The organism is Collinsella sp. TF12-2AT (assembly GCF_003436735.1).
In the GTDB taxonomy this organism is placed as follows: Bacteria; Actinomycetota; Coriobacteriia; order Coriobacteriales; family Coriobacteriaceae; genus Collinsella.
Map to the genome: position 1 here is coordinate 1 of NZ_QSQK01000008.1, position 57671 is coordinate 57671.

Consider the following 57671-nt stretch of genomic DNA (forward strand, 5'->3'; position numbering starts at 1 on the left):
ACGGCCTCGATCTGCTCGACGGGGTTGTTGCCGAGGGCGTTGCCGCCGAGGGCGACGACAATACGATCGGGCTTGCCAAGAGGCTTAGACATTGCTGGAATCCTTTCTGTAAAAGGCCTACAACCCATTAATAACCCGCGTCCGTGCGATACGCGAGTTTATTAAGGTTTATATTCTTTTTATCGCTCATTTTATTCATTTTGAAAATAGTTTAACGGTGAACGGTCGTTTTTACCCGCTCAGCGTAAAGAAGCCCAGCTCACACATCTTTACGTCATCTACGTGCGACTTTATTTAATTAGAGCAGAGATTAGGCTGGATTATGCAAACTATATCTTTGCTAAACACATAACGGACACTGCAATTATTTACTCGCACTATACGAGATTCTATGCACTTGCAAGACAAGTATGCACCCCTGCAATAACACGGGGCTTTTCATCCAACAAAAGGGATAGCAAATCGCGCTTCACTTTGCGGCAAGCGACTGTGAGTTTGCAGTATAGAACTTTACCGTCGGGTATTGCATGAACGCCGTCGACGCCCTCTCGCTCCTGCGCGCCCAGGCAATCGAGAACATCAGCGGCGTCCCCAGTCTTTTTGCATGGCACCGCGCCGGCTCGATAGCTCTGGGACCTAAGCGAATCTTTGCTATCTGCCAATTTTTGTATGATTTGGGTCATTCCTATCTGCCAATTTTTGTATGATTAGGGGCAAATCTATTTGCCAATTTTTGTCATTGAGGGGTTTTATGCTACGCCGTAAGGTCACTGACAGGCTTTTGAGCTGGAAGAACAACTCCAATAAAGCGTTGCTTGTTACTGGTGCGCGTCAGATTGGCAAGAGCTATGCGATTCGAGCGTTTGGTAAAGACAACTACGCGTCGTATTTTGAGGCCAATTTGCTGCTCGATGCCGAGGCAAGAGATGTGCTCATTGGCGCTAAGAACGCCGTTGACTTTATCAACCGCGTTGCCCTTCTTGCGGATGCACCGCTTGTTGAGGGAGATACGCTTATCTTTGTCGATGAAATACAGGAGTATCCGCAGATCGTCACGCTCATGAAGGCGTTGGTCGAGGACGGGCGCTTTAGCTATGTCTTCTCGGGGTCTATGCTTGGGACTGAGTTTAAGGGGATCTCTTCTTTCCCGGTGGGGTATGTCGAGCACATTGTTATGCGGCCAATGGATTTTGAAGAGTTTTGTTGGGCAAACAGCATCAGCGAGAATGTGCTTGCAGACATCCGCAGCTGCCTTGTCGAGAGGCGTCCCGTCGAAAACTATATTCATGAGGCGATGCTCAAAAACTTTAGAGCTTATATCGTTTGCGGCGGCATGCCGGAGGTCGTACAGAACTATATCGATTCGGGTTATTCACTCGTGAGGACGCGTGAGCTTCAAATTCAGCTGGTCGATCAGTACAAAAGTGATATCTCTAAATATGCATCGACTCGAGCGTTTAACGTTCGCGCGATTTTCGAACAAATTCCCGTTCAGCTTGAGGCGGAGTCCCATCGCTTTGTTGTTTCATCCCTGGGCGAGGGGGCTCGCCTTCAAAAATACGAGCAGGATTTCCTATGGCTGGTGAACGCGGGCGTCGGTTTGATGGTCGCCCAGGTGACGGAGGCCCGAAGTCCTCTTAAGAGGACAGAGAAGGCGACCGCCTTTAAACTATACGAGTCTGATACAGGCATGCTCGCATCACGGTATCCCGGCAGCACGGCACGCGCTGTCTACCTTGATATGAAAACCCCCAACCTCGGCGGTCTCTATGAGAACGTGGTCGCGCAGGAGCTTGTCGCCCTTGGAACTGATGCATGGTACTACCAGACACGCGAGGTCGGCGAAGTTGACTTTGTGATCGAAGGCACTCGCGGGCACGTTGTCCCAATCGAGGTCAAATCGGGCAAGAAGGTTCGAGCCCATGCGGCCCTCGACCGTCTGATGAGCGTGAGCGAGTACAAAATCCCCGAGGCCGTTGTGCTAAGCCACGAGAACCTCAGCAAAGAGGGCAAGGTTCTGTACGTTCCAATCTATATGACATTCTGCCTCGATGAGTTTATGGAAAAGGACGACCCCAACAACGATTTCTCGTTTGCACCCATATCCCTCTAGGCCATCTGGGTCCGCAACCAGGTCCCCCTCTATACCCAAAGCCGCGAAACAGCGACCGGGACAAGGCACCCCATCAGCCACGTCCTTCATCCAGCCCCACAATCCGAGGACGTAGTCGTAGCAGGATCTGAGGGCTAACCTTCGCGGACACTCCGCAGGACGAAAGAACCCCCGCCGCACGTAGTGCGCAGCGGGGGTTCTTTCATGTCCGAGGACGTCCGCGAAGGTTAGCCCTCAGATCCTGCGGTGGGAGACCTAGGCCTCGTTGTACACCGTCTTGAGCTTCAACAGGTGAGCGTAGCGGTCCATAGCGGCCTGCTCGTTCTCCTTGAAGAGCTCCTCGGCGCGCTCGGGGAAGGAACGCGTCAGCGAAGCGTAACGGGCCTCGTTCATCAGGAACTCCTGATAACCGCCCGCGGGCTCCTTGGAATCGAGTGAGAACTTCTTGCCGGCAGCAGCCTCGGGGTTGAAGCGGAAGAGGTTCCAGTAACCGCACTCGACAGCCTTCTTCATCTCGGCCTGGCAGTTCTGCATGCCGCCCTTCTTGATGGAGTGCATCTCGCAGGGGCTGTAGCCGATGATGAGGGACGGGCCGTCGTAGGCCTCGGCCTCGTGGATGGCCTTGAGGGTCTGAGCCGGGTTGGCGCCCATGGCAACCTGTGCCACGTAGACGTAGCCGTAGCTCATGGCAATCTCGGCCAGAGACTTCTTCTTGGTCACCTTACCGGCGGCGGCGAACTGAGCGACCTGGCCCAAGTTCGAGGCCTTGGAGGCCTGACCACCGGTGTTGGAGTAAACCTCGGTGTCGAAGACGAAGACGTTGACGTTGTGGCCGGAAGCCAGGACGTGGTCCAGGCCACCGAAGCCGATGTCGTAGGCCCAGCCGTCGCCGCCGAAGATCCAGAAGGACTTCTTGGTGAGGTAAGCCTTGTCGGCGAGGATCGCCTTGGAAGCGTCGCAGCCGCACTTCTCGAGCTCGGCAACGTAGGCAGCGGCAGCGGTCTTGGAGGCCTCGGCGTCGTTGACGGAGTCGATCCAAGCCTGGCCGGCGGCCTTGAGCTCATCGGACGGACCATCGGCAGCGATGATGTCCTGGGTAGCGGCGATCAGCTTGTGCTGAACGGCCTCATAGCCAACGGCCATGCCCAGGCCGTGCTCGGCATTGTCCTCGAACAGGGAGTTGTTCCACGCCGGGCCGTGACCGTCCTTGTCCTTGCAGTAAGGAGCGGTGGCAGCGGGGTTGCCCCAAATGGAGGAGCAGCCGGTGGCGTTGGAAATGAACATGCGGTCGCCGGCGACCTGGGTCACCAGACGTGCATAGGCGGTCTCGGCGCAGCCGGCGCAGGAGCCGGAGAACTCCAGGTAGGGCTGCTTAAACTGGCTGCCCTTGACGTTGGCCGCGATGAGCTCCTTCTTCTCGGAGACGTTCTCGACCATGTAGTCCCAAACGGGCTGCTGGTCCATCTCCTGCTCGGTGGGAACCATCTCGAGGGCGCCCTTGGGGCAAACCTTGACGCAGTTGGTGCAACCCATGCAGTCGAGCGGGGACACAGCCATGGTGAACTTCATGCCCTTGGCCTTGGGGCCCATGGCGTCGAGCGTGCGGGTAGCCTCGGGCGCGGCGGCAGCCTCGTCCTCGGTCATCGCAAACGGACGGATGGTGGCATGCGGGCACACGTAGGCGCACTGGTTGCACTGGATGCACTTGGTCTCGTCCCAGTGGGGAACGACCACGGCGACGCCGCGCTTCTCGTATGCGGAGGCGCCCAGCTCAAACTGGCCGTCGGCGCAATCGACAAAGGCGGAAACAGGCAGGCTGTCGCCGTCCATGCGATCGATGGGCTCGAGCAGGTTCTTGACCTGCTGGGCGATAGCGGACTTGGTCTCCTCGGAGAGCTCGACGGGAGCGGCATCCTCGGCGGTAGCCCAGTCGGCCGGAACCTCGAACTTACGGAAGGCGGTAGCGCCGGCATCGATGGCCTTGTGGTTGGCGTCGACGATAGCCTGGCCCTTCTTCATGTAGGACTTGGTAGCCGCGTCCTTCATGTACTGCAGGGCGTCCTCGGCGGGCAGGACCTTGGCCAGCGCGAAGAAGGCGGACTGGAGCACCGTGTTGGTGCGCTTGCCCATGCCGACCTTAGCGGCCAGGTCGATAGCGTCGATCAGGTAGACGTTGACGTTGTTGTTCGCGATGTAGCGCTTGGCCACGGCGGGCATGTGCTCGGCGAACTCCTCGTCGCTCCACTGGCAGTTGACCAGGAAGGTGCCGCCCGGCTTGACGTCGCGGACCATCTTGAAGCCCTTAACGATGTAGCTGGGGTTGTGGCAAGCGACAAAGTCGGCCTTGGTCACGTAGTACGGCGAGCGGATCGGGGAATCACCAAAGCGCAGGTGCGAGACAGTGACGCCGCCGGTCTTCTTGGAGTCGTACTGGAAGTAGGCCTGGACGTACTTGTCGGTGTGGTCGCCGATGATCTTGATCGAGTTCTTGTTGGCGCCGACGGTACCGTCGCCACCCAGACCCCAGAACTTGCACTCGATGGTGCCGGGGGCTGCGGTGTTGGGCGCATCCTCGGCCTCGGGCAGGCTCAGGTTGGTCACGTCATCGACAATGCCGATGGTGAACTCGCGCTTGGGCTCGTCCTTCTTGAGCTCCTCGAAGACAGCAAAGGCGGACGCGGGAGGCGTGTCCTTGCTGCCCAGGCCATAACGGCCGCCGACGACCTTGATGCCCGTCTTGCCGGCCTCGTAGAGAGCGGAGACGACGTCCTGGTAGAGCGGCTCGCCGATGGAACCCGGCTCCTTGGTGCGGTCCATGACGGCGATCTTCTGGACGGTCTCGGGAAGAACGTCGACGAAGTGCTTGATGGAGAACGGACGGAACAGACGAACCTTGACCAGGCCGACCTTCTCGCCGTGAGCGTTGAGGTAGTCGATGACTTCCTCGAGCACGTCGCAGAAGGAGCCCATGCACACGACGACGCGGTCGGCATCGGGAGCGCCGTAGTAGTTGAACAGGCCGTAATCGGTGCCGAGCTTCTCGTTGATCTTCTTCATGTAGCCCTCGACGACGGCGGGAAGCTCGTCGTAGACCTTGTTGCAGGCCTCACGGTTCTGGAAGAAGATATCGCCGTTCTCGTGGCTGCCGCGGGTGTGCGGGTGCTCAGGGTTGAGCGCGTGGTCGCGGAAAGCCTGGACGGCGTCCATGTCGCACATCTCGGCAAGATCCTTGTAGTCCCACATGGCGACCTTCTGGATCTCGTGGCTGGTGCGGAAGCCGTCGAAGAAGTTGAGGAACGGGGTCTTACCCTCGATGGCGGCAAGGTGAGCCACCGGCGAGAGGTCCATGACCTCCTGGACGTTGCCCTCGGCGAGCATGGCGAAGCCGGTCTGACGACAGGCCATGACGTCGGAGTGATCGCCAAAAATGTTCAGGGCGTGGGAAGCGACGCAACGCGCGGAGACGTGGAAGACGCCCGGGAGTTGCTCGCCCGCGATCTTGTACATGTTCGGGATCATCAGGAGCAGACCCTGAGAAGCCGTGTAGGTGGTGGTCAGAGCACCGGCGCCCAGCGAACCGTGAACGGTACCGGCCGCACCTGCCTCGGACTCCATCTCGACGACCTTGACCGGGGTGCCGAAGATGTTCTTGCGACCCTGGGCCGCCCACTGGTCGACATGGTCGGCCATCGGGCTGGACGGCGTAATGGGATAGATTCCCGCTACCTCGGTGTACGCATACGAAACATATGCGGCCGCCTCGTTGCCGTCCATAGACTTAAACTTACGCGCCATATACCCCTCTCCTCTCATATAGGTATACAGGCCCCGGCGATTGCCGGGATATTGGCGTGATGGGATTTACGCTGTTGCTTCCAATCATCTGGCAGGCAGGCTCAGCAGCAGGTACGTGGCGTGGAGAGAAGACATGCCGAGGCGAGGGGCAACTGATGCGCCCCACAGACCCGACCGCCCGTCTTGCACATGACCGAGCGCCGCAAAGGCCGCATGCCGGATGCTCCCGGGCACGCCCCGGCGATGGGAAGCGCCCGCAACGGAAATCCGCATGCGGGTTTATTGTACCCCGCCGTCAAGTGTAATTTCGGCAAATATAGGCGGGCGGTAAAGGTTTACCTCGGGTGACTGCCGGGAGCAAAATAATCCCTTGGGGACGGAGGGACCATTTGGCGGGACTGGCTAGAGGGCACCGAAGAGGATGGCGTAGGTAGTGGATTCGCCGAGCTTGAGCTCGTCGCCGGGATTGAGTTGGGCGGAACGGCCGGGCTCGACCTGAATGCAGACGCGCGTGGCCCCGTTTACCACCACGGTTCCGTTGGTGGACGACAAGTCCTCGACGTGCCAGATATTTTGAGCATCGCACCAGATATGGGCATGGCGGGCCGAGACATCGTCGCCGACGTCGGTAATATCGCCCTCACCAGTGGCCAGCGCGCCAATCTCAACACCCTGCTCACTCGGCTGAATCCAGCGCGGGGCGCTCACGACAAAACTGTTTTGCACGCGCAGCAAGCCCAAGGGGTGCGCCGGGGCGGGTTCGCGCTCGCCTGCGGCCATCGACATGCCAAGCGAACGCGGTGTGGAGGTGCCTCCGCCACAGGTCGCGTGCGCGTAGTCGATGGCATAGTTCACCGAGGACCGCACATCCGCCGAACAACCGACGGCGACAAACAGCACCAGCACGGCCTCGGCGCGCTCGGCGGGCATGAGTTCCGCCGCCTGGGACAGGCGATCGAGCGCGTTGCGATAGAGATTCGTGTCCTGGTGGCACTCTTCGAGCGCGCGTACCATCGGTTCACCTGCGGGACCGCACACCATATTGATCACAGCCGTGGAGTCCATGGGATTTCGCTGGCGCAGGGCCAGTTGCGACATAATACGCGCAGCCGAGGTACCGTATTCGGCAAAGTAGCGCTGCTGAAGCGTGCCGACCGGCGCGCGAACGATAAAGCGGGAAACCCAAGAGCGATCGGCGGCCCGGCTCTGCGGGCTGCGGCCGTCGGCGAGCGGACGGGACGAAAGCACCAAGCCGCACAGCTCGATATGGCTCAGATGCGCCGCGCGCTTAAAGATGTCAAACATGGCCCCGCATGGGGTGAGCTCAACTTGAGATGCCATGACCTAGGCCTCCTTGGTCGTAGAAATAGAATCGGACGATACTTCGACAGGTCCGCCAAAAGTACGGGCAGCTGCGGCTCCACCGGCAAGCGGAGTCGCCATCTGGGCTTTTGTGCGTCGCGGTGCCGAAACGGGAAGTTCAAAGGCAAAGCCCATCGCAAGCAAAAACCACGTAAGCGTATAGGTTGCAACCAGAGCGGCAACAAGGCCGCCCATCACGGCGCGTTGGGAAAATACGCTACATGCAGCCACAACCAGCACCGGAACCTCGCAGGCAGAAAGCGCAAGCACACCCTGCAGGAAGCCCGAACGCCGATCGCGCGCAAGTGTCCCCGCGGCAACGCCGGCTATACCTGGCAGCGCCAACGCCAGTGCGGCAATAATACCCGGTAGCGACCCAGACCACACGAGCGATCCCAAAGTCGCCGTCACGCGAGCGCCCGACGCCAGCAGCGCGGCCGAAACCACGACCACAGCCCAAACCACGCCACAGACGACCGTCGCGCCGACCATCAGCGCGCGACGAACCGCGCGGCCAGACGCATCCATGGGGCACGGCGTGAGCGGCTCGCCGCGGAGCGAACGACCGACATTTTGCGCATAGTGTTCACAAAACGCCGAGAGCGCCGCCTCGACCGCCGCCGGCTCGGGACGATCTTTTTGATGGCTGGACAGACAGGCCATCACCACGTTGAACAGCTGGGCATCGACAAACGCCAGCGCATCGCGTAGCTCCTCGGAATCCGGCTCAAGCCCCAGCTGCTGGGCCTGCTCGGCCGCAGCGAGCGCCACATCGGGCTCACGACGAAGCAGCTGAGTCAAATCGCAACCGGGCGCATGGGCACCAATGGGATAGTCGGGCAGCGTGTCCATCTTGAGACGGTAGGGGCTCGCGATGTCGCGCGTCTTTTTGCGCGAACCCGAGGTGCCCGAAGTGCTCGGCGCGGCTTCGTATGGCGCGGCGCCGGCAATGAGCTCGTAAACCGTGCTTGCTGCGGCATAGACGTCGATCGCCGGCGACATACGCAAAGCGCACAGGTCGGGAATATCGTCGGTGAGCATCTCGGGCGGAGCGTAGGCCACCGTCGCGCGACGCAGCGTGGCATAGCGCTCCGTAAACGACGCCTTGCCGCCGGTACCGGCCACGGCCGACGCAGGCTCGAGCGCCAGCGACGAGCCAAAGTCGATCAGGCACAGGTCAAAGGTGCCCTCGGCAAGCTGCCGGTCAAGCGGTAGACGCGCCGTACGCACCATAATATTAGCGGGCGAGATATCGCGATGGACAAAGCCCTCCCCCACCAGGCTCATGCGGCAGAGCAGGTCGAACAGGTCGCGCCCCAAGCGCGCCGCCACAAGCGGCGACAGGCGGCCGGCATCGTCCACGGCAAAGCGCGAGCGCAAGCGGGCGAGCGTCTCGCCCTCGACCCATTCCATGACAATTGCAGGCACACCGTCAACCTCGCCCCAGCCATAGAGGCGGGGAAAGCCCTTAAGGCCCGAAAGGGCACGATGGCATTCATATTCCTCGCGAAACGCCGCTTTGAACTTGGCGACCAGCGCCTCATGGGCGGCATCGTCGTCGAACTCATCGCGCGTCGGCAAGATGAGCTGTTTGAGTGCCATGGCCTCGCCTTGGGCGTTGACGGCACGCGTCACGCGGCCGATACCGCCACGGCGCATGGTGGCATCGTCGGCAAACAGCATCGTAAAACGACGCAGATAGGCAGGCAGTTCGTCCTGACCGAGCGCAATGGCCGGCTCAAACCCGTCGACACGCGCCAGGCGCAAGCCGACCATGGGATCGCGACCGAGCGATTGTGGTGTGGTGGATGCAAGATCGGTCATCATAGGGCAAGCGCCGCCACGTTATTGTTGAAGTTACCGAGCGCGACGTCATCATCGCCGTAATGGCCGACCCATTGACATAGGTTGGTGTAACAGCCCCACAGATTGGCATACTGCTGATACCACTTTGACCGGGGCGAGAATGTCTGACGACCGAACTCGGCTCGAATGACAAACATCTCCCCGACCAGGCTGTCGCACGGCCTGGGATCTCCCGTAGAGTTATAGGTCGAAACCACGTCATTGGCACGAGAAACATAGCCGTCGAGCATGTTGTACTTGGTCACAAGCCAACTGTGAATGCTCTCTTCCTCAGCAGCGGAAAGGCCACCGGAGTTTGCATCGTTGTCAGTGTTGCCGCCCGTCGAGCCGCCGTTTCCAGACCCTCCGGCAGAGGAACCCGACCCAGAGCCGCCGCCCGAACTCGACGAATCCGAGCCGGAGCCAGAAGTATCCGAGCTACCGGGCTTTCCGGACTGCTGGGCGTCCTGCTCCTTCTGCTGCTCGACCTTATTCACCGTTGCCGCCACGCTATTGTTGGACAACCGATCGATGATCTTGGTGTTGGTGAGCACGATGGTTTTGCCATTGGCAAGCGTGACTTCGTTGTCCGGGGCCTCGGCGCCGTCCGCGTCGTCGGCGCCAAACACAATATGCGCGACCACACTTGCCCAAGCATATCCAGTCGTGGTGCCCAGATCACTTTTGACCTCATGCCCCACGCGCGGTTCGCGTGCGGCATGTGCCTGCATCATGGACGGCACGGTCATGCCATAGGCAGAAACGCCAGCTATGACCAGCACCAGCGAGCAAGACAGCAGTGCGTACGCCCGCGGCGCCAAGCCCAGTCGGCGTCGCATGCGCACCGCGGTGCCGCGCTTTGTCTGAGTGCCACCGGGCCGCATGCGTTCTCCTCCAACAAAAACACGCCGCTCGGGAGCGGCGCATTCATTCGAATCCATTTTGAGTGTATCAGCGAACCCAAAAGGTTGCGCAACGAATGGGCAAATTAAGGATGCGAGTGGAAGCATCCATGCGATAAGCGGATACAAAGCATCTTTGTTGCACAACAAACTTACAGTCGCACGGGGAAATTATGACTACCCCGTGCGTCGCGAGGAAAACATACGGCAGGAGCAGGCTCGCCACCTAAATCGTGCGACGGGCCTCGATGGCGCGCCCAAGCGTAAGCTCGTCGGCATACTCCAGGTCGCCGCCCACGGGCAGGCCGCTCGCCAGACGCGATACCTCAACGCCCAGCGGCTCGATAGTGCGGGCCAGGTAGCTCGCCGTGGTCTCGCCCTCGATATTGGGGTTGGTGGCGATGATGACCTCGTGGATGTCCTCGTGGCCCAAGCGTGCCAGCAGCTCACGAATGTGCAGCTGCTCGGGGCCAATCTTGTCCATGGGACTGATCACGCCGCCCAATACGTGGTAGAGACCATGGTAGCTGCCCGTGCGCTCAATCGCCTGGACATCGCGCGGCTCGCCCACCACGCAAATGCGAGTGGTATCGCGCATCGAATCCTGGCAGATGGAGCACTCGTCGGCCGTGGCGTAGTTAAAGCAGCGGCTGCAAAAGTGAACCTCCTGCTTAACCTCCAGGATGGCCTCGGCCAGGCGACGCGCCTCCTCGGCATCGGCCTCGAGCAGGTAATAGGCGATGCGCTGAGCCGACTTGGGGCCAATGCCCGGCAGGCGGCCCAGCTCATCGAGCAATTTTTGCAGACTGTGATTCGCACTCATATATATGCGTGTCTTAGAACGGCATGCCCGGGATGTTGAGGCCGCCGGTGATGGCGCCCATCTGCTTGTTGGCGAGCTCGTTGACGCCGCGGACGGCCTCGTTGACGGCAGCCATGATCATGTCCTGCAGCATATCGACGTCCTCGGGATCGAGGGCATCGGGGTCGATGGTAAGGTTGACGAGCTCCATCTCGCCGTTAACGGTCACCTTGACCATGCCGCCGCCGGCAGAGGCGTCGACGGTCTGGGACTTAAGGTTTTCCTGCGCGGCGGCAAGCTGCTCCTGCATCTTGCGAGCCTGCTTCATCATTTGCTGCATGTTCATACCGGCCATGATGGCTCCTTTACGTGCGGCCGCGCGCCGAGCTGCAAGGGCAGCCGGAGCACGGCGGGACTTTCAAACTCAAAAATCGTACCACGGCGCGGGGCAAGCAAGCGGGGCGGACACGCTACCTCAGTCGATATACATGTCCTCCAATACAAACCACGCGCAAAGATTATGCAAGGCCGAATTATGCAAGGTTGCATAATATCGCATACTCAATCTAGTAGAGCCGAATCCGGCATTTCATGTGTGCCACTAAATAGCTAAATGCCAAACCGCTGCTCGAGGCGGAGCACATGGCGGCAGGGTATAATTTGATTGTCATAGATTGCAATTTGGAGGTGCCCCATGAATGCCCCCGACGCGCTCCAAAACATCCGCTCAAAACACCCCGTTGCATATGTGGTTCTCTATCTCTTTGTCGGCTGGGCATTGCTGGTTGTCATCACCCATGCCATAGCTTTTGGAGCAGAACTGCTGATAGCCAGCTCGGACCAGCCCGTCGTCAAATGGGAGACGACCGATGAATGCACCGACGGAACCCGAACCATTTACTACAACAGCCCGTCCCTCTACCAAGAGTTCAAGGTCAAGATAAAGGACTCCAAGATTGTCGATGCCGAACTGGGCTCTTTATTTACAATCGGAGCAACCGTCAACGCCGAGCAAGTCGAGTACACGGACAGCCATGCGACGTATCGTATCGACCTCAGCATCCTAGGCCGACCGTCACGCGCCTGTCTGCTCGAATGCGATATACGCGGCACCACGTTGCACATGTCCGAAATACAGATGCGCCCGGACAAAAGAAAGTGATATATGGCCGAGTCGGAAGAGACTAGGCATAGACTCGTCCGCCTTCGTAGGCAAAACGCAGGATGAGCGGGGCATTGTTGCGTACAAAATCATCGAGTTCTTTGAGGTCTGCTTCGCTAAAGCCCTCGTGCGACACCCAATTGAATGCCGGCAAGATGCACTCCGCCGTGTCAAAACCCCAATCGCGTGGGCGCTCCACAACGACCTTCACCGTATTGTCCTCACGGACTTCGGAATACGAAACCTGCGTATCGTCCTCAAGGCGGACATATTCCCACATCATAAGCTCGCTCCGTTCAAAGACGTCTCTTCTTGAGCAGTATACCCGCCTGCGCAGCTACTCCACCGGCTTGAAGATGGTGGACTGGCCGAAGACGCTGCGGATGAGGGCTTTGGCCTCGTCCTCGGTCTGCGGGATGCTCGGGGCTGCACCCTGATGGCCGAAGGGACTGCCCGCGCCGGGGTTGGACTCCCAGGGAGCTGCAGGAGCGTCCTCCTCTTTGGGGGCAGTTGCAGCGGACTTGGGCGCGGACGCCGCACCCGGCACGTCGAACGGAGGCAGATCGTCCCCACCAGCATCGGCAACAAAACCGCCAACCATGACATCGTCGTAGGGAACCTGCTCGGATTCCCATGGCGCAGACGGCGCGGCGGGCTGAGCCTTGGGAGCGGACGCGCGCTCGGGCGCTCGGGGCGCGGGCTCGGTCGGGAGCTTGCCCGTGGCAGGAGCGCCGGCGGGGTTGTCGGAGCGCAGCCAGGGGGCTTTGCCCAGGTCAGACGACTTGGGCGCGGGCGAGGCAGGCTTGGGCGCGGGTGTCGGAGCAGCCGGTTTGGCCATGACGGGCTTAGGCGCCGACGGGGTCGGCGCCGCTATCGGTGCTGCTTTTGGCTGCGTCGCGCTGGCGCTCGAGGATGCAGGGGCCGCCGAGGACACGGGTTGCGGGTCCGCAGATACCGCAGCCCGTGCAGATGGAGAATGCTCCTCATGTTGAGGAGCCGGCGTGCCACCCCCATCCAGGACATAGTCGACGGTACGACGACCGAAGACCGCACTGACTGTCGGCAGGACCACCGACTGCGTGTCGGCGCGTCCAAGCATCTTGATGGCAAAGGTCGAGCCCGCGGGGAACGAGACCGTGAGCCTGGAGCCGTCGTCAGCCGTGGCGCGGGCATTGAGCAAAAGCCCCGCGTAGGAAGCCTGACGCGCCTTGACACGCTCGACAACCTCGGCCCATTTGCGCTGCAGCTCTCCGGCATCCTCGACCGCGGGCGTCTCGGCAGTACCGGCGGCGGCAACCTGGGCGGCATTGTTGGACTGGGGCTTAGGTGCCGGAGCGGTGGCAGGCGCGGGAGCCGCAACGGGCTGAGGCGTCGGAGTCGGCGCAGGCTGAGGTGCAGGCGCTGCAGGCTTGGAAGCTGACACGGACGCAGAACGGGACGCAGGCTGGGCAGCCGGAACAGCAGCACCACGGTCCCAAGGCATACCGCCCTGGCGCGCGGACGTATCAGCGGTGGTAGCAGATGCCGCCGGAGTAGCGGCTCGGGCACCCGAGATCAGCGTCGGCTGTTGGGCAGCAGCGGGTACGGATGCTGCAGGCGCGGCGGCCTGAGCAGCAGCCACGCTCGCCGGCACGGCGCCGTTGGCAACCATGGCCTCCAAGCGGGCCACGCGCTCGGCCAATGCCTCAATCGTTAAATCGGCCTCGGGACGTGCCAGGCGCGTGCAGGCGATCTCGAGCACCAGGCGCACGTCGCTCGCGCCCCTCATCTCCAGTGCGGCATCGTCGAGCACCGTCAGCACACGGGCCAGGCGGTCGGCAGGATGCTCGCCAAAGGCAGCGGCCTCGGCAGCAAGCGCCTCGGCCTGCTCGGAGCCGCCCTCAAACAGCTCGGCACGGGCACCGGCAACGCAGGCAACGTACACGTCACGCACATGCGCCACCAGGTCGCGCGTCAGCTCCAGCAGGTCGTTTCCTTCCTCGACCTGCGCACGGATCAGTCCATAGAGCTCGGCAACATCGCGATCGGCAATGGCGCGGGAAAACTCGCCCAGAATCTGGTCCGAAACCTCGCCTAAAAGCGAGCGGGCGTCGTCCGCATGCACAGAACCGTTGCCAAAGACGCTCAGCTGCTCCAGCGTGGACAACGCGTCGCGCATACCGCCCTTGGCATGGCGCGCCACGATAGCCAGCGCCTCATCGTCGTAATCGAAGCCCTCCTGCTCGCACACGTATGCCAGGCGACGCTCGATATCCTCGTTGCCGATGCGATGGAAATCGAAACGCTGGCAGCGCGAGAGGATGGTCTCCAGAATCTTTTGCGGGTCGGTGGTGCACAGCACAAAGATCACGTGTGCCGGCGGCTCCTCGAGCGTCTTGAGCAGCGCGTTGAACGCCGCCGTCGTGAGCATGTGGACCTCGTCGATGATATAGATCTTGTACTTGCCGCGCACCGGGGCAAAGTTGACGGAGTTGATGATTTCCTCGCGCACATTGTCCACGCCCGTGCGGGAGGCGGCATCGAGCTCGTAGACATCGGGGTGGTTACCCTCGGCAATGAGCTCGCACTCCTCGCAAGTACCGTCGGGCATGCAGCCGCTTGCACCCTCGGCGCGCGCCGCCTCGGCATTGCGGCACAGCAGCGCCTTGGCCAGAATGCGCGCCATGGTGGTCTTGCCCGTGCCGCGCGGTCCGCAGAACAGGTAGGCGTGGGACAGGCGCCCCTCGGTGATGGCGTGCTCGAGCGTCGAGACGATATGCTGCTGGCCCACCACGGAGTCAAAGGTGAGCGGGCGATACTTTCGGTACAACGATTCCATGGGTGCTCCCCCGGGTATACTGAGTCTTGTTGCCGCGGCGGCCATGCGGTCGCACGGCATACTGCATTCCATAATAACCCGTACGGCGAGCCCGCCGCGATAGGAGTCCAAAGAGCATGGCAGACGCAGAGAGCAACCTCGTTCCCTCCGAAGCAGCCGACCAGGTCGAGGTCGCGCTCGAGGAGCAGGCAGCAGCCGATGACGGCATCCTGTACCTCAACGAGTACCAGTACGAAAACGACCTCGTCACCGACTTCGCCCGCCTGGTCGCCTCGCCCAGGCGTCGCGGCTCGCTGTATGTCGCCGCGGCAATTGCCGCGCTCATCGGCATCGGCATGCTGGTGGCCGGCGGCAACTGGATCAAGTTTGGCGTCGTCTTGATCGTATTCGGCGCCTTTTTGGCCTGGTGGAGCAAAAACCTGCACCACACCCTCGCCCGCGACTTTATCGACGCCGTTGAGGCCGACGAGTCCATGGGTGGCCGCTATCGCCGCGTCGCCGCCAACGAGGACGGCCTGATGGTTTGGGGCACGAGCGGCAAGTCGCAGTTCTTCCCGTTTGAAAAGCTCGACCACGTGCTCGACGGCGAGCGCATCTTTGTGGCCATGTTCGCCGACCAGGGCGTGACGATCCCTAAGGACACCTTTGTCCGCGGCGATGCCGAGCAGTTCGGTCCCTTCCTTAAGACGCGCATCAACAAAAAACTCCGCATCGAGACCAAACGCAAGAAGATGAAGGCAGAAAAGGCCGCTTCCGAAGCAAAACAGGGCGACAAGCCCCAGGAGACCAAGGGCAAGCAGCGCAAGCAGAAGAAGAGCAAGAAGAAGCGGTAGGCCGGCCGACACCGAAGGCGCCTCGTCCCGCGCCCGATTCCGGGCCGGGGCGCCTGGAATCGGGCGCGCGTACCGCCAATGGACCCGTTTTGCCTTGCTCTCGAGCTATTTCACTTCAAACCTTAAGAGCCTCCGCTCCGGCAGATCGGTCATCTTCATCGTGTAAGTTCCGGGAAATGCTTTCTCAAAACGGACGGTCTCGTAACCTTCGAAATAGTCGTTGGTGTTCTGCATCATAAATGGGACGAGCAACTCGTTTTCTGCCCCAACCTCCACGGCAAACGCAGCAGAGCCGCCAAGGACCGGCATGGCTTGCGTTATCAGATCGGTATTGACTACAAAATCATAGTTTGGCGCAGACTCCGGAACCAGATGCCAAACATACGCTTTGATTCCACCGTCGATATTATCCCTATTTCTGACACGCATCTTTACGGCGATAACGCACGTGATGTCGGCATCCTTCAGTCTCGTTTTCGTATCCACGGTGCCATATTTTGAATAATCGTCATGTGCTCGTTTGAGATACTCGCGCGGCGTGAGCAACTCTGCCCCGTCTATGCAAAACGAATACCCATCAGTCACCACATCCTTCGACCCCAGAAACGCTCCATCCATCGAGAGCCATTCGCCCTCCGCGTAATATTTCTCAGGAATGACCGTCCGGTTCCCGTTAACGACGCTCACCCTCATGCCCGCAAGGCCGGTAGCAGCACAGCAAAAAAGCGCGAGCGCCGATCTTCTCGTCCACAGGGTCTTCTTCATCGCGCTCACGACCTTTCCCGAACTTTCACAACGGCACCGTCGCGCATGCAGTAAACCCGATCGGCCAGTTCCTCGAGCACCTCTCCGTCATGGCTGGACAGAAGGACCTCACGACCCGTTGATGCCGCCATCGCCACAACGCGCTTGAGCATTTCAACGCCCGCTTCGTCGAGGGCATTCGTTGGCTCATCGAGAACAAGCAGCTTCGGCTTCTCCATAATTGCCGCAGCTATCCCCAGACGCTGCTTCATCCCAAGCGAGTATGCTCGGAACTTCTTTTTTTCGTCTGCATCGAGCCCCACGAGCCGCAGGGCAGAGCGAATGTCCTCGGGGGTGGCAACGCCCTTGATCTGAGCGATGAGCTTCAGATTGTCGTAGCCAGACAGATATCCCAAAAAGGAAGGCGCCTCGATCAACATCCCCAGACTCGGCGGGAACGAGATGTCCGCCCCAAGCCTTTGGCCATCGATAGAGATTTCGCCTTCGGTAGGCTTGATCAACCCGCAAACCGCTCGCATGAGCATGGTCTTACCCGAACCGTTTATCCCCTGAAGCCCGACCACAGTCCCAGGGTCAACCTCGATGGACACGTTGCGCAGGACATCGTTTTTACCCATGCGCTTCGATACGCCCCTTACGATCACACTCATATCTTGTCCCCCTTTTCTATAAGGTCGGCCCTTCGAAACCACAGTCCACCCAACGATAGGCATAACGACATAAGCCCAATTGATGACAAGACACTCGAGCCCGCCGCGATTCCCTCTTTGACAATTCCACCCCAGCGCAACAGCATCAAGGCGTTACCCAATAGCGCCCAATGTCGTGCATATGCCGAGCAGATCAGGTAGCTCATTAAAACCACAAACGAGACTGACGACCCAAGCACAAACCCAACCGCTGCCTGCGCAAACGCAAGCGCCTCAAAAGCAAATAAGAGACTTATGAAAAACGGCAGCGCATCTGCCTCGGCAGCTTTGAGAAACCACGGCGCCAAATTAGCCAGTTGAAGCGACTCACCATGAATGACCGCGCTGAACGAGGAGCTCACCACCAAGCTCCAAATCACAACAGAGCAAACCACCACGAGCAGTGAAAATGCCGTTACTGCCGCCACCAAGATAAAACGCGAGACCCACCAAAGGGTTCTTGCCCGGCATCGAACAAGCGCTTGCAAACCAAACCCGTGCAACGATTCGGTCGGATAGTCGAGTGTTGTATAGAGAATAAGCAGAATGAGAAATAGCCATCCTAGCGGAGGCACAAACATGACCCCGGGCCTAGGCTCAAACGGAGCAGATCCGGCAAACACGAGCGCAAGATTATCCGCAAACCCCAAGGTATCCGTTCTAACCCCATACACAGAAGACAATCCGTAGGCGTACACCAAGTTCGCAACGGTCACTGCCGCAATTGCAATAAAAGTGATGATGTTCTTCTTCAAAACGGTCCTCAGGTCCGCGGCGACCAGCCTAAACAGCATCAGACCACCTCGCGTCTTTTCCACGCCCCAGAAAAAGCCAACGAAGCAAGGGTCAATAATATGATTTCCGCAAAACCGGCTCGAATGTCTGGCCAGTTATTCAGCGATTCCGACCTGATGCTGTTGAGGATATTGCAGTTAAACCCCACACAAGCCATTACGCCGAAGATCCAGCCATTTGCAAAATGCCACGCAACCATTAGCAGATACGGGACAATTATCGCTTTGATTCTGCTACGAAACAAAATTGAGAAGCCAGTTACAGCCATGGATAAAGTCCCGAGCGTGACAGCATCGAACAGCGTGTATGCGAGCACATATGACAAAGGATGCGAATAAAATAGACCGGAGAAGTAGCTATGCAGGTAAAGTCCTACGTAAGTCGACTCATCGACCCGAGGAAGATACGCAGGAAAAAGCATCGAGACGATCAGGAAATTGACGAGCAGAGGAATGGCAGTCACTGTAAACGCGGAGAGGAAAGCAGACAGCATCTTTACGTTCACGTACGCCTTTCTGGAAACGCGCGTGCATATCTGCATGTCATAACCACTCAAACGCTCAAAGAGACACGACCAAGATCCAGCCAACATTGCAAGCAGGGGCAGTGCATAGAAAAACACCGACGCAGACAGTGGCGCGTTCGCGCTCACAACAATCCAGTTACCAAAGCTACTTTCACGCGTTTGGCCGAGGTATGTCTGAGACTGCAGACCAATGCCGTAGCCAAAAGATAGCAGCTGTTTGCGTTCAGTCTCGAGCGTCCACCATGCCTCAATGGCAGCCGCCATCGAAATTGCAGTTGCAACCATAAGGGTCAACGCAAATATAGGATTGCCAAATATCTTGGACAACTCGTGCCGTAATAGATTTCCATTCAAGCGACATCACCCTCCTATTGGCCAGGCCGAGCAGCAACGCTCGACCCGGCCCTAATCACAAGCGGTTAATGATGCGTCGGCGCACGGCAACCTTTGCATGAATAGAGAATGATGTCTGTAAACACCCGCTATTGAGTTAATCGCTCAGGCGTTTACACGTTATCTACCTGCGATAACAATGAAACAAGCTCCGCTTTATTCTTGATCCTCAACTGGCGGTAAGATGCAGACCGCAGTGCTTGCACCGTAGATGCAGCGTAACCGACATCCTCCGCAATGGCCTTTGTCGTTGCCCCCTCTGCCGTCATCAGCAAAATTTGCGACTGAACATCAGAAAGGGAGCGCGACGTAAGCAGGGCCAGCTGGCGCACGCGGGCCGTTTCGGTGGACCCGTTCGCCCGGTACTCCAAGACGGCCTTCTCGTCCTCAACCGAGCGGGCGAGCGCGATGTGCGTAACGAACATGGGCACAGACCAGCAAACAATCACCGTTGCCACGACGACATTGACAGCCGAACTTTGCCCCAACAACGACGCGAGGAACAACGGCTCGAAAACCGTCAGATCCTGCACCATATTGAGCAAGACAGCCCAAACAGGAGCCGTCGCCCCGAAGCAAAGCATCCATATCCCAAGCATTTTGCGCTGCGGACAGCTTCGCATCACTATATATGTGAGCAGCACCCCCGTCAGCACCGCAAGTCCATGGATTCGCCCCCTAGCGACCGCATAGATTAAGGCAACCATGCCCATTGACACCAACGGCACGATAGCCCGAGCATGGGCATGCACCTTAAACGGACGCAGCCCAACAGCGAGCGAAGCCGTAGACGCCACGCCGCAAAACAGGACCGGCACAGCCATCAACGGAACGCGTATGCACATCAATGCCGCGATATAGATAAAAGACCATTCCACAGCAGATAGCACCGCCCATACGTACGGGCTTCCGAGCCAAATCGCTTCACCCGCTCTATCCAGCGCAGCGCCACGATTCGCTTTTCCACCCGCGTAGCGTAGCGACAGAAGCAGTCCGAGACCCAATGCGTAGCTTAAGAGGGAAAAGGCGACAGCCCGCGAAACACCGGACCCCCAATCGCTATCCGCCATTACCAAGGGCCCCGCCGCAAGGAGGATAAAGAATAATGTGAGCAGGTATCGAAACAGCCGGCGCGTTCGAGCTGATGCCACTATATCGTCAGCATGCCGCTGCGGTAGCTCATGCCCTACAGTATCGCCCTCACCCGCAAACAGCGCCACGAGCTCGCGTGAGCCCGCAACCGACGCCTTCCCGTATGCTCGGTGAAGCGTGGTCCGCACCGTCGATGGCTTCGTATCCGTCTCCCTGGCAATTTCCGCCGGCGTTTTCCCTTTGAGCAACAATCGAACAAACTGCTCTTCTCGAGGCGACAGAGAGGGAGAAAACGCTCCCGCATCGAATGGGTCGGACGTGCGGGGGATATCCGAATCGTTGTTCCGCTTCTTCCTGAGCAACGTACATACGAAGGCAGCAGCGATAACGGACCCCATCGCCAGCAATGCAATGACCACGGCATCGCTTGCGAAGTATGCCGCCTCAACAGCCGGAATAAGACCAATAGGAACTGCTACGAGCACAGAACAGGCAAACACGTCGCGCCGCCCATGGCCAAAGGCACGAGGGCGGCAAAACGGCGGGGCCACAGTCAATGCGAGATAGACCAACGGAATTAAAAGCGCAAGGCCAATTGACGCGGCCGTTACAGGGGGCATCCCCCATGGCTCGGGAACGACTCTCCATGAAACTCGACAGCAAAACAGCAGGCAAGACATGACGGCTATTGTTTCTGTAAAAATCGCGTCCTGCGGGTGACGAGTTTCCCTTTCGTCAGTCCGTGTCGACCTCTGCGTCAAAGGAGAGTCCGCCGTGCCCCAAATAACATATGAGAGAAGCAGCGACCCAACAAAGCACGAGACACACGAAACGCCATGTAACAACCAAATCGGTGCAAACACGATTGGAATAGAGTCTCCGCGAGCATAGAAAGCCAGGTCGGCCCATTCGGGAACCGTTGCAATAACACCAAGGAAAACACCGATGGCACCGAGATGCCTCGGCCTTCTCATTCCCCCCTTGCATAGCGCAGCACCATGAACAAACGCCGCGAGGCATGCGCCCAGGATAACGAGCCAGGTCATTGCACCTGACGCTAGGCCGATTGAAGATGAAAACCGGTGATAAGGGGTGACCGCCATTACGACAAGCGCAATGGCGCAGGCAAATGTAGCAGAACGGCGGGAAAAGAGCATACGGCCTCCATAGCGTGTCATTATATCGCTCGAGCCGCTCGTTTATCTCTGTTCTCACACCAGCCAGCATCAATGATTCAGGCGAACTCCAATCCGCGCCAGATCACGGTCCGGCTTTTGTTCGCAGTCCCCACATCAAAGCGGGATGCGGTTTCCTTTTGAGCGCCGATTCGGAAAGCGCATCCCGTTCCAGGGCAATATTCTGGGATGCAGTTTCCGCAGCCCACCCCATTTGGAAAGCGCATCCCATAATTTGGCTGAAAACTGAGATGCGCTTTCCAAACGAGCCGAAACGGGCCGAATCGATCGGGCCACCTCGCATCCCGCTATCCTCGCCATCTGCCCGAGCGTGCTACACTAGCAGCATCTATGCCACCGCGAACGGCTCGGCCCCGCGCCTGCCGCTCGCAAACGAACTTTAAACGCACGAGGGTTGGCCATGCCGCTTTTCTCGCAACATACCGCCCGGTTCTCGCCGGACGTTCCTTTGGAGGGCACCAGCTCTCGCGAGCTGCTCAAGCGGTACCAGCCGCTCGAGACACTTGCGACCGGCGGTTTTGGCTCCATCGAGATCTGCCGCGACACGCACCTGCGCCGCCGCGTCGCCATTAAACGCATCCCCCTTATCAACGGTGCCGGCATGCCCGCTAGCGACATCATGGATGTCCTGCGCGAGGCGCACACTGCCGCCATGCTTCAACATCCCAACATCGTGCAGGTTATCGACTTTACGCACGACACAGCCTATGCCTACCTGGTTATGGAATATGTCGATGGCATGTCGCTGGCCGAGTTTTTGCACCGCGCGGACGGCCACTCACTTACCTTTGACGAGGCCGCGGCCATTGCCGATGCCCTGGGCCAGGCGCTCACCTTCGCCCACAGTAATGGCGTACTCCACCTGGACATTAAGCCCGCCAACGTGCTCATCGACCACTCGGGCAATGTAAAGCTCACCGACTTTGGCATGGCGCGGCTGTCGTCCGCCGGTGGCTTTGGCGGCTCACGCGGCGGCACCATCGGCTACATGCCGCCCGAGCAGCTCGATATCGAGACCGGCACGGTCGACGAGCGCGCCGATGTCTTTGCCCTCGCCTGTGTGATCTACGAGGGCCTGTGCGGCAGCGCTCCTTTTATGGCGGCCACGCCCGCCGACTCGCTCGGCCGCATCATCGGCGGCGCCACCTATCCCAGCGAGCTGATACCACACTTTCCCCCGGGAGCCGAGGCCGCGCTCATGAGCGCGCTCTCCCCCATGCCGCAGGACCGCCCCAACAGCATCGAGGCATTTTGCGACCAGCTCCTTGCCGGTCTGGGCAGCGTGCGCGAAGGCCGTCGCAGCCTGGAGCAAATGGTTGGCGAACTTTCGGATGACGAGCAGGAGCTCGACGATATCGAGCCGTCGCACTACGAGGACGACACCATCGAAGTCGACCCCGCACTCGGCTGGGCAGGCACGCGCTGGAGCCATGCGCGCGACTACGCCATGCACGCTATCTCGGCGCTAACGTGCGGCGCCTTTAGCTTTTTGCTGATGCAGACGGCCGGCGTCGCGGCGCTTCCCGGCCTGGTCATTGCGGCTATCGCGATCGGAGCGGCGGCCGGCCTGGCCCCCCAGATTGGCTCGGCCATCTCGGCTGTGGGCTTTTTGGTGCTCATGGCAAACGCCACCATGCAGGCACAGGGCGTCCTGTCGATGTTGCCCGTCGCGGTGATCTTTGCCGCCGCCATGTCCGGTTGGTGGATCGCCTGGGGTCGCACCGAGGCTGCCGCGAGCGCCGCACTCACCTGTGCACTCGCGCTTGGCTGTCTGACCGGCAATACCTTCCTGGCAGCTGGGGTCACCGCCGGCGTCGCGTCATTTTGGCTCGGCCCGGCAAGCGCCGCCGCGGCAACGGGCATGGGCGCACTTTTTGCCCGTCTGGCCACGGTCGCGCTTTCAGCCGGAGGCGTGCTGGGGCTCGGTAACGTTGCCGCAGCGCTGGGAGACCCACTCCTTTGGGCTGCCTTTGTGCTGGTAGCGGCAACTGCCGCGGCGTCATCTGCGCTGCTCAACGCCCATGCCAAGCGTGCCGATCAGGGCTCAAACCTTGCCGTAATCGCCGCCATCGCTGTCGCCGGCATCGGCTGCGCAGCGGCGTCCTGTCTTGCACACCATATGGAAATTGCCAGCCTTGCAGCCGCGGTCATCGCCAAGGCGGCGGTTGCGGGAATCCTATCCTCTATAATCGTTGGGATATGCCTATATTTGCTCGGATACCAAAGAACCTATACGGAGAGTGATCTTTCGTGAACTTCCTGAACATCTTCGAGGACCACGTGGCCGGCATCTTCGGTGCCACCCGTGCCCCGTTCTCCTTTAAGAAGCTTGCCAAGCAGGCCGCTCGCGACATGGAGGATCAGACTCTGGTGATCAATGGCGTCAACACGGCGCCGGCACTCTATACCATCCTGATCGCCGCCGACGACGACCCCATGCTCGCCCCGTTCTACCCCGAGCTTTCGCGCGAGGTCCGCGAGTTCGTGAAGGCGCAGGCCGAAAAGCGCCGTTATGTCTTTGTCGGCGAGCCCCTCGTGCGCTTTATGATCGATCCGCAGCTGCGTGCCGGCAAGTTCTCGGTCTTTGCCGAGAACGTCGATGCCCCCACGCTCGGCCGCCTGTACGAAGAAGAGCGCGCCTATCAAAACGGTCTGGGCCAAAACAACTCCGCGGCAAGCCGTGCCGCCAGCGCCCCGCGCGCCGGCCAGCAGCAGTTTGCTGCCCCGCAGCAGCAGCGCCCCGCCGCCATGCCCCAGCAGCAGCCGACGCCTCGTGCCGCCGCTCCCGACCCGCTTGCCGTAGCAGATCCCTTCGCGCCTAGCGTCCCCGACCCCGTCGCTCCTATCCCGGTGCCGCAGACCGTCTCGCGCGACGCGCTTGCCGGCATGGGCGGAGCCGCCGCGACCGGTGCCGCCGTGGGCCTAGGCGCCGCAGCCGGCATCGCCTCCAACATGGCAAGCACTCGCGCCCCGCAGCGCCCGCTCGCCCAGCTCGTCGACGTCGTGAGCGGCGAGAGCCATAGCATCACCTCCGCACAGGTAACCATCGGTCGCGAGCGCTCAGTTTCCGACATTGCCCTGCGCGACCCCAACGTGTCGCGCCGCCACGCCCAGCTCACCTTTACGGGCTCGGATTGGTCGATCGAGGACCTCAATTCCACCAACGGCACGCTCGTCAACAACCGCCGCATTACGCGCTGCCCGCTGCGCAACGGCGATCTGCTGACGTTTGGCCTGAGTACCTTTGAATTTAGGGGATAGTCGCTTATGAACATCGATATCGTCCTTTTTGCAGGCCGCATCGTCTTGGTCGCCCTGCTCTATATCTTCCTGTTCGCCGTCATGAAGACCGGCGTGGGACTCGTGCGCGGGCAGCGCCGCGACTCGGCTATCTGGACGATCGATGTGGACAAGGGCCCGCGCGGTATCCGCGGCATCCACGTAGACATGCTCGGCCCCGTCATCGTCGGTCGCTCGCCATCTTCGGACATCTGCATCAACGAACCGTTCGTCTCGGCCTCGCATGCGCGCTTTTCGCTGCAGGGCCCGGCGCTCATCATCGAGGACCTCAACTCGCTTAACGGCACGCTCGTCAACGGCCGCCAGCTCGTGGAGCCCGCGACGCTGCGTGAGGGCGACGAAGTCCAGATTGGCGACGTGGTCATGAAGGTGAACCGTCGATGATCGACGAGGAGAACAAGTCCGCAACTATGACCGAGGCACCGGCCGCCGCCACAGCTGCGCCGGCCCACGCCGCTCCGGCGGGCTCCGCGCCCGTGGAGCCCGAGGACACCGTGTTCTCCCTGCCTCTTTCGCATGTAACGCATGATATTTCGGATCTCGCCGATAACGAGGACGAAGAGGATGCCGTAGCGGCGCCCATCGGCGCACATGCTGCGGAACAGCCCACAGCGCCCGAAGCAACCCCGGCGCCGGCTCACTTTGCAGAGCCCGTCGCCGCGGCAATCAACGAGAGCGCTGCGGTGTTTGCGGCACCCGAACCCGCCGCGCCGGCGTTTCCCATAGCCCCGGCATCCGAGGTTGCGCCCGCGTCTACGCCGGCGCCCGAGCCTATAGACGTCAGCCCGCAAGACGACGAGTCGACCGCCCGCGCGCCCGAGGAGCCCGGCTCCCCGGACACCGGCGATTCCGAATCAAACGCCGAGACCGACACCGTCTCTCCCGGTGACACAGCCGAGATCGACGTTGCCGCCGTTGAGACCAAGCTCAAAGACCCCGGCTCGACCATGAGCTTTGAGCCCCTGACCGAGGAGCGCATCGAGACCGACTCGACCTATGATGCCGGCACCACCACGCAACTCATGTGGGGCGCCCGCTCTGACGTTGGCTGCGTACGCCCGCACAATGAGGATTCCTACCTGGTGCAGTCGCCGCTCTTTTGCGTATGCGACGGCATGGGCGGTCACGCCGCCGGCGAGGTAGCCTCTTCCATTGCCGTCGAGACTATTGCCAAGACGGCCCCGCAGTCCGCCGACGCAGCACGCCTGGCCGCAGCCGTCGAGGCAGCCAACGCCGCCGTAATCGAGGCGGCCCTGAACGGCCTGGGCAAGCCCGGCATGGGCTGCACAGCCACTTGCGCCTATATCGAAAACGACACGCTCGCCATCGCCCACGTGGGTGACTCTCGCGCCTACCTGCTCCACGAGGGCACGCTCATCCGCGTGACCCGCGACCACTCCTACGTGGAGGAGCTCGTGGACGCCGGTGAGATTACGGCAGACGAGGCTCGCGTCCACCCAAACCGCTCGGTCATCACCCGTGCGCTGGGCTCGGACCCCGCCATGTATGCCGACCACTTCACTCTGCATATCGAGGAAGGCGACCGCCTGATCCTGTGCTCCGACGGCCTTTCGAGCATGATTCCCGATAGCGATATCGAGAACATCGCCACGCAGTCCTCAACCGCGCAAATCTGCGTCGACAACCTAGTGGACGCGGCGCTTGCCGCCGGCGGCCACGACAACGTGACCGTAGTAGTCGTTGACCTGGTTGACGATGGCGTTATGCGCGAGGCGCAACGCGTGCGTCGCCGCAACGTCACCATCGGCGTCGTCTTAGGTCTCGTCTTGGTGCTGGCGGCTGCCATCTGGGCCTACACGGGTGTCACCGGCTCGTACTACCTGGGTACCTACCAGGGCAATGTCGCCGTCTGGCGCGGCCTGCCCGGCAAGCCGCTCGGACTCAAGCTCCACTGGCTCGAAAGCGAAACCAGTATCAAGCTGTCCGACCTGCCCGAAGACACGCAAAACCGCCTCAAGGCGGGCATTCCGCAAACAAGTGTCGACGATGCGCAGGACACGATATCCAAGTACCGCCACCAGATCGACGAGGAGCAGACCCGCCAGGTGATCGACGCGCAAACGATTCGCGACAACACCGACCAGGGATCGACCTCCGAATCAGATTCCGAGAAAACCGCCGAACAGTCCGCCGAGGCCGAAGCCTCCGAAAAGAACTAGAAAGGGAGTGCCGCTTATGAGTCGCCGCAACACCGAGCTGCTCTTGCTCATCGCCTCGGCGTTCCCCGTCATCCTGCTGTATGCGATGTACGTCCTCACCGCGGGCGCTGCCATCTCCTTTGAGACGCTCGCCGTACCGATCGGCCTCTTTGCCGCCTTTGCCGCGGCCCACATTGCCGTGCGCATCTTGGCGCCCGGTGCCGACCCCGCCATCCTGCCCATTGTCTTTGTGCTTTCGGGCATCGGCATCACGTTCGTGACGCGTCTCGCCCCCGCTCTCGCCATCTCACAGCTCATCATCCTGTTTGTCTCGGTGGCCCTGATGGTGGGAACGCTCGCGTTGGTTAAGAACCTCGACGTAGTCATGCGCTACAAGTACACCTTTGGCATTATCGGCATCATTCTGTTGATGCTGCCTATCTTTATCGGCACCACGATCTCGGGCTCCAAGCTGTGGATTCGCATCGCGGGCTTTACCATCCAGCCCGGCGAGTTCGCCAAGGTCTTTATCGTGCTGTTCCTGGCCGGGTACCTGGCCGAGAACCGCGAGCTGCTCTCCATCTCCAACCGCAAGATCCTGGGCTTTAAGATCCCTCGCCTGCGACTGCTGCTGCCGCTGTTTGCCGTGTGGGGTGTGTGCCTGCTCGTCGTCGCCTTCGAACGCGATCTGGGTTCGGCCGTGCTGTTCTACACCATCTTCTTGCTGATGCTCTACGTTGCCACGGGACGATTCTCGTATGTCGTTATCGGCCTTGCGCTCTTAGCCGTTGGAGCCGTGGGCGCCTACAAGTTCCTGTCTCACGTTCAGGTGCGTTTCCAGGTTTGGGTCGATCCGTTTAAGGACGCCCAGGGCCAGGGCTACCAGATCGTCCAGTCGCTCTTCTCGCTTGCCGATGGCGGTCTGGTCGGTGTTGGTATCGGCAACGGCATGGCCAACAACATCCCTGTCGTCGAGTCCGACTTTATCTTCTCGGCCATCGGCGAGGAGATGGGCCTTTTGGGCGGCGGCGCCGTGCTCATCCTGTTTATGCTCTTTGCCGTGCGTGGCCTCACCACGGCTGCCCGCGCTAAATCCGACCTCGCCGCCTTTAGCGCCACGGGCCTTACGGCCGCCATCAGCTTCCAGGCCTTTTTAATCGTGGGCGGCGTTACCCGCCTGATCCCGCTGACCGGCGTCACCCTACCCTTTATGAGCCAGGGCGGTTCCTCGCTGCTGGCAAGCTTTATCATCGTCGCGCTCCTGCTGCGCGCCGGTGACGAAGCGACCGGACGCGAGGCCGAGCTTACCGGCACCGGCACTATGGCCGCCATCACCGATGATCAGGTCGCATCTGCCGCCGCCCCGACGGGCACGCGCTTTGCCACCTCGTCTTCCTACGGCAGCGGCAGCCATTCCGTCGGCTCGCGCATGCGCCGTCGCCTGCTCGACACGCCTGAATCCGGTGTGCTCGGCCGCGTTGCGCTCGCCAACCGTCTAACCCGTGCGGTGCTCGCCTTTACGGCGCTATTCGCCATCCTTATCGGCAACCTCACCTATGTCCAGGTCATCAAGGCCAAGGACTATCAGGACATGCCGACCAACAACCACACCATCGCCCGCTCCAAGTACATCCAGCGCGGTTCCATCATCACGTCCGACGGCGTGACGCTGGCCGAGTCGCTGCAGCAGGAGGACGGCACCTACGTACGCTCCTACCCCAACGGTAACCTGGCAGCGCACGTGGTTGGCTACGTGAGCCAGCAGTATGGCACCACCGCCATCGAGAGCGTCATGAACGACACGCTCACCGGTTCTAAGGACTACTCCAGCTGGAACAACGCCATCGCGTCGCTCGCGGGCCAGACCCAGCCGGGCAACACCGCCAAGCTCACCATCGACTCGCGCATCCAGACGGCGGCCGAGCAGGCACTCAAGGGCTTTAAGGGCGCTGTAGTGGTCATCGACCCGCGTACCGGCGCGGTGCTCGCATGTGCCAGCTCGCCCACCTACGACAACACCAACATCGACGCCCTACTGCAGGCTGGCGGCGGCGAGGACGGCTCCATGTACAATCGCGCCATGGACGCGCTGTACACGCCGGGCTCAACGTTTAAGGTCGTTACGCTTTCCGCGGCACTCGAGACCGGTACTGCCAGCCTTACCAGCACCTACCAGGCGCCCGGCTCCATGGACATCGGCAACGCACCGGTCACCAACTATGCCAACGAGAGCTACGGCACCATCAGCCTGCAGCAGGCCTTTGCCGTGTCCTCCAACGTCGTCTTTGGCCAGGTGGCAAACGAAGTTGGCGCAAACACGCTCGTGCAGTTTGCCAACGCCTTTGGCTACGGCCAAAAACTCGGCCAGGACCTGACCTCCGCGGCCTCCATCATGGCCGACCCGTCGCTCATGACCGAGTGGGAGACCGCCTGGGCCGGCGCCGGCCAGCCTGTCGGCATGGACCACACGCCCGGCCCGCAGACCACCGTCATGCAAAACGCCGTGATTGCCGCCGCCATCGCTAACAGCGGCGTGGTCATGGACCCGTACTTTGTAGCCCAGGTACTCGCCCCGGACGGAACCGTGGTCAAGACCACGCAGTCCCGCTCGCTGGGTCAGGCCGTCAGCTCCACCACGGCCGACCAGGTCAAGCAGGCCATGCTTGCCGTCGTCCAGTCCGGCACCGGCACCGATGCCCAAATCCCCGGCGTCAAGGTCGCCGGCAAGACCGGCTCGGCCGAAACCGGCGGCACCAACGTCAACTCGATGTTCGTTGGCTTTGCACCTTACGATTCACCCACGGTCGCTATCTCGGTGGCCTTAGAGGATTACGACAAGCATGACGTCAAGGCCGCCAAGATTGCCGGCATCGTCCTGACCGCGGCGCTCGCCGCACAGGGAGCGTGATGCCCATGATCGAATCGGACACCCGAGGCGCGCCGCGGCCGAAGAGTTAGCGGCAACGCGCCACACGGCCCCAGCGGCCACATCGTAGGTACTACACACATCGTTGAGCGAATAGTTATGTTAGGAGCAGGAATGGAACAGAGGGTCCTCGGGGGAAGATACCTCCTCAAGGATAAGGTGGGGACAGGCGGTATGGCGACCGTCTACCGTGCGCAGGACCAGGTCCTCGACCGCACGGTAGCCGTCAAGATCATGCTGCCGCAGTATGCTGGCGACGCAACCTTCGCCGCACGCTTTAAGCAGGAGGCCCAGGCAGCAGCCGGTCTCTCCTCCCCCTATATCGTGGGCGTCTACGATTGGGGCAAGGACGGCGACACCTATTACATCGTCATGGAGTACCTGCGCGGCACCGACCTTAAGAGCGGCATCAAGAGCCACGGCGCCCTCGACCCCAAGAAGGTCGCCCAGATCGGCTCGCAGATCAGCTCCGCGCTTTCGGTCGCCCACAAGCACGAGATCATCCACCGCGACATTAAGCCGCAGAACATCATGGTGCTGCCAGACGGCAACATCAAGGTGATGGACTTTGGCATCGCGCGCGCCAAGAACAGCCACCTCACGCAAGACAACAACGTGCTGGGAACCGCCCACTACGTCAGCCCCGAGCAGACCCGTGGTCAGGACCTCGGCCCCACCTCGGATATCTACTCGCTGGGCGTCGTGATGTACGAGTGCGCCACCGGCCGCGTTCCCTTTGACGGTGACGACGCTATCTCGGTCGCACTCAAGCAGGTCAACGAGCTGCCTATTCCGCCGAGCCAGATCAACTCCGGTGTCGACGCCGACCTTGAGCGCATCATCCTCAAGTGCATGGAGAAGGACCCGGCAAACCGCTTCCAGACCGCCGACGAGCTGCGTCAGGTGCTCAACAGCTACCTGTCGGGCCGTGCCGTCAACATCTCGGAGCCCACGCGCATCATCGGTGCCCCCGGTGAGCTGGGCGCCACCAAGACTCGCGAGCTTTCCGATCAGACGCGCGCCATGGTGCGTCCCGTCTCGGGCGTGAGCGGCCAGAATACCGCCCGTAGCTCGGTTTCGGGCTCCACCGGCTCCTACGAGGTCGAAAAGCCCAAATCCAACAAGAACAAGATCATCGCCGCCGTGGTGGCAGCCGTTGCCGTCATCGGTATCGTGGTGGCCTTTGCCACAGGACTCTTTGGCGGCGAGCAGGTCACCGTGCCCGATGTGCTAGGCAAGGACCAGCAGACTGCCGTCGAGCAGATCAAGGAAGCCGGCCTCGAGGTCGGCACCATCGACCAAAGCTACAACGACGATGTCGACGAGGGCAAGGTCGCCGAGCAGACGCCCAACGGCAACACCAAGAAGGCCAAGGGCACCAAGGTGAACCTGGTAATCTCCAAGGGCCCCAAGCCCTCCGAGAAGGTCGAGGTTCCCCGGCTGGTCGGCCTGACCAAGGACCAGGCAGAAGCCGCGCTGGCAAGCGTTGGCCTGAAGGGCAACGCCTCCGAGGAGGCCAACGAGGCCGATGAGGGCCAGGTCTTTGAGCAGGGCACCGAAGCCGGTAAGGAAGTCGAGAAGGGCACGACCATCTCGTACAAGGTCTCGAGCGGCCCGGATACCACGTCCGTCCCCGACCTGACCGACATGACCGAGGCCCAGGCGCGCAACGCCCTCGATATGGCAGGCTTTGGCGTCGACGTCAGCTACCAGGAGAACGACTCCGTCACCGAGGGCACCGTCATTAGCTGGAACCCCAGTGGCAAGCAGAAGCCCGGCGCCACGATCACCGTCGTCATTGCCAAGAAGTCCGGCAAGGCCAGCGTTCCGGGCAACCTGTACGGCAAGAGCATCTCCGCGGCCGTCACCGCGCTCAACAACGCCGGGTTCTACAACATCGCATTCTGCGATCAGAACGGCAACCCCGTGAGCGGCAACGAAAACGCCACCGTTACGGGCGTCTCCCCCACCGGCAAACAGTCTACCGACAGCACGATTACGCTGACGGTCGCACTTTCTGGCTCGGGTTCGGGTTCGGGCTCGGGCACGGGCGACGATTCCGGTACGGCCAACTAGTCGCCACCCCACCGCCCATTACGGCTCTCGCCGCAAACATATTCACTCACAGGCGCCCGCTTGCTCCCCCAGCAAGCGGGCGCTTCGTTTTTGACATGGCATGAACCAGAAGAGCCCGGCACCGTGTCGGTGTACCGGGCTCGACAAATCTCTGGTGCCCCCGGGCGGATTCGAAAACTCCCCCCGCGGGGAAATTGGTGACGCGGGTGTCGACGGTCCGAATCCGGCCTTTAGACCAGAAGAGCCCGGCACCGTAGCGGTACCGGGCTCGGCAAATCTCTGGTGCCCCCGGGCGGATTCGAACCGTCGACACCCGCTTTAGGAGAGCGGTGCTCTATCCCCTGAGCTACGGAGGCATGTTGTATTAGTGTAGCAGATTTACGCCGCTGTAATGCAGCGTATACCCACTCTTCGAAGTTGCGGTGGAACAGCCCTCCGGAAAGTGCGTCCCACTATCCAGGCAAATTCTGGGTCAGACTTTCCCCATGAGACCTCGCTGGGAAACTGTGACCCAGAATTTCGGCTCGAAACGGGACACGGTTTCCCAAACGACCCCGTTCCGGAAACTACATCCCGGAATCGACGCTCGAACTGGGATGCACTTTCCCGATCGAGCCACATGGGAGACTGCGCCCCACTTTGAGGGGGCGCTCTTTAATGACTAGTTGCCTTTGTGGAAGAGGTTTTTGATAACGGAGGGGATGCTCTTGGCGCCCTTAGCCGTCACATCGATAAAGTCAGGCGAACGCACGAGCTTATCCTCGTCAACGTACTTGCGGACCGCACGAAGCGTCTCTTTGTCATCGCGCGTCGAAAACGTAAAGTGACCATTGTCCTTGGTGAAGATGGCAAAACGCGTAATCTTCTTGGTGCCGCGCAAAACCTCAGCGGCAATATAGTCGACCTCATCCCACGGGATCTGAATAAAATCCTCGGGATTGCGCTCGTTATAGTACTCAAACGCCTTATTGCCCACCATTACGTTACCGTGACTGGTAAGCCCCATCAGGCAGGTTGCCGGCGTTGCCAGATCGACCGTGCTGTTCTGAGATTGCGCCATGCGCGCCTCGCCCTCCAAATAAAACAATCGGACCGCATCCAGTGTACCCACCGGGTGCGGTCCGTTTCAATGGCTCAAAAGCCCTTGCCTAGCAATTCTCGATCTTAAGCCGAAACGTGCTTACATGAAGCCGCAGACGCGACCGATGATGCCGATGGCGAAGAGAGCCAGGATGATGACGATCGGGCTGACCTTCTTCTTGAGGAGCTTGCAGACCAGAAGGGTCAGGCACACGGCGGCAAGGCCGGGGATGAGCTGATCGAGGTTGGCCTGAAGCGTGGTGACCTTCACCGGGTCGAGTGCGTTGGCACCGACAGAGCTGTACATCGTCAATGCCTGCTTGATGCCCTCAGAACCGGCGGGCAGGTTGGCCCAGTCGATATAGGCGCCAGCGGACTGCGTGACCTTGGAGACGACCGGGGTGAAGGAGATGGACACCCAGCGCTCGACCAGGGCGCCGATGATGAACATACCCAGGATGGAAGCACCCTCGGTGACCTTGCCCATCAGACCGCCGGAGAGGTCCTTGGCGATGGAGGAGCCGACCTTGTAGCCAAACTCCTGCGTGTACCACAGGAAGGCGTAACGGATGATGTTCCACGCGAAGAAGAACAGCAGCGGACCGGCGATGCTGCCGGACAGGGCCAGGGAAGCGCCCAGTGCACCCAGAATCGGGCGAAGGGTGAACCAGAAGGCGGGGTCGCCGACGCCGGCGAGCGGGCCCATCATACCGACCTTGACGCCCTGAATGGCGACGTCGTCAATCGGAGCACCGTTGGCGCGCTCCTCCTCAAGGGCGAGGGTAACGCCAATGACGGGGGCGGAAACATAGGGGTGGGTGTTATAGAACTCCAGGTGGCGCTTAAGAGCGGCAATCTGGTCATCCTTGCTGGTGTAGAGCTTCTTGATCGCAGGGATCATTGCGAAGCACCAGCCGCCGTTCTGCATACGCTCGTAGTTCCACGAGCCCTGAAGGAACTGATGACGGAAGCAAACCTTCTTACGGTCAGCCTTGGTGAGCTGAATCTTGTTCTCTGCCATATGTATCACTCCCCTCCTACTCGTAATCGTTCAGAATGTCGCCGAGCGGGTCACCGGAGCCACCGCCCATGCCGCCACCCTGCTTGGCCAGATCCTTAAGGCCAAGGTAGATGAGGGCAAGGGAGATGCCGATGAGGCCAAGGGCGATCAGCGTGAGCTGAGGGATGGCAGCAAGGACAAAGCCGAGGATGAAGAACGGCCAGGTCTCCTTGGTGGCCATCATGTTGATGACCATGGCGTAACCGACGGAAGCGACCATGCCGCCGCCGACAGCCATGCCGCCGGACAGCCAATCGGGCATAGCGTTAAGCGCGTTGGTAACAGCCTCGGCCGGGATGATGCACAGAAGTACTGCCGGGATGGCGATACGAACACCCTGCATGAGGATGCCGGCGTACTGCCAACGCTCGATGCCGGCGAAGTCGCCCTTCTCGGCGCAGGCGTCCATGCCGTGAACCATAGCGGTAGCCAGGGTACGGCAGATCATGGTCAGGAACAGACCAGCGACCGACAGCGGGACGGCGACGGCGATGGCGGCGGTAACGGCCTTGGCCGAATCGGTGGCGCCACCGTTGAGGGCGAGCACCATGATGATCGAAGAAGCGACCGAGGCCAGAGCGGCGTCAGGCGCGACGGCGGCGCCGACGTTAGCCCAGCCAAGGGCCATCATCTGGAGCGAACCGCCCAGGAGGATGCCCTCCTGAAGGTGACCGGTTACGAGACCGATAAGCGTGCATGCCACGAGCGGCTGATGGAACTGGAACTCATCCAGAATGCCTTCCATACCGGCAAGCAACGCGACAATCGCAACAAGCAGAATAGTGATTGCAGACATGTATCGGACCCTCCTTTACTATGCTTGAGCGGCCAGTTCGGCCTTAGCTTTCTTCAACATGGCGTCGAGATCCTCGGAGGAATCCGAAGGAACCTTGCGGACCTCGAACTTGACGCCCTTGGCCTTGAGAGCCTCGATGGTCTTGACGTCGTCATCGCCCATGGCGACGGCGTTAGTGACGACGACCTTGCCCTTGGAGTGGGCCATGGAACCGATGTTGGCTTCCTTGATGTCGACGCCGGCCTCGATGGCCCTGAGCAGATCCTGCGGGTTCTCGAAGAGCAGCATCGCCTTGGTGTCGCCAAAGCGCGTGTCCTTGACGACCTCGGCCATCTTCTTGATGGGCACGACGTTGGCGTGGACTCCCGGAGGGGCAGCCTGCTCGATCATGGTCTTGCGGAGCTCGTCGTGAGCAACGCCGTCGGAGACCACGATGATGCGGTTGGGGTTGATCTGCTTGGTCCACGTGGTGGCCACCTGGCCATGAAGCAGACGGGTGTCGATACGGACGTGGGCGATCTTGATGTGCCCGTCGCCGATGACCGTTCCCGGAGGGATGGCGCCTGCAGGAGCAGCGGCGGCCGCAGCCGGCTTCTTCTCCTCGGGCTCCAGAGACTCGGGCTTGACGCGCACGCCAGCCTTAGCCTCAGTCACGAGATGTTTTGCGATCGCATGTGCAGTGTTCTTTGCGTCAAAGCGCTGCGAATATGCCTCGATGAGCATAGGCAGGTTGACACCGGTGACGATAGCCCAGGAATCGTGGCCCTCGATGAGCCCGCTGATCTGGTTGAACGGCGTGCCGCCCCACAGATCAACGAGGAAGAGCACCTGCTCCTGGTCCTCGAAGGAAGCGACTGCTTCCTCGACCTTGGCACGGAAGTCGTCGGGGCCCATGCTCGGCTCGAGCGAGACCACGGCTACAGACGGCTGATCGCCAAAGACCATCGAGCCCGTCTGCTTGATTCCAGCCGCCAAGTCACCATGGCTAGCAAGAACAATACTTACCATCACATAACCTCCTTTTTGTCTACGTATTTCCTACACGACAATAATGGAGTATACCTGTTCGCCTTGTGGATTTATAGCTAAATTCGCAAACGGTTGCATTATTTGTTTAAACGTCTAAGTTTGTTACAAATTGATTACGTTGCTGATTTACAGCTCATTGCCTACTAAAACGTGATTTCCCAATTACTTTCACAGATATATACAGACACGCTGTTCATTAACGCCGCTTTTAGGTTAATCCCAATGCGCCTGCGTGCCGCTATTTTGTTTAAACAGACATAACTTGACTAATTGTATAACTTATGCTCTAGCGCAAGTAGTCGTTGGGGACGTTCTTAAACGACTAGTCAAACAAGAACGTCCCCAACGACTAGGGGCTAGACGATGTGGAGAGGGTTAGCGGCGTCGACGGCGTCGGGGGCGTCAGAAGGGCCGTCGGGGGCAGCGTCTGCCGGGTCCTCGTCGGGGGTCTCGATCTGCTTGATCATGACCTCTTGGCCCTGGAGCAAATAGGTATCGCCACTGCCGCAATGGGGGCAGGTCTTGCCGTGCTCGACTGTCGCATAGTCGCGGCCGCACGCCTCGCAATGCGTCACGGCCTCGACGGGCTCCACGATAAGCTCCGCGCCCTGCGTGATGGACTTTTTATCTGCCGCCCAGCGCCAAGCGTCGAGCAGCAAGTCGGGAACGACGCCCGAGACCTCGCCCAGCAGCAGCGTGACGCTCGAAACGCGACGCACGCCATTGGCGCGCGCCACGTTCTCAACATCGCGAATAATGTGATAAACGATTCCCAATTCATGCAAGGTAGAAACCTTTCAACAACGGTTGATGCGATGCAAACTCAAAGCAAGGGGACGGCGAAATCTAGTCTGCGCCGTCCCCTTACCCGCCATGGTTACCTATTTACGACCGAACTTGATTTTGATTGCACGCTTTAAAGCATACTTGCCAAGGCTCGGGAGCTTTTGCTCGTATTTGACCATCGTGGAGCACTCGGGGCGATCGCGATCCAGATGGATGGCATCGAACGCGCACTTGGTGGTGCACAGGCCGCAGCCGATGCACTTGTTGGGGTCGACGATTGAGGCACCGCAGCCAAGGCAACGGGCGGTCTCGGCGCGCACCTGCTCTTCGGTAAAGGTCTCGACGTACTCGCTGAAGGGCGCGGCCTTCTCGCGCTCGTGGTCCACGTGGGCAACCTCACGGCTCGCGTTGTCATAGCTCTCGATCACGACATCGTCGCGGTCGAGCGCGGCGTAGCGGCGCTGGTTGCGGCCGATGGTGAGCGTGGAGCCCGGCTGCACAAAGCGATGGATGGACACGGCGGCCTCGTGACCGGCGGCGATGGCATCGATGGCAAAGCTCGGACCGGTATAGACGTCGCCGCCCACAAAGATGTCGGGTTCGGCGGTCTGGTAGGTCTGGGGATCGGCAAGGGCGCCCTGACCACGGCCAAGCTCCACCTTGGAGCCAGCCAGCAGGTCGCCCCACACGATGGACTGGCCGATGGACATGACCACGCGGTCGGCATCGACGCGGCGCAGGTCGTTCTCGTCGTAATCGGGCGCAAAACGGCCCTCGTCATCGTAGACACGCGTGCAGCGCTTAAAGGTGATGCCGCACACACGGCCGGCCTCGTCCAGATGGACCTCCTTGGGGCCCCAACCGCAACTGATGTGTGCGCCGTCCTCGATGGCCTCGCGACGCTCTTCCTCGCTGGCGGGCATCTGTGCCTCGCTCTCCAGGCAGAACATCTCAACGTGCTCGGAACCCAGACGGCAGGCGTTGCGGGCAACGTCGATGGCCACGTTGCCGCCGCCCACCACGATGGTGCGGCCGGGCAGCGCATCGATCTTGCCGCTGTTGACCTCGCGCAAAAAGTCGACGGCCACGGTCACGTCCTCGGCGTCCTCGCCCGGAATGCCGGCAAGGCGGCCGCCCTGGCAGCCAATGGCAACGTAGAAGGCCTTGAAGCCCTGCGCGCGCAGCTCGTCGAGCGTCACATCGCGACCGACTTCCACGCCATAGCGGAACTCGGCACCCATCAGGCGAATGACCTCGACCTCGGCCTCAATGACGTCCTTCTGCAGCTTAAAGCTGGGAATGCCGTAGGTGAGCATGCCGCCCGGGCGCTCGTTTTTCTCGAACACGACGGGCTTGTAGCCCTTCTCGGCCAGATAAAAAGCGCAGGACAGGCCGGCCGGACCGGCACCGATGATGGCAATCTTCTGATCGAAGCCGCCGGCACGCGTCGGGGTCACCACAGGTGGGACATAGCGGGTCGCGGCATCCAGATCGCGCTGGGCGATAAACTTCTTGACCTCGTCGATAGCCACGGCGGCGTCCACACGGCCGCGGGTGCAGGCATCCTCACAGCGGCGGTTGCACACACGGCCGCAGATAGCGGGCAGCGGGTTCTCGCGCTTGATGAGCGCCAGGGCCTCGTCATAGCGACCCTGCGCCGCGAGCTTCAGATAGCCCTGAACGGCAACGTGCGCGGGGCAGGCCGTCTTGCAGGGCGCGGTGCCGGACTCATGCGTCTCGATGCGGTTATCGTTGCGGTAGTTGGGCGACCACTTGGTGTGGTCCCACTTGGTGGCATCGGGCAGCTCCTGGCGCGGATACTCGGGCACCTGTCCGCCGGCCTTTTTGCTGCAGAGCTTTTGGCCCAGCTTGGCGGCGCCGGCCGGGCACACCTCAACGCAGCGACCGCAGGCAACGCACTTGTCCTTCTCGACCTTGGCGACATAGGCCGAGCGCGACAGGTTGGGCGTGTTGAACAGCTGCGAGGTGCGCAGGGCGTAGCACACGTTGACGTTGCAGTTGCAGATGGCGAAGATCTTGTTCTCGCCGTCAATGTTGGTGATCTGGTGCACAAAGCCGTTGTCCTCGGCCTGGCGCAAAATGTCGTAGACCTCGTCGCGCGTCACGTAATGGCCACGGTCGGTCTCGACCACGTAGTCGGCCATATCGCCCACGGCGATGCACCAGTCGGCCGGGTCGTCGGCGCAGCCCTCTCCCATCACGCGACGGCTCGCGCGGCAGCTGCAGGTGCTGGCGGCATACTTGCCATCGTATTTGTCGAGCCAATGCTCGATATGCTCGATCGGCACCGACGTGCTCGCGGCATCGATGGCCTTCTCGACCGGAATGACGTGCATGCCGATACCGGCGCCTCCGGGCGGCACCATCGGCGTGGCCTTGGACAGCGGTCCCTTGGACGCCTGCTCAAAGAACTTGGCATAGACCGGGTGCTCCTCGAGCTGGCTCACGCGCATGTTGAGGAACTCGGCGGAACCCGGCACCAGCATGGGCAGCACCCACTGCTTGGCGCGCTCGGGATTTTCCCAGTTGTACTCGAGCAGACCCGTGTAGCTCATGTCGTCGAGCATCTTCTCGATATCGGCCTCGGGCATGCCGGTGAGCTTGACCATCTCGGGCAGCGTATAGGGACGGCGCATCTTCATCCTGCAGAGCACTTCGGCCTGCTCGTCGGTTGCGGCCTCGGCAAACGACCAGTACTCGTAGCCCAGCAGCTCGTCGCGATGCAGCAGACGGTTGGTGCAGTGCTCGCACAGCTTGACGATGGCCTCGCGCGGATGCTCCGGCAGCGGCGGCACGAACTCCGAACCGATGTCAGGCTCGGTGTAGCTAATTCCCGGTCCGTTGAGAATCATAGTCGTCCCTTCTCTTGCCACAGCCCGGCGAGACCGCAGCGCCCCTCTTTTTTTGCAGGCCGGGCATGCCCCCATGCCTTTCACCCGCCATTGTTGACATTGTGTCAAAAATAGTATTGACGAACCGTCAACAATATTCAAGACTGTTAGGCGAACGGTCAGGCAAAAGAGGATGAAAGGCGGCAAAACATGGGCAACAACGCAGCAGATATCTCTGTGGTCGATGCCGTCCCCGCATCCGATAGCGCGGCAAAACGCCTGACGGGCGACGAGCGCCGTCGCGAGATCCTCGCCGCTGTGCGCGCCGTGAGCGCCGAGCTTGGTGTGTCCCATCTTTCGGTATCGGCCGTGACCAAGCGGGCTGGCTGCACGCGTTCGCTGTTCTACCACTACTTTGCCGATATGGATGCCGCCGTCACCGCCGTTATGGACGAGGCAATCGACGGCTTTATCGCCGAGCTCGAGCAGTGGAACGCCAGCCGCACGGTTGGCGACATCGAAGGCGCACTCGACACCGTTGCTCCGCTCTTTAAGCGCCTGGTCGTGAGCGGCCACGAGTTGCCGAGCACGCTCACCTCGAGCAGCGGCGCGCTCTACGGCGGCTTTTTGCACAACGTGGTCCAGCGTGTGGCGCAGTATATCTGCGATACCACCGTGGTGGATTTTGTCGCCCATCATGAGCTACGCATCGACCATGTCTACGAGACGTTCTACACCCTCATTATGGGGTTGTTGATGTATATCCGCACGCACCCCGATGTGCCCGACGAGACGGTCAAGGAAATCATCGCCTCGACACTCCACATCGAGGGCTATACCGCCAAGTATCCGGAGCGCAAGCCCCAGAACTGACGACATTTGGCCAAACTGCCCGCGATCAGAAGAGGGGCCGCGGGCGTGTGAAAGGAGAGCAGCATGCTGTTCGATGTTTGGGGTAGCGATACCCTTATCCACTGGGCCGGCTGGGCCATGGTCTTTATTGGCCTGATCGTGCTCAACGAGATCGGCCGCCGCACCAAGCTGGGCGCGGCAATCATCTTTGGCGTGGCTCCGCTGGCCATGACCATCTACTGCGTCGCTATCGCCATCGGCGTTTCGCAGGGCGCCGAGTGGGCGCTCACCAACCCCACCCATGTGTACCAGAACAGCTGGTTCCACTACGCCAAGGTCTACGCGGCGTTGGCCGGTTGCTGGGGCTTCATCGCCATTAAGTATCAGTGGGGCAAGATCGGCAAGGCGCACTGGTTCCGCGCGTGGCCGTTTGTGATCGTCGCCATCAACATCATGATCGCCGTCGTGTCCGACTTTGAGAGCGCCTATCACTTCTTTGTCCTGGGCCAGTCCACTTGGGTCACCTCCGAAGGTGCCACGCAGCTTGCCGGCTGGAACAACGTGTTCAACGGCATCGCCGGTATCATCAACATCTTCTGCATGACCGGTTGGTGGAGCGTCTACGCCTCCGAGGACAAGACCGACATGCTGTGGCCCGACATGACCTGGGTCTACATCATCGCCTACGATATCTGGAACTTCTGCTACACCTACAACTGCCTGCCCGCCCACTCCTGGTTCTGCGGCTTTGCGCTGCTGCTGGCGCCCACCGTCGCCGCCTTTATCTGGAACAAGGGCGGTTGGATCCAGAACCGCGCCTTTACGCTGGCCATTTGGTGCATGTTTGCCCAGGTGTTCCCGTACTTCCAGGAGGAGTCCATCTTTGTGACCCACTCCACGCTCGACCCCAGCGCCGCTACTGCGGTCTCGATCGCCGCACTGGTCGCCAACATCGCCGCGATCATCTACATCGCCTACCGCGCCAAGAAGCTCGGCCGCAATCCCTACAAGCAGGATGTCTTTGAGGGCACCAGCGATTGGGAGAAGGCTACCGCCCGCCGTGCCAAGGTTGATTACGCGCACGCCGAGTAACATGCCCGGCGCAAACGCCGCTTGAATGTGAAGCAGCATAGCCGGCTCCGCGCAACTCAACGCATTGCAGAACCCCCGGAATGTGATTCGTCCGCGTTCCGGGGGCCTTTTGCTGCCGCGAGGATGCGGCCGAACGATGCGCTCAGGTTAAATCGGATCTTATATTTCGTATGCGCTTTATATGGCTCCATTTTCGGGTACAGTGTTGAGCCGATATTGCATTGGGGGATATATGAGCGATGAGACGTATGGCCGCGAGGATGCGGCCCAGGATGCGGAAGCATGTGCCGAAGCCCTGGAGAGCCTTGACCGGATCGCGCTAGACGAGCTCTCGTTTAGCGATTCGGTCGTCGACGCGCAAGACGAGGTGCACGAAGACACTGAGGACGAAGGCGGCGGCGCCAAAGACGCTCCTGACGAAGCCGAAGAGGACGATAGCGAGGCCGACGACCAGCCCGAATCCGACACGGGCGAGGAAACCGTCTTGCTCGACAGCTTACCGGCCGAGGATTCGCTGACTCGCGAGCTTCCTGGCCTGGGTTCCGCACCAGCCGTGGATGAGACCATCGCCATGGGCGATATTCCCCTGCCGTCCGTTCCCTCGGCACACGAAGCCGAGGTCCGCCATCGCAAGATGTCGCCCAAGCGCCGCAATCTGATGGTCGCCGGTGTCGTGGCCGTCGCGCTCGTCGCCGGCGGTGCAGGCTATGCTGCCTGGAACGGATATCAGCAAGAGCAGGCTGCAGCTGTCGCCGCCAATGCCCACACGATGATGTCGGTGCAGATTGGCGTGCATGCCGCGGGCCTCGACTGTTCCACCGGCTCCAAGATTCCCGTACAGGTAAGCGGTCAGGACGCTGATGGCTCCTCCATGAGCGAAACGCTCTATGTTGACGAGCACGGCCGCGGCATCAAACTGCTGCCCGGCGATTACACGCTCTCCATCGCCGCCTCCCCCATCGCGGCCGACGGCACCATCTATACCGTCCCGACCACCAAGACGCAGGTCACCGTTAAGAGCGATGGACAGGATTTAAGTGCCCAGGCCACCTTTAAGCTCAAGGTGCCTTCGGCCGACACGGTGACTGACGACCAGATCGATGCCGCCGCCAAGTATGCCGAGGAGGGCGGTGCGAACTCCGCCGCAGCTGCCAAAGTGCTCCAGCAGGCAGCAACCGCGCGGCGCGACGCCGCCGTCAATGCCGTGAGCGCGCAAAAGGCACAGGCATCCCGTGACGCTGACGCTCGCCACAAGGCAACCGACCTCTACCAGCTCGATATTCCCGTCGAGTGGTACGGCAAGGTCGAGACTTGGCAGAATGGCAGCACGCTATGCATCTATCTTGCCGGCGACAGCGATACGCCGCTTGTGACGCTTGTCACGGTGCGCGACGGCGAAAGCTTTACGCCCGATGAGGGCGACGCGGTTTTGGGTGCGGCAAACCTCGGCAACGGCTACACCGTCTACGCCAGCGGCCCCGTCTATCCGTACGTGGTGCCCCAGACTATCAACGGGCGCACCCAGAATCCCGTGTCGACCTACCCCATGGACACGGCCATTGAGCTTGTCGAGCTGACGACCGGCAACCGCTACACCTATAGTCAGATCAAGAACGACCTGGTTGGCAAAGACGGCAACGCAGACGCCGCGACCAAACTCGAGACCGACTACCTCGCGCATATCCTGCTGCCGAGCATCAAAGCCCAGGACTAGCCTGGCGCAGCAAGGTGCTCCCCAACTGTGAGGAAGGAGCCAGGAGGTCCTGACCCCACAGGTCCATAGATGATTAGGCAAGGAGCCACTTCCATGCGGGCATAACGTGTACCACACCGTGCTCGCATGGAATATCGGTCTGTTCATCCATGGTAACGATTGCCGACTCGCCAAGATCGAACTGGGCCATCGAGGCATCAAGCGCGGCAATTTCGCGCTCGCGCGTTTTCTCACTTGCCATATCCGCACTCACCTGAATCAGGCTATAAGCCCGCATGAGAAGCGCGTCCCCAGCCACAAAGTCCACCTCATGGCTTTTGCTCTTCTCTTTGATTAGCAGGCGGCAGACCGAGCCGGTCCTCACCGCGGGAGTCCTTCTTCTTAGCGCATTGAACACTGCGGTCTCGAGCCTCTGGCCCTGGTCCAATGCCGATGCGGGAGAGAATGCTCCAAACATCGCAGGGTCGACAGCGTAGACCTTAGACGCAGACCGCATGTTATTTGCCAGTGAACGCGTGAACTCCGGCACAGAAAATAACAGGTAGGCGTCCTCATAATACTCAAGTAAATCGCTGAGCGAATTACGGCTGACGGGTATCTGTCTGCTCTTGAACTCGTTGTACACTTTGTTCACTGACAGCTCTCGTCCCGAAGATGCCATACACCGCGTCAAGAACAGCGATGCCAGGCGAGGGTTCTTGACGTCGTAACGTTCAACGACGTCCATGGCGACCGTTCGCGAAGCATATTCCTGTAGCAGCTGAATCGCGTCTGTAGGCGTCTGCTCAAGTGTCGCGATGTATCCCCCTTGTTCAAGATACCCGATCAGATGATGTCGAAGCAGCGCTGCATCGCTCGGGGAAAAGGTCGCATCTGGCTCGGGAACGCTCCCCGTCTTATATCGAACGTATTCCGAAAAACTCAACGGAAAAAGCTCTCGCACAAGAGAACGACCCCTGAACTCGCTCTTAAGTTCTGAGGACAGCATCTTAGAAGAAGATCCCGTCACATAGACGGTCGCTTTCTCCGTATCGACTACACGCCGCAGAAACGCACCCCATTCGGGAATTTCCTGGATCTCGTCAAAGAAAATGTAAGCGCCCTCGGTTCGAGCAGCAGGATACAGCGCATAGAACGTGTCGAGCACGTCCGCCAGCAGCGATGGCTCATACGGGCGCAAGCGCTCATCCTCAAAATTGAAGTAAAGCATCCGGTCAAGCTCGACGCCCCGGCTCTGAAGCCGCCGCATCTCCTGATACAGGCGATACGTCTTTCCACAACGGCGGGCCCCCACAATCACATTTACGATGTTGTCGCGCTTTGGCTCCTGTGGGTTTCCTAGATCAAGGTCTCGCTCAAAGACCTGCGGAACCCCCTGCTGTTCAAAGTCCTTTATTTTCTGGGCGATCAAGTCGTTGAATGCCATGATTCTCCAATCTTGCTCTCTAGCTAATCAAAATTATAGCGATTCTTGATTAATTAGAGAGCAAGATAATGTCTGAATTGATTAACACTTAAGCAAGTTTTTTCACTATTACTGCTCGAAGGATGCCGAGTGGCTGAGAGGACAACCAAACTCGAATGCGACTCCCTGGGCAGTCGATTTGGGACGGGACTTTTTTGACTACCCCGTCCCAGAAAATCATCGCCAAATTAGCTACTTGATGCAATTAGCGCCACGGGTCAGCTTCGAACATCGGCTCGCGCTCGGGGCGGCGATCGCTGTAGGGATCGTAGCCGTCATCGTCCTCGTTCTCGGCACGGATGTAGGGGTCGCGCGGCTTGGGCGCCGGTTTGGACGTGGGCCTGGGCGCCGGCGCGCTTGTCTTGATCTCGTCTTTCATCTGCATAGCTCCTTACATCGCATCCGCTCAACATCATCGATTGTCGCACGAAAAAGGGCGGCGGACCCGATTGGATCCGCCGCCCTTGGCGTTTTGCGATGAGGGGCGGTTTTAAGCCGGCCCCAAAATCTACTCGGCATCGGGAACCTCGTAGGTGGCCGCCGGCGTGTTGTCGCACACGACGGTAAAGCCGCCGTCCTTGTCGACATCGACCGTCACCTGATCACCCTCGCGCACCGTGCCGTCGATGATAGCGGCCGCGATGGCATCCACGACCTCGCGCTGCACCAGACGCTTGAGCGGACGGGCGCCAAAGACCGGGTCCAGGCCGCCCACGGCGAGCATCTGCTTGGCCGCCGGGGTGATGGCAAGCGTCATGCGCTCCTTAGCCAGGCGTGCGCGGACGTCGGCAAGCTGGATGTCGACGATCTTCTCGATCTGCGCCATGCCGAGCGGATGGAACACCACGATATCGTCGATACGGTTGAGGAACTCGGGGCGGAAGGTCTGAGCCATGGCCGCGTCGACCTGATGGCGCATCTCTTCCTCGTCCTTGCCCGAAAGCTCGGCGATAGCCTTGGAGCCCACGTTGCTCGTCATGATGATGATCGTGTTCTTAAAGGACACCTGGCGACCCTGGCCGTCGGTCAGGCGGCCGTCGTCGAGCACCTGCAGCAGCACGTTGAAGACATCCGGATGGGCCTTCTCCATCTCGTCGAGCAAGATCACGGAGTACGGACGACGGCGCACGGCCTCGGTGAGCTGGCCGCCCTCGTCGTAACCCACGTATCCCGGGGGCGCACCGATCAGACGCTGGACGCTGAATTTCTCCATGTACTCGGACATGTCGATACGCACGAGCGCGCGCTCGTCATCGAACAGGCACTCGGCCAGCGCCTTGGCGAGCTCGGTCTTGCCTACACCGGTGGGGCCCAGGAAGAAGAAGCTGCCGATGGGCTTGTCCGGATCGGAGAGGCCCGCACGGCTGCGGCGCACGGCCGCGGCGACAGCGGACACGGCCTCGTCCTGGCCGATGACGCGCTTGTGCAGCTCGCCCTCCAGGCCTTTCAGCTTGTCGAGCTCGCCCTGCATCATCTTGGACACGGGCACGCCGGTCCAGGCGCTCACGACCTCGGCGATCTCGTCGGAGGTCACCTGCTCGTTGAGGCCCTCGCCGTCCTGCTGCTTTTGTGCCTCGAGCGCAGCCTCGGAATCCTGAATCTGCTGCTGCAGACCAGGAATCACGGAGTAGCGCAGCTCGGACGCACGGCCCAAATCTCCGTTGCGCGTCGCGCGCTCCTCTTCGCTCTTGGCCTCGTCGAGCTGGCCTTTGAGCTCCTGCACGTGGTCGATGGCGTTCTTCTGGTTGAGCCAGCCGGCCTTTTGCACGTTGAGCTTTTCTTGGACCTCGGCAATCTCTTGGCGCAGGGCCTCCAGACGCTCCTTGGAGGCGTCGTCGGTCTCCTTCATGAGCGCCTGCTCCTCGATCTGCAGCTGGGTGAGCTGACGCGTGGTGGCATCGATCTCGACCGGCATGCTGTCGAGCTCCATGCGCAGGCGGCTTGCCGCCTCATCGACCAGGTCGATGGCCTTGTCGGGCAGGAAGCGGTCGGCGATGTAGCGATCGGAGAGGTCGGCAGCTGCCACGAGCGCGCTATCGGTGATATGCACGCCGTGGAAGATCTCGTACTTCTCCTTGAGGCCACGCAGGATCGAGATGGTGTCCTCGACGGTAGGCTCGCTCACCATAACGGTCTGGAAACGACGGGCGAGCGCCGCGTCCTTCTCGATGTACTTGCGGTACTCGTCGAGCGTGGTCGCGCCAATCGCATGCAGGTCGCCACGGGCAAGCGCCGGCTTGAGGATGTTGCCGGCGTCCATGGAGCCCTCGGTGGCACCCGCGCCCACGATGGTGTGGAGCTCATCGATGAACAGGATGACCTTGCCTTCCGATTTTTGCACTTCCTTGAGCACGGCCTTCAAGCGGTCCTCGAACTCACCACGGTACTTGGCGCCGGCGACCAGCGCGCTCATGTCAAGCTCGATGAGGTCGCGATCGCGCAGCGTGCTTGGCACGTCGCCGGCCACGATACGCTGGGCGATACCCTCGACGATGGCCGTCTTGCCGACGCCCGGCTCGCCAATGAGCACGGGGTTGTTCTTGGTGCGGCGGGACAGGACCTGGATGGTACGGCGAATCTCATCGGTACGGCCGATGACCGGGTCGAGCTTGCCGGCGCGGGCGAGGTCGCAGATGTTGCGACCGTACTGCTCCAACGCCTCAAACTGGGTCTTGTCCTCGGCAGACGTCACGCGGTCATCGCCACGCAGCTCCTCGTAGACTTGCTCGATACGTTCCTTGGTCACGCCGGCGTCACGCAGAACGCGGCCGGCCTCGCCCTTGTCCTCGGCAAGCGCCATCAGCAGATGCTCGGTCACCACAAAGCTGTCACCCACCTTGGTGGCCTTCTTCTCGGCCTTTTCGATGACGCGGACGAGCTCGTTGGAAAGGCCCATCTGCTGACCCTCGCCCGAAACCTTAGGCGCGTGGTCGATGACATCCTGCGTGGAGCGTGCGAGCTGAGCCGGGTCGGCACCGATGCGCTCGATGATCACGGAGATATTGCGCTCGCCGGCACCGAGCAAGGCGGACAGCAGGTGAATCGGCTCCACCGCGCCGGCCTGCGCATCGGCAGCCGTGCTCATGGCGGTCTGCAGCGCCTCGCGCGACGTCATTGCTAGCTTATCGATTCTCATGGAATCACCTCTCTTGGGGCGGCCGCCCTACGGGGCGGCTTCACGTTGTTCGAGAAGTATTGTTGCCAGCTTTGCGCGATCTTATACACAAATCTAAGTCTCTATATATAAGATTTTCTGAGTGATTGATGGATAGGGTACTGAGATGTCAGCCCGCCGCTGCCCAGGCGCACTACCGTCTCGATCTGTAACATCTAGCAGCCATTTTTGATCCTAGATGTTACAGATCAAGATGAAATGACCAGCGGCAACCGTTTGTCTCAATCTGTAACATCTACTCGGCAAATTAGGGTCTAACTGTTACAAATCGAGACGAACGAAGACACCTGAGTCGAAAATCTAAATCTGTAACACCAGGCCCACTTTTAGCGGCCAAGATGTTACAGATCGAGACAAACCGAGAACTACTACAAAGGGGACGGGTACCTTTGTGGTAGTCGCGGTCTCTACTCCTTCGCCGAACCCGTACTTCCCGATTCGACGGTCCAGGGCATCTCATCCTCGAACAGCCATGTACGGGCAGACCCACTATCGCGTGCAGTCTGCGGGTCAGGCAAGCAGGTCTGTTTATAGGCATCTTGGATACACTGACCCATAAAATCGTTGAGCTCGGTCTGGTCGCCCTCCATGACATAGGCGACATCGCCGTCCATGATGTAGATGCCCGGACCCTCATTGCCCTCGTAGCCCGGATCGTACGAGACATCACATAACTTTGCGCCGTTTGCAGTGTCCAGCTCGATGGAAGAGTGGCATCCGCCAACCATGTCGTTCGCTTTTGCCCGATAGGACGCATATCCGTACCAACGCTTAAATGTTTTGCCCTTGAGTAGCTCGGACGCCCTATCGATCAGGCTTGTATCCGTGGTATAGCGCATGGCCCCAAGCTGAATACGCGGATAATTGCTAATACCCAGCACAGCCGGCTGCTCATCAAAATCAACGGTAATGGTCTCGGGCTTGTCGTCGCCGGTCAGAAGTTCGACAGATTGAGTCACAGGCTTGACCACCGGCTCCGTCACCGCAGCAGGTAGAAACGCCATGCCGACAGTGCCCATGCCAACCACGGTAATCGCAAGCGCCAAAACAATCAATCCAATACGGGCAGGACTTCTCACAGCAAAGCACCTCGCAACGCAAACCTTCGCTACCTGCACTAATGATATCGCCAGCCAGCATTATTACCAAAAGAAGCCGCGCGCTCCTCACCACCACAAAGGGGACAGGCGCCTTTGTGGTGGTTCTCGGTTTCGACGGCCAGCTGTCGCACGTTATGAGATTAAAATTGACTTGTTAGCTGAGACTATTCATTTGTCATCGAGCTTGCCTGCACTTAGTCTCGAGGAGCGCATATGAAGCCGCCTCATTCCACCGGTCGCAACGTCATCGCCATTCTCGCCATACCCATCGTGATGCTCTTCCTTATCGTCATCACGCCCTTTTCCCTTGGTATCACCTCGCCCTTCGATTTATGCGGAATGGTCGACGCCGGCTCGCGTGCCACCTCGCTCTCCTTTATCTGTCGCGGCGTGTTCTACGAAGACGCAATTCCCACCGGAATTTGGCAGTCAAAGTTGCCACTGCTCGGTCAGATCGACGGATGCTCCCCCTATTTCTGCCTTGGACCTCAGGCGCTAAACCATCTAATCGACGACCAGCCACTCGACTCCATCACCCTCGCCTACGACTACGCACCAAACACCGATGAGCGCCACATGAACCAAGTCCTCGACAAGATGCTTGGACAGTGCGGGCTCACCGAGGAGGCCGGTCGAACCATCTATAGCAACCAGAAATTAAAGCGAACAGAACTCCGCCGTGTCGGAAAAATCAAAGGGCGAAACGGGGCCGCCTACTGGGATGCCTGGGCAACACGCGACAAGGGCGAATTCGGACACAGCACCTATATGGTCACTGTCTACACCAAAGATGGAATCAAGGACGATGTTGACGATTTCACGTCATCCAAACTCGGCATCCCCAAAACAACCAAACCCGCCAACCCGGATGAAATCCTGTAGGGACATTTATTGAACTGTCCCTCAACGAGCGCGGCAATATCGAGCTCGCCCCACCACCACAAAGGCGCCTGTCCCCTTTGTGGCGGTTTTCGACAAAAAGAAGCCGCCCCAATAAAAAGGGGCGGCATCAAGCAGGTCCATTTATTAGCGTCCCTCAAGACCCAACGAGAACGCAAAAATGTAGCCCGGGGCTTACCCTTTCCCGAACGCGACCCTCGCGAAGCGCGTGAGCGAGCGGGAAAGGGTAAGCCCCGGGCGGACAATTAAGTGCGTTACTCGGCAGCGGCCTTGAACTTGTTGTAGTTGATCAGGCAGCCGGCCTTGACGATGGCACGCTCCTCGGCCGTCATATCGGCAATGTAGAGCTCAATCTGCTCGACCGCACCATCGGCGTGCACCACGTAGGCAGCGATGTTCTTCAGGTCGCCATCGAGCGCGGCACGGATACCCGGCACAAAGACGTAATCGCCCACCTCAAAGTTGGGCTCAGCCTCCATCTGGAAGGGCACCATGCCCCAGTTCATCACGTTGGAGCGATAGCGCTTGGTGGCGTACTCGTGGACGATGTTGGCCAGGCCGCCAATTACGCGCTGGCAGCTCGCGGCCTGCTCGCGGGCGCTGCCGTCGCCAGGCTTCTTGGCGTAAATCATGGAACCGAACTCGGTCGCCTTGGCATCGGCCGCGACACCCGCGCCGGCCAGCGCCTCAAACACACCGGCAAGCTCGGCATCGAGCGCCGCCAGGTCGCCCGCGGACTCGCCGGAAACGCGACGCTTCTCCACAGCGTCGACCTCCTTGGAGCGACCCACGTAGGCCGGGTCGCGGCGGCTGAGCGTAAACTCAGCCAGGCCCAGCGGATTGGAGCGGAAGGAGCTCGTCTCGCCCGAGGGAATGAGCTCGTCGGTCGTGGTGACCGGGTCCATGATCTTGGAGCACACCTTGAGCAGGATATCGGCGCCGAGCGGCTCCATCGCGGGCCACGGCTTGATGTTGGGGCCCTCAACCAGCTCGTCGGCAGGCTCCGCCTTGCCAAAGCCCCAGTACACACGCTTTTTGTACGGTGCGTCATCAAAGGTGTACTCGCAGGCCTCGTCCCAAGTCTCCTCGGGCAGGTCGGTCGCCGGCGTCAGAACGCCGCCGTTGGCAGCCGTCGCCGCAATGGAGCGGGCGTCCATCAGGGCCACGGCGCTCAGCTGGCCATTGCCCGGCTTGGAACCCTCGCGGTTGGGGAAGTTGCGCGTGGTGTGGCGAATGGACAGGCCGTTGTTGGCGGGCGTGTCGCCGGCGCCGAAGCACGGGCCGCAGAACGCCGTGCGCACGATCGCGCCGGCCTCCATGAGGTCGTAGATATAGCCGCGACGTGTAAGCTCGAGTGCCACGGGCTGGCTCGTGGGATAGACCGACAGCGAGAACTCGCCGCAGCCGGTGTTGGCGCCCTTGAGCACGCGGGCAGCCTGGACCACGGAGTCGTAGTTGCCGCCCGAGCAGCCGGCGATAACGCCCTGCTGCACGTGCAGCTTTCCGTCGACGATTTTGTCGAGCAGACTAAAGTGTGTCTTGCCCTCGCCGATCTTGGCGGCCTCGAGCTCGACCTCGTGCAGGATGTCCTCGAGGTTCTCGTTGAGTTCGTCGATCTCAAAGCCGTTGGAAGGATGGAACGGCAGCGCGATCATGGGCTTGACGCTCGACAGGTCGACCTCGACGCAGCCGTCATAGTAGGCGACATCGGCGGGCTTGAGCTCGCGGTAGTCGTCACCGCGGCCGTGCATGGTCAAAAACGCGTGTGTGTCCTCGTCGGTAGCCCAGATGCTCGACAGGCAGGTGGTCTCGGTGGTCATGACGTCAACGCCGTTGCGGTAATCGGTCGTCATGCTCGAGATTCCGGGGCCCACAAACTCCATGACCTTGTTCTTGACGTAGCCCTTGGCAAAGACGGCGCGAATGATGGCGAGCGCCACATCGTGCGGGCCGACGCCGGGGCGCGGGGCGCCCGTGAGGTAGATGGCCACGACGCCGGGATAGGCGACATCGTAGGTGTCGCGCAGCAGCTGCTTTGCCAACTCGCCGCCGCCCTCGCCCACGGCCATGGTACCCAGGGCACCATAGCGGGTGTGCGAGTCGGAACCCAGGATCATCTTGCCGCAGCCGGCGAAGTTCTCACGCATAAAGGAGTGGATGACGGCGATGTGCGGCGGAACGAAGATGCCGCCGTACTTCTTGGCCGCGGAAAGGCCAAAGACGTGATCGTCCTCGTTGATGGTGCCGCCCACGGCGCACAGCGAGTTATGGCAGTTGGTGAGCACGTAGGGCAGCGGAAACTGCTCCATGCCCGAGGCGCGCGCCGTCTGGATGATGCCGACAAAGGTGATGTCGTGGCTCGCCATAGCGTCGAAGCGAATCTTGAGCGCCTCGGGATCTCCGGACGTATTGTGTGCCTGGAGGATCGAATACGCGATGGTGCCGCGCTTAGCATCCTCGGGCGTCTGCGTAATACCGCGCTCGGCAGCCTCGGCCGCAGGCACAACCTCGCTGCCGCCGCACAGGTAAATGCCGTCCTCGTACAGCTTGACCATACTGTCTCCCACTCTGCCCAAAAGATTTGGGCGCATAGCATACATTCGTTCAATATCGTGCCATAGAACGGTTGCGAGTGGGTTACGAATCTCTGCGTTCACTTTATCTCAGTAAAGCAGAGGACGAGTTAGGTCCTGGGGAGGCAGACTTAGACGCTCAAATGACGAGAGTGGATAATCTCCCACTTTGAGCCTGCAAACAGGCAAAAAACGGGAGATTATCCACTCTCATTCTGCAGGTACTCATTTAAGTCTGCCCCCAATGAGTGCCCGGCAGCGTCGGCGGAGCTATAGGTCGCTACCCGTACCTAGCAGCTTGCGCATGACTTGCTCGGGGTTGACCGAGCCGTCGCGCGGGGCCAGGGCGGTGATCTTCTTCTGCATCTTGTACTCGTGCAGCTCGTCCTCGAGCTGGCGCACGCGTGCGCGGAGTTTTTCGTTCTCGCGCTCGCGCTCCTCGGCACGCTCCTTCATATCGAGGATGCGCACCACGCCGGCAAGGTTGATGCCCTCGTCAGTCAGCTGGTTGATGAGCTCCAGGCGCTCGATATCGGCACGCGAATACAGACGCGTGTTGCCGCCCGAGCGCTGGGGGTTCACCAGGCCCTTGGACTCGTAGACGCGCAGAGTCTGCGGATGCATGCCGGTCAACTCGGCCGCCACGCTGATCATGTACAGCGGTTTATTCCTATTGTCCTCGGCCATGCTACCTGACCCCTTTCCGTCTCGTTATCGTCCATCATAAGCCCGCGGGCGTGGGCGTGCGCCGCGACCGCCCTAGTACGTCGCCTTGTAACGATTGACCTTCTCGCGATAGTCGCGCGTGTCGGCCTCGCGCAGCTTGGCCATGGCATCGCGCTCGTCATCGGATAGGTTCGTGGGGACCTGCACCTTGATCTCGACGAGCAGCGCGCCCGTACGGCCACGGTGTTTAACGTCGGGCGCTCCCATCTCCTTAAAGCGGAACTTCTTGCCCGTCTGGGTGCCCGCCGGCACCTTCAGACGAACCGTCGCGCCGCCGGGTGTGGGCACATCCACCGTGCAGCCGAGCGCCGCCTCGTAAACCGAGATCGGTACCTCCATGGTCACATCGGCACCTTTACGCTTAAACAGCGGATGCTCCTCCACGTGCGTGGTCACGACCAGGTCACCGCGCTCGCCGCCGGCAACGCCATACTCGCCGCGACGCTTGTAGCGCAGCTTGCCGCCATCCACGGCGCCCGCAGGCACCGAGACCGTAATGGTCTGCTGCTCGCCCGTCGAGGGAATGCGGTAGGTGACCTTGTGCGTCACGCCGCGGAACGCGTCCTCGGCCGTCACGTCGACAGTCAGCGACAGGTCGCCGCCCTTGCGAGCACGGCTGCGGCCCGCGCCGGCACCGGCAGCACCCGCAGCCCCGGCAAAGCCCGAGCCCCAATCGCTGCCCCAGGCGCCGTTGCCGCTAAAGATGCTGTCGAAGATATCGCCCCAGCCGCTCGCACCGGCGCCGGCACCGTAGCCGCCGCCATACGCGCCGCCCGCGCCCGGCATGCCGCCGAACATGAGCATCTGGTCGTACTCTTTGCGCTTCTTCTCGTCCGAAAGCGTCTCGTAAGCCTCGCTAATCTCCTTGAACTTGGCCTCGTCGCCGCCGGCATCGGGGTGGTATTTTTGCGCGAGCTTGCGAAACGCGCTCTTGATCTCTTTGTCGGAGGCGCTCTTGGATACGCCCAGGATGTCATAGAAGGTTTTGCCTGCAGCCATCGTAGCTCCTCTCCTGTTTCATCCACCGCTCAACGGGCGGCGGCTCATACTGTCATATGGCACTAGGCCAGAAAGGGCCCCGGGTGTTGCCCCGGGGCCCTTCTCAATTACTCCTCGGTGCTCTCGGCCGTATCGGCCGTAGCATCCTCGGGCGCCGCTTCGGGCTCCGGTGCGGGGCGTTTCTCGCCACCGTAGGTCACCGTCACCATCGCGGAGCGCAGGATGCGATCCGCCATGCGGTAGCCCTTCTGGTACACGTCGTTGACGGTCTCGTCGTACTGCGATGCGTCCTCGACACGCCCCACGGCCTGGTGCTCGAGCGGATCGAACGCCTCGCCCTTGGGGTCGATGGGCTCAACGCCCTCGTGCGCAAACACATCGAGCAGCTTGGCATGCACCGCATCAACGCCATCGACGAACTGCTTAAAGTCGTCGGAAAGCTCCTGGCTACGGGCATGGTCGATTGCACGCTCGATATCGTCAACCACCGGCAACAGCGCGGTGACAAGCTTCTCGGTCGCGCGCTCGCGCTCGGCGATACGCTCGCTGGCGGTGCGGCGACGGAAGTTCTCCCAGTCGGCCTGCAGACGGGCGGTACGCTCGGTGGCGTCCTTTGCCTTGTCCTCGGCGGCCTTCTGAGCCTCTGCCGCAGCATCGAGCTCGCTGCGTACGTCGGCAAGCTCCTTTTGGGCCTGCTCGAACTTGAGCTTAAAGTCGTTGTCGGCGGCTTCCTCACCGGCGCGGATAGCGGCTTCCACCATCTCGTCCTCGGTCATCGTCGCCTCCTTGTTGGAATCCTCTACCTGGTTCTCGGCAGCCTCGGCGGCCTCGGCCTCGTTGGCCTCGGTATCGTCGACGGCCTCTACGGGAATCTTCACGTCCTTCTCCTCAGAGTCAACGGGGGCGGCGCCAGCGGCGGCCGCCTCCGTGCGAGCTTTACGGGCGGACATGATTACTTGTCCTCGTCGTCCACAACCTCGTAGTCGGCGTCGACAACGTCATCGTCGGCAGGCTGGGCACCGGCGGCGCCGTCGGTCTGCTGCTGAGCGTCGGCGTAGACAACCTGAGCCAGCTCGTAGGCTACGGACTGCAGGGATTCGCCAGCGGCCTTGATGGCCTCGACGTCAGAGCCCTCGAGCGCCTTCTTGGCGTCGGCGATAGCGGCCTCGGCCTTGGACTTCACATCGGCGGAAACCTTGTCGCCCAGCTCGTTGAGGGTCTGCTCGGTGGAGTAGCACAGGCTGTCGGTCTGGTTGCGGACCTCGACCTCTTCCTTCTGCTTCTTGTCCTCCTCGGCATGAGCCTCGGCGTCCTTGACCATGCGATCGACTTCGTCGTCGGAAAGCGCGGTGGAGCCGGAAATGGTGATCTGCTGCTCCTTGCCGGTGCCCTTGTCCTTAGCAGAGACCTTGACGATGCCGTTGGCGTCGATGTCGAAGGTGACCTCGATCTGCGGCACACCGCGGCGGGCAGCCGGGATACCGGTCAGCTGGAACTTACCGAGCGACTTGTTATCGCGGGCAAGCTCGCGCTCGCCCTGGAGCACGTTGATCTCGACGCTGGTCTGGTTGTCGGCAGCGGTGGAGTAGACCTCGGTCTTGGAGGTCGGGATCGTGGTGTTGCGGTCGATCATCTTGGTCATGATGCCGCCCATGGTCTCGACGCCCAGCGACAGCGGGGTAACGTCGAGCAGCAGGATGCCCTCGACGTCGCCGGTGAGCACGCCGCCCTGGACGGCAGCGCCGTCGGCAACGACCTCGTCGGGGTTCACGGACATGTTGGGCTGCTTGCCGGTCATGGTCTTGACCAGATCCTGGACGGCGGGCATACGGGTGGAGCCGCCGACGAGGATGACCTCGGTCAGATCGGAGAGCTTAAGCTTGGCGTCGCGCAGGGCGTTGGTGACAGGCTGCTTGCAGCGCTCGAGCAGGTCGCGGGTGATCTTCTCGAACTCGGCGCGGGTCAGCGTGTAGTTGAGGTGCAGCGGGCCAGACTGGTTCATGGTGATGAACGGCAGGTTGATGGTGGACTGCTGGGCTGCGGAGAGCTCCTTCTTGGCGTTCTCGGCGGCCTCCTTCAGACGCTGCAGGGCCATGGGGTCCTGACGCAGGTCGACACCGTTCTCCTGCTGGAACTTATCGGCCATCCAGTCGATGACGCGCTGATCCCAGTCGTCGCCGCCCAGGTGGTTGTCGCCCGAGGTGGACAGAACCTCAAACACGCCGTCAGCGAGGTCGAGGATGGAGACGTCGAAGGTGCCGCCGCCCAGGTCGAAGACCAGGATGCGCTGGTCGGAGCCCTGCTTGTCCAGGCCATAGGCCAGAGCAGCAGCGGTCGGCTCGTTGACGATACGCTTGACGTTGAGGCCGGCGATCTTACCGGCGTCCTTGGTGGCCTGACGCTGGGCGTCGTTGAAGTAGGCCGGGACGGTGATGACGGCGTCGGTGACGGTCTCGCCCAGGTACTTCTCAGCGTCGGCCTTCATCTTTGCGAGCACCATGGCGCTCACCTGCTCGGCGGTGTAATCCTTGCCCTCGATGTCGACGACGGCACGGCCGCCCTGGCCCTCCTTGACCTCATACGGCACGGTCTTGAGCTCGGAGGTGCACTCGGAGTACTTGCGGCCCATGAAGCGCTTGATGGAGAACACGGTGTTCTTGGGGTTGGTGACAGCCTGGTTCTTAGCGGCCTTACCCACGACGCGGTCGCCGTCGGCACGGAAGCCCACGACGGACGGGGTGGTGCGGTCGCCCTCGGCGTTCACGATGATGGTCGGAGAACCGCCCTCGAGGACGGCCATTGCGGAGTTAGTAGTACCAAGGTCGATACCAAGAATCTTGCCCATTAGAAATTCCCTCTCTCTTTTGCGTTCGCGCCGCCTCGACGATCTGTCGCGCGGCGCTTCGGCTTGTCTTTCAGGATGTAGTGTATCCCCTTATGGGCCGGAATATACAAAATCTAAGTCAATTCATATAAGATTTCTTATTGTTGAGAGTTTAGGTTCTTAAATGCGCAGGTAGATGCGCTGAATGAGTTCTCGGCAAATCTATTGAGATCTATGTAGAGATGGCTGAGGTTTGCGTCCGGGGGTGCCTGGGGGCCGTCTTGCGGCAAGCGCATCCCGGTTTGAGCGTGGATTCCGGGTCGCAGTTTCCGTCTGAAGGCTCAACCGGAAACCGTATCCCGTTTTGAGAGCTGATACCGGGTCGCAGTTTCCGCTAGCGGGCCCAACCGGAAACTGCGACCCGGTTTTCGGCCAAATAACGGGATGCCCTTTCCGCAGGCGCGCTCAATAGGTCAATATTACAAGTCACCTATAGCTAACATTTGCGCAGCTCAACGGCCCCACCTGCGCGTTTTTTAGTAAACCTTGGCATACTCGGCGAACGGTATGAAGATGCCGGCCAGAGGGTATTGCAAACGGTCGCTCCCGTGGTATGTTTTTGCCCGAATCAAACCGACGCGCATCGCCTGTAGCGTCGGTCAACAGAGAGGAAACTACCATGGCTCATCCCGTAATTGATGCCGACGAGTGCATCGCTTGTGGCGTTTGCGTCGACTCCTGCCCCGCTGGCGTTCTGGAGCTCCAGGACGTCGCTACCGTCGCCGACGAGGACTCCTGCGTCGCCTGTGGCGCTTGCCAGGACGCTTGCCCCGCTGGCGCGATCACCGAGATCGTCGAGGAGTAACAACTCCCCCACTTGCACACTCAAAAGTACACCGTGCACAAAAAAGGAGGCTTCCGCATCGCCGCGGAGGCCTCCTTTTGTTTGTACAGGCAGCTAATTGGGGACGGGGCTACCTTGGCAGTTGCGGTGGAATAGTTCCTGGCTCATTGCTTAGGTGCCGATTGTAGGAACTATTTCACCGCAACTTATAAAGACAGTATCGGGTTAGGACAAATCATCCTCGTAGGGCATTAA

General features: G+C 60.6%; 43 protein-coding genes and 1 tRNA gene (1 of these 44 running past the window's edge). 14 read left to right on the forward strand and 30 right to left on the reverse strand.

Annotation, left to right across the window (positions count from 1 at the left end):
- The first annotated feature begins 703 nt into the window (after nucleotides 1-703).
- Nucleotides 704-2113, forward strand: coding sequence for an ATP-binding protein (locus tag DXD24_RS06400; protein ID WP_117646393.1), 1410 nt, complete (start codon nucleotides 704-706; stop codon nucleotides 2111-2113).
- Nucleotides 2114-2368: 255 nt separating this feature from the next.
- Here DXD24_RS06400 and nifJ read toward each other — a convergent pair whose 3' ends face one another.
- The 6 genes from nifJ to DXD24_RS06430 all read right to left on the reverse strand — a co-directional run bounded on the left by nifJ (nucleotide 2369) and on the right by DXD24_RS06430 (nucleotide 11174).
- Nucleotides 2369-5908, reverse strand: a complete 3540-nt coding sequence (nifJ, locus tag DXD24_RS06405) for a pyruvate:ferredoxin (flavodoxin) oxidoreductase (protein ID WP_117646394.1) — start codon at nucleotides 5906-5908, stop codon at nucleotides 2369-2371.
- A 402-nt stretch (nucleotides 5909-6310) separates the two neighbouring features.
- Nucleotides 6311-7249, reverse strand: a complete 939-nt coding sequence (locus DXD24_RS06410; protein ID WP_117646395.1) for an FHA domain-containing protein — start codon at nucleotides 7247-7249, stop codon at nucleotides 6311-6313.
- Nucleotides 7250-7252: 3 nt separating this feature from the next.
- Nucleotides 7253-9097: a hypothetical protein gene (locus DXD24_RS06415; RefSeq protein ID WP_117646396.1), complete on the reverse strand. Its 1845-nt coding sequence runs from the start codon at nucleotides 9095-9097 to the stop codon at nucleotides 7253-7255.
- The gene (locus DXD24_RS06420; protein WP_117646397.1) at nucleotides 9094-9999 is read right to left on the reverse strand and encodes a hypothetical protein; all 906 of its coding nucleotides are present in this window, start codon (nucleotides 9997-9999) and stop codon (nucleotides 9094-9096) included. The genes DXD24_RS06415 and DXD24_RS06420 overlap by 4 nt, the downstream gene beginning before the upstream one ends.
- A 244-nt stretch (nucleotides 10000-10243) precedes the next feature.
- On the reverse strand, nucleotides 10244-10840 hold the full coding sequence (gene recR, locus DXD24_RS06425; RefSeq protein ID WP_117646398.1) for a recombination mediator RecR: 597 nt from the start codon (nucleotides 10838-10840) through the stop codon (nucleotides 10244-10246).
- A 13-nt stretch (nucleotides 10841-10853) separates the two neighbouring features.
- Nucleotides 10854-11174 (reverse strand): YbaB/EbfC family nucleoid-associated protein, encoded by a 321-nt coding sequence (locus DXD24_RS06430; protein WP_006235174.1) that lies wholly within the window; start codon nucleotides 11172-11174, stop codon nucleotides 10854-10856.
- Between the two features lie 339 nt (nucleotides 11175-11513).
- On the opposite strand from DXD24_RS06430, the gene DXD24_RS06435 reads away from it, so the two are divergent.
- The gene (locus DXD24_RS06435) at nucleotides 11514-11981 is read left to right on the forward strand and encodes a hypothetical protein (protein ID WP_117646399.1); all 468 of its coding nucleotides are present in this window, start codon (nucleotides 11514-11516) and stop codon (nucleotides 11979-11981) included.
- A 22-nt stretch (nucleotides 11982-12003) separates the two neighbouring features.
- Here the strand turns inward: DXD24_RS06435 and DXD24_RS06440 are convergent, their stop codons facing one another.
- Entirely contained in the window at nucleotides 12004-12264 is a 261-nt protein-coding gene (locus DXD24_RS06440; protein WP_099432547.1) for a hypothetical protein, read from the reverse strand.
- 54 nt (nucleotides 12265-12318) lie between these two features.
- Entirely contained in the window at nucleotides 12319-14799 is a 2481-nt protein-coding gene (dnaX, locus tag DXD24_RS06445; protein ID WP_158550164.1) for a DNA polymerase III subunit gamma/tau, read from the reverse strand.
- 116 nt (nucleotides 14800-14915) lie between these two features.
- Here dnaX and DXD24_RS06450 point away from each other — a divergent pair, with 116 nt between their 5' ends.
- Complete coding sequence (locus DXD24_RS06450) at nucleotides 14916-15632, forward strand: hypothetical protein (RefSeq protein WP_117646401.1); 717 nt, start codon at nucleotides 14916-14918, stop codon at nucleotides 15630-15632.
- A 105-nt stretch (nucleotides 15633-15737) separates the two neighbouring features.
- On the opposite strand, the gene DXD24_RS06455 is transcribed toward DXD24_RS06450, so the two are convergent.
- The 5 genes from DXD24_RS06455 to DXD24_RS06475 form a co-directional block, all read right to left on the reverse strand.
- Nucleotides 15738-16397, reverse strand: coding sequence for a DUF5028 domain-containing protein (locus DXD24_RS06455; RefSeq protein WP_117773741.1), 660 nt, complete (start codon nucleotides 16395-16397; stop codon nucleotides 15738-15740).
- Between the two features lie 5 nt (nucleotides 16398-16402).
- Nucleotides 16403-17047 (reverse strand): ATP-binding cassette domain-containing protein, encoded by a 645-nt coding sequence (locus DXD24_RS06460; protein ID WP_089573263.1) that lies wholly within the window; start codon nucleotides 17045-17047, stop codon nucleotides 16403-16405.
- Nucleotides 17044-17841 carry a hypothetical protein gene (locus tag DXD24_RS06465; protein WP_147326355.1) on the reverse strand — a complete coding sequence of 266 codons (798 nt, stop codon included), beginning with the start codon at nucleotides 17839-17841 and terminating at the stop codon, nucleotides 17044-17046. Before DXD24_RS06465 ends, DXD24_RS06460 begins: the two co-directional genes overlap by 4 nt.
- Before the next feature lie 38 nt (nucleotides 17842-17879).
- Nucleotides 17880-18761, reverse strand: coding sequence for a hypothetical protein (locus tag DXD24_RS06470; protein WP_117646404.1), 882 nt, complete (start codon nucleotides 18759-18761; stop codon nucleotides 17880-17882).
- 152 nt (nucleotides 18762-18913) lie between these two features.
- Entirely contained in the window at nucleotides 18914-21049 is a 2136-nt protein-coding gene (locus tag DXD24_RS06475; protein ID WP_158550165.1) for a LuxR C-terminal-related transcriptional regulator, read from the reverse strand.
- A gap of 439 nt (nucleotides 21050-21488) precedes the next feature.
- On the opposite strand from DXD24_RS06475, the gene DXD24_RS06480 reads away from it, so the two are divergent.
- The 6 genes from DXD24_RS06480 to pknB all read left to right on the forward strand — a co-directional run bounded on the left by DXD24_RS06480 (nucleotide 21489) and on the right by pknB (nucleotide 31549).
- Nucleotides 21489-23342: a serine/threonine-protein kinase gene (locus tag DXD24_RS06480; RefSeq protein ID WP_117646406.1), complete on the forward strand. Its 1854-nt coding sequence runs from the start codon at nucleotides 21489-21491 to the stop codon at nucleotides 23340-23342.
- The gene (locus DXD24_RS06485; protein ID WP_117646407.1) at nucleotides 23339-24349 is read left to right on the forward strand and encodes an FhaA domain-containing protein; all 1011 of its coding nucleotides are present in this window, start codon (nucleotides 23339-23341) and stop codon (nucleotides 24347-24349) included. The genes DXD24_RS06480 and DXD24_RS06485 overlap by 4 nt, the downstream gene beginning before the upstream one ends.
- A 6-nt stretch (nucleotides 24350-24355) precedes the next feature.
- The gene (locus DXD24_RS06490) at nucleotides 24356-24772 is read left to right on the forward strand and encodes an FHA domain-containing protein (RefSeq protein WP_006235180.1); all 417 of its coding nucleotides are present in this window, start codon (nucleotides 24356-24358) and stop codon (nucleotides 24770-24772) included.
- A complete protein-coding gene (locus DXD24_RS06495; protein ID WP_117584198.1) occupies nucleotides 24769-26568 on the forward strand; it encodes a Stp1/IreP family PP2C-type Ser/Thr phosphatase in 1800 nt (599 codons plus the stop codon). The genes DXD24_RS06490 and DXD24_RS06495 overlap by 4 nt, the downstream gene beginning before the upstream one ends.
- 16 nt (nucleotides 26569-26584) lie before the next feature.
- Complete coding sequence (locus DXD24_RS06500) at nucleotides 26585-29455, forward strand: FtsW/RodA/SpoVE family cell cycle protein (protein WP_117646408.1); 2871 nt, start codon at nucleotides 26585-26587, stop codon at nucleotides 29453-29455.
- 132 nt (nucleotides 29456-29587) lie between these two features.
- A complete protein-coding gene (pknB, locus tag DXD24_RS06505; RefSeq protein WP_117646409.1) occupies nucleotides 29588-31549 on the forward strand; it encodes a Stk1 family PASTA domain-containing Ser/Thr kinase in 1962 nt (653 codons plus the stop codon).
- Between the two features lie 280 nt (nucleotides 31550-31829).
- On the opposite strand, the gene DXD24_RS06510 is transcribed toward pknB, so the two are convergent.
- The 7 genes from DXD24_RS06510 to DXD24_RS06540 all read right to left on the reverse strand — a co-directional run bounded on the left by DXD24_RS06510 (nucleotide 31830) and on the right by DXD24_RS06540 (nucleotide 39173).
- Nucleotides 31830-31905 (reverse strand) — tRNA-Arg (locus tag DXD24_RS06510).
- 305 nt (nucleotides 31906-32210) lie between these two features.
- Nucleotides 32211-32609 (reverse strand): DUF956 family protein, encoded by a 399-nt coding sequence (locus DXD24_RS06515; RefSeq protein WP_117646410.1) that lies wholly within the window; start codon nucleotides 32607-32609, stop codon nucleotides 32211-32213.
- 120 nt (nucleotides 32610-32729) lie between these two features.
- On the reverse strand, nucleotides 32730-33650 hold the full coding sequence (locus tag DXD24_RS06520; protein ID WP_117646411.1) for a PTS system mannose/fructose/sorbose family transporter subunit IID: 921 nt from the start codon (nucleotides 33648-33650) through the stop codon (nucleotides 32730-32732).
- A gap of 16 nt (nucleotides 33651-33666) precedes the next feature.
- A complete protein-coding gene (locus DXD24_RS06525; RefSeq protein WP_089573274.1) occupies nucleotides 33667-34485 on the reverse strand; it encodes a PTS mannose/fructose/sorbose transporter subunit IIC in 819 nt (272 codons plus the stop codon).
- Between the two features lie 18 nt (nucleotides 34486-34503).
- Entirely contained in the window at nucleotides 34504-35493 is a 990-nt protein-coding gene (locus DXD24_RS06530; protein WP_117637934.1) for a PTS sugar transporter subunit IIB, read from the reverse strand.
- 377 nt (nucleotides 35494-35870) lie between these two features.
- A complete protein-coding gene (locus tag DXD24_RS06535) occupies nucleotides 35871-36299 on the reverse strand; it encodes a hydrogenase maturation nickel metallochaperone HypA (protein ID WP_117637935.1) in 429 nt (142 codons plus the stop codon).
- 96 nt (nucleotides 36300-36395) lie between these two features.
- Nucleotides 36396-39173: an FAD-dependent oxidoreductase gene (locus DXD24_RS06540; protein ID WP_199407990.1), complete on the reverse strand. Its 2778-nt coding sequence runs from the start codon at nucleotides 39171-39173 to the stop codon at nucleotides 36396-36398.
- Between the two features lie 189 nt (nucleotides 39174-39362).
- Between DXD24_RS06540 and DXD24_RS06545 the strand changes: the two genes are divergently transcribed.
- The 3 genes from DXD24_RS06545 to DXD24_RS06555 all read left to right on the forward strand — a co-directional run bounded on the left by DXD24_RS06545 (nucleotide 39363) and on the right by DXD24_RS06555 (nucleotide 42810).
- Complete coding sequence (locus tag DXD24_RS06545) at nucleotides 39363-40025, forward strand: TetR/AcrR family transcriptional regulator (protein WP_117634468.1); 663 nt, start codon at nucleotides 39363-39365, stop codon at nucleotides 40023-40025.
- Nucleotides 40026-40088: 63 nt separating this feature from the next.
- Nucleotides 40089-41096 carry a DUF5692 family protein gene (locus DXD24_RS06550; protein WP_117634470.1) on the forward strand — a complete coding sequence of 336 codons (1008 nt, stop codon included), beginning with the start codon at nucleotides 40089-40091 and terminating at the stop codon, nucleotides 41094-41096.
- Between the two features lie 232 nt (nucleotides 41097-41328).
- Nucleotides 41329-42810 (forward strand): hypothetical protein, encoded by a 1482-nt coding sequence (locus tag DXD24_RS06555; RefSeq protein ID WP_117646412.1) that lies wholly within the window; start codon nucleotides 41329-41331, stop codon nucleotides 42808-42810.
- A gap of 73 nt (nucleotides 42811-42883) precedes the next feature.
- Here the strand turns inward: DXD24_RS06555 and DXD24_RS06560 are convergent, their stop codons facing one another.
- The 4 genes from DXD24_RS06560 to DXD24_RS06570 form a co-directional block, all read right to left on the reverse strand.
- A complete protein-coding gene (locus DXD24_RS06560; protein ID WP_117646413.1) occupies nucleotides 42884-44236 on the reverse strand; it encodes an ATP-binding protein in 1353 nt (450 codons plus the stop codon).
- Between the two features lie 244 nt (nucleotides 44237-44480).
- The gene (locus DXD24_RS10180) at nucleotides 44481-44654 is read right to left on the reverse strand and encodes a hypothetical protein (protein ID WP_195535670.1); all 174 of its coding nucleotides are present in this window, start codon (nucleotides 44652-44654) and stop codon (nucleotides 44481-44483) included.
- Between the two features lie 129 nt (nucleotides 44655-44783).
- Nucleotides 44784-47411, reverse strand: coding sequence for an ATP-dependent chaperone ClpB (gene clpB / locus DXD24_RS06565; RefSeq protein WP_117646414.1), 2628 nt, complete (start codon nucleotides 47409-47411; stop codon nucleotides 44784-44786).
- A 446-nt stretch (nucleotides 47412-47857) separates the two neighbouring features.
- Nucleotides 47858-48529 carry a hypothetical protein gene (locus tag DXD24_RS06570; RefSeq protein ID WP_147326356.1) on the reverse strand — a complete coding sequence of 224 codons (672 nt, stop codon included), beginning with the start codon at nucleotides 48527-48529 and terminating at the stop codon, nucleotides 47858-47860.
- A gap of 234 nt (nucleotides 48530-48763) precedes the next feature.
- Between DXD24_RS06570 and DXD24_RS06575 the strand changes: the two genes are divergently transcribed.
- A complete protein-coding gene (locus tag DXD24_RS06575) occupies nucleotides 48764-49432 on the forward strand; it encodes a hypothetical protein (protein WP_117646416.1) in 669 nt (222 codons plus the stop codon).
- Nucleotides 49433-49704: 272 nt separating this feature from the next.
- Here DXD24_RS06575 and DXD24_RS06580 read toward each other — a convergent pair whose 3' ends face one another.
- The 5 genes from DXD24_RS06580 to dnaK all read right to left on the reverse strand — a co-directional run bounded on the left by DXD24_RS06580 (nucleotide 49705) and on the right by dnaK (nucleotide 56593).
- On the reverse strand, nucleotides 49705-52005 hold the full coding sequence (locus tag DXD24_RS06580) for a hydratase (protein ID WP_117646417.1): 2301 nt from the start codon (nucleotides 52003-52005) through the stop codon (nucleotides 49705-49707).
- Between the two features lie 288 nt (nucleotides 52006-52293).
- Complete coding sequence (locus DXD24_RS06585) at nucleotides 52294-52710, reverse strand: heat shock protein transcriptional repressor HspR (protein ID WP_089573643.1); 417 nt, start codon at nucleotides 52708-52710, stop codon at nucleotides 52294-52296.
- A 72-nt stretch (nucleotides 52711-52782) separates the two neighbouring features.
- Complete coding sequence (locus DXD24_RS06590) at nucleotides 52783-53748, reverse strand: DnaJ C-terminal domain-containing protein (protein ID WP_117564550.1); 966 nt, start codon at nucleotides 53746-53748, stop codon at nucleotides 52783-52785.
- 107 nt (nucleotides 53749-53855) lie between these two features.
- Nucleotides 53856-54698: a nucleotide exchange factor GrpE gene (locus tag DXD24_RS06595; RefSeq protein WP_117564549.1), complete on the reverse strand. Its 843-nt coding sequence runs from the start codon at nucleotides 54696-54698 to the stop codon at nucleotides 53856-53858.
- Nucleotides 54699-54700: 2 nt separating this feature from the next.
- On the reverse strand, nucleotides 54701-56593 hold the full coding sequence (dnaK, locus tag DXD24_RS06600; protein WP_117646418.1) for a molecular chaperone DnaK: 1893 nt from the start codon (nucleotides 56591-56593) through the stop codon (nucleotides 54701-54703).
- 658 nt (nucleotides 56594-57251) lie between these two features.
- Here dnaK and DXD24_RS06605 point away from each other — a divergent pair.
- Nucleotides 57252-57437 (forward strand): DUF362 domain-containing protein, encoded by a 186-nt coding sequence (locus tag DXD24_RS06605; protein ID WP_006235216.1) that lies wholly within the window; start codon nucleotides 57252-57254, stop codon nucleotides 57435-57437.
- A 204-nt stretch (nucleotides 57438-57641) separates the two neighbouring features.
- On the opposite strand, the gene DXD24_RS06610 is transcribed toward DXD24_RS06605, so the two are convergent.
- Nucleotides 57642-57671: the 3' portion of a transcription repressor NadR gene (locus DXD24_RS06610; RefSeq protein WP_117646419.1), read on the reverse strand. It continues 516 nt past the right edge of the window; 30 of the gene's 546 nt are visible here — the last part of the coding sequence; the start codon falls outside the window, past its right edge; it ends in the stop codon at nucleotides 57642-57644.

Coding starts and splice junctions, on each gene's coding strand:
- DXD24_RS06400 (WP_117646393.1), top strand. CDS start 704: ATGATTAGGGGCAAATCTATTTGCCAATTTTTGTCATTGAGGGGTTTT.
- nifJ (WP_117646394.1), bottom strand. CDS start 5,908: ATGGCGCGTAAGTTTAAGTCTATGGACGGCAACGAGGCGGCCGCATAT.
- DXD24_RS06410 (WP_117646395.1), bottom strand. CDS start 7,249: ATGGCATCTCAAGTTGAGCTCACCCCATGCGGGGCCATGTTTGACATC.
- DXD24_RS06415 (WP_117646396.1), bottom strand. CDS start 9,097: ATGATGACCGATCTTGCATCCACCACACCACAATCGCTCGGTCGCGAT.
- DXD24_RS06420 (WP_117646397.1), bottom strand. CDS start 9,999: ATGCGGCCCGGTGGCACTCAGACAAAGCGCGGCACCGCGGTGCGCATG.
- recR (WP_117646398.1), bottom strand. CDS start 10,840: ATGAGTGCGAATCACAGTCTGCAAAAATTGCTCGATGAGCTGGGCCGC.
- DXD24_RS06430 (WP_006235174.1), bottom strand. CDS start 11,174: ATGGCCGGTATGAACATGCAGCAAATGATGAAGCAGGCTCGCAAGATG.
- DXD24_RS06435 (WP_117646399.1), top strand. CDS start 11,514: ATGAATGCCCCCGACGCGCTCCAAAACATCCGCTCAAAACACCCCGTT.
- DXD24_RS06440 (WP_099432547.1), bottom strand. CDS start 12,264: ATGATGTGGGAATATGTCCGCCTTGAGGACGATACGCAGGTTTCGTAT.
- dnaX (WP_158550164.1), bottom strand. CDS start 14,799: ATGGAATCGTTGTACCGAAAGTATCGCCCGCTCACCTTTGACTCCGTG.
- DXD24_RS06450 (WP_117646401.1), top strand. CDS start 14,916: ATGGCAGACGCAGAGAGCAACCTCGTTCCCTCCGAAGCAGCCGACCAG.
- DXD24_RS06455 (WP_117773741.1), bottom strand. CDS start 16,397: ATGAAGAAGACCCTGTGGACGAGAAGATCGGCGCTCGCGCTTTTTTGC.
- DXD24_RS06460 (WP_089573263.1), bottom strand. CDS start 17,047: ATGAGTGTGATCGTAAGGGGCGTATCGAAGCGCATGGGTAAAAACGAT.
- DXD24_RS06475 (WP_158550165.1), bottom strand. CDS start 21,049: ATGCTCTTTTCCCGCCGTTCTGCTACATTTGCCTGCGCCATTGCGCTT.
- DXD24_RS06480 (WP_117646406.1), top strand. CDS start 21,489: ATGCCGCTTTTCTCGCAACATACCGCCCGGTTCTCGCCGGACGTTCCT.
- DXD24_RS06490 (WP_006235180.1), top strand. CDS start 24,356: ATGAACATCGATATCGTCCTTTTTGCAGGCCGCATCGTCTTGGTCGCC.
- DXD24_RS06495 (WP_117584198.1), top strand. CDS start 24,769: ATGATCGACGAGGAGAACAAGTCCGCAACTATGACCGAGGCACCGGCC.
- DXD24_RS06500 (WP_117646408.1), top strand. CDS start 26,585: ATGAGTCGCCGCAACACCGAGCTGCTCTTGCTCATCGCCTCGGCGTTC.
- pknB (WP_117646409.1), top strand. CDS start 29,588: ATGGAACAGAGGGTCCTCGGGGGAAGATACCTCCTCAAGGATAAGGTG.
- DXD24_RS06515 (WP_117646410.1), bottom strand. CDS start 32,609: ATGGCGCAATCTCAGAACAGCACGGTCGATCTGGCAACGCCGGCAACC.
- DXD24_RS06520 (WP_117646411.1), bottom strand. CDS start 33,650: ATGGCAGAGAACAAGATTCAGCTCACCAAGGCTGACCGTAAGAAGGTT.
- DXD24_RS06525 (WP_089573274.1), bottom strand. CDS start 34,485: ATGTCTGCAATCACTATTCTGCTTGTTGCGATTGTCGCGTTGCTTGCC.
- DXD24_RS06530 (WP_117637934.1), bottom strand. CDS start 35,493: ATGGTAAGTATTGTTCTTGCTAGCCATGGTGACTTGGCGGCTGGAATC.
- DXD24_RS06540 (WP_199407990.1), bottom strand. CDS start 39,173: ATGATTCTCAACGGACCGGGAATTAGCTACACCGAGCCTGACATCGGT.
- DXD24_RS06545 (WP_117634468.1), top strand. CDS start 39,363: ATGGGCAACAACGCAGCAGATATCTCTGTGGTCGATGCCGTCCCCGCA.
- DXD24_RS06550 (WP_117634470.1), top strand. CDS start 40,089: ATGCTGTTCGATGTTTGGGGTAGCGATACCCTTATCCACTGGGCCGGC.
- DXD24_RS06555 (WP_117646412.1), top strand. CDS start 41,329: ATGAGCGATGAGACGTATGGCCGCGAGGATGCGGCCCAGGATGCGGAA.
- DXD24_RS06560 (WP_117646413.1), bottom strand. CDS start 44,236: ATGGCATTCAACGACTTGATCGCCCAGAAAATAAAGGACTTTGAACAG.
- DXD24_RS10180 (WP_195535670.1), bottom strand. CDS start 44,654: ATGAAAGACGAGATCAAGACAAGCGCGCCGGCGCCCAGGCCCACGTCC.
- clpB (WP_117646414.1), bottom strand. CDS start 47,411: ATGAGAATCGATAAGCTAGCAATGACGTCGCGCGAGGCGCTGCAGACC.
- DXD24_RS06575 (WP_117646416.1), top strand. CDS start 48,764: ATGAAGCCGCCTCATTCCACCGGTCGCAACGTCATCGCCATTCTCGCC.
- DXD24_RS06580 (WP_117646417.1), bottom strand. CDS start 52,005: ATGGTCAAGCTGTACGAGGACGGCATTTACCTGTGCGGCGGCAGCGAG.
- DXD24_RS06585 (WP_089573643.1), bottom strand. CDS start 52,710: ATGGCCGAGGACAATAGGAATAAACCGCTGTACATGATCAGCGTGGCG.
- DXD24_RS06590 (WP_117564550.1), bottom strand. CDS start 53,748: ATGGCTGCAGGCAAAACCTTCTATGACATCCTGGGCGTATCCAAGAGC.
- DXD24_RS06595 (WP_117564549.1), bottom strand. CDS start 54,698: ATGTCCGCCCGTAAAGCTCGCACGGAGGCGGCCGCCGCTGGCGCCGCC.
- dnaK (WP_117646418.1), bottom strand. CDS start 56,593: ATGGGCAAGATTCTTGGTATCGACCTTGGTACTACTAACTCCGCAATG.
- DXD24_RS06605 (WP_006235216.1), top strand. CDS start 57,252: ATGGCTCATCCCGTAATTGATGCCGACGAGTGCATCGCTTGTGGCGTT.